The organism is Kitasatospora sp. NPDC002965 (assembly GCF_040611255.1).
Taxonomy (GTDB): domain Bacteria; phylum Actinomycetota; class Actinomycetes; order Streptomycetales; family Streptomycetaceae; genus Kitasatospora.
In genome coordinates, this window is the sequence record NZ_JBEXNT010000011.1 from 1 (window position 1) to 55,961 (window position 55,961).

Annotated in this window: 50 protein-coding genes (1 of these 50 running past the window's edge); 17 read left to right on the plus strand and 33 right to left on the minus strand. The window is 74.0% G+C overall.

Annotation, left to right across the window (positions count from 1 at the left end):
• Positions 1-82: 82 nt before the first annotated feature.
• The 10 genes from ABZY91_RS07125 to ABZY91_RS07170 all read right to left on the minus strand — a co-directional run bounded on the left by ABZY91_RS07125 (position 83) and on the right by ABZY91_RS07170 (position 12,754).
• A complete protein-coding gene (locus ABZY91_RS07125; protein WP_355400440.1) occupies positions 83-1,834 on the minus strand; it encodes an LCP family protein in 1,752 nt (583 codons plus the stop codon).
• A 254-nt stretch (positions 1,835-2,088) separates the two neighbouring features.
• Entirely contained in the window at positions 2,089-2,937 is an 849-nt protein-coding gene (locus ABZY91_RS07130; RefSeq protein ID WP_329884690.1) for an HAD family hydrolase, read from the minus strand.
• Between the two features lie 189 nt (positions 2,938-3,126).
• Complete coding sequence (gene serS / locus ABZY91_RS07135; RefSeq protein ID WP_355400442.1) at positions 3,127-4,401, minus strand: serine--tRNA ligase; 1,275 nt, start codon at positions 4,399-4,401, stop codon at positions 3,127-3,129.
• Between the two features lie 529 nt (positions 4,402-4,930).
• A complete protein-coding gene (gene pheA, locus ABZY91_RS07140; protein WP_329884688.1) occupies positions 4,931-5,866 on the minus strand; it encodes a prephenate dehydratase in 936 nt (311 codons plus the stop codon).
• A 232-nt stretch (positions 5,867-6,098) separates the two neighbouring features.
• Positions 6,099-7,484, minus strand: a complete 1,386-nt coding sequence (gene efeB / locus ABZY91_RS07145) for an iron uptake transporter deferrochelatase/peroxidase subunit (protein ID WP_355400444.1) — start codon at positions 7,482-7,484, stop codon at positions 6,099-6,101.
• 14 nt (positions 7,485-7,498) lie between these two features.
• A complete protein-coding gene (locus ABZY91_RS07150; protein WP_355400446.1) occupies positions 7,499-9,601 on the minus strand; it encodes a FixH family protein in 2,103 nt (700 codons plus the stop codon).
• A 12-nt stretch (positions 9,602-9,613) separates the two neighbouring features.
• Positions 9,614-10,162: a copper chaperone PCu(A)C gene (locus tag ABZY91_RS07155; protein WP_329949691.1), complete on the minus strand. Its 549-nt coding sequence runs from the start codon at positions 10,160-10,162 to the stop codon at positions 9,614-9,616.
• Entirely contained in the window at positions 10,159-10,845 is a 687-nt protein-coding gene (locus tag ABZY91_RS07160; RefSeq protein WP_355400448.1) for an SCO family protein, read from the minus strand. The genes ABZY91_RS07155 and ABZY91_RS07160 overlap by 4 nt, the downstream gene beginning before the upstream one ends.
• Before the next feature lie 101 nt (positions 10,846-10,946).
• Positions 10,947-11,714 carry a YcnI family protein gene (locus tag ABZY91_RS07165; protein ID WP_329884683.1) on the minus strand — a complete coding sequence of 256 codons (768 nt, stop codon included), beginning with the start codon at positions 11,712-11,714 and terminating at the stop codon, positions 10,947-10,949.
• A 197-nt stretch (positions 11,715-11,911) separates the two neighbouring features.
• Positions 11,912-12,754, minus strand: a complete 843-nt coding sequence (locus ABZY91_RS07170) for a hypothetical protein (protein WP_329884682.1) — start codon at positions 12,752-12,754, stop codon at positions 11,912-11,914.
• Positions 12,755-12,984: 230 nt separating this feature from the next.
• On the opposite strand from ABZY91_RS07170, the gene ABZY91_RS07175 reads away from it, so the two are divergent.
• On the plus strand, positions 12,985-13,635 hold the full coding sequence (locus tag ABZY91_RS07175; RefSeq protein ID WP_329884681.1) for an ATP-binding protein: 651 nt from the start codon (positions 12,985-12,987) through the stop codon (positions 13,633-13,635).
• Positions 13,636-13,937: 302 nt separating this feature from the next.
• On the opposite strand, the gene ABZY91_RS07180 is transcribed toward ABZY91_RS07175, so the two are convergent.
• Positions 13,938-14,966, minus strand: coding sequence for an LAETG motif-containing sortase-dependent surface protein (locus tag ABZY91_RS07180; protein ID WP_355400451.1), 1,029 nt, complete (start codon positions 14,964-14,966; stop codon positions 13,938-13,940).
• A 168-nt stretch (positions 14,967-15,134) separates the two neighbouring features.
• Between ABZY91_RS07180 and ABZY91_RS07185 the strand changes: the two genes are divergently transcribed.
• The 4 genes from ABZY91_RS07185 (at position 15,135) to ABZY91_RS07200 (ending at position 19,010) form a co-directional block, all read left to right on the plus strand.
• The gene (locus tag ABZY91_RS07185; RefSeq protein ID WP_355400576.1) at positions 15,135-16,043 is read left to right on the plus strand and encodes a LysR family transcriptional regulator; all 909 of its coding nucleotides are present in this window, start codon (positions 15,135-15,137) and stop codon (positions 16,041-16,043) included.
• 59 nt (positions 16,044-16,102) lie between these two features.
• Positions 16,103-17,254 carry an allantoicase gene (gene alc / locus ABZY91_RS07190; RefSeq protein ID WP_355400453.1) on the plus strand — a complete coding sequence of 384 codons (1,152 nt, stop codon included), beginning with the start codon at positions 16,103-16,105 and terminating at the stop codon, positions 17,252-17,254.
• 51 nt (positions 17,255-17,305) lie between these two features.
• Entirely contained in the window at positions 17,306-17,536 is a 231-nt protein-coding gene (locus ABZY91_RS07195) for a hypothetical protein (protein WP_329884678.1), read from the plus strand.
• A 106-nt stretch (positions 17,537-17,642) separates the two neighbouring features.
• Positions 17,643-19,010 (plus strand): amidase, encoded by a 1,368-nt coding sequence (locus tag ABZY91_RS07200; protein ID WP_355400456.1) that lies wholly within the window; start codon positions 17,643-17,645, stop codon positions 19,008-19,010.
• Positions 19,011-19,106: 96 nt separating this feature from the next.
• On the opposite strand, the gene ABZY91_RS07205 is transcribed toward ABZY91_RS07200, so the two are convergent.
• Positions 19,107-19,748 carry a TetR/AcrR family transcriptional regulator gene (locus tag ABZY91_RS07205; RefSeq protein WP_355400458.1) on the minus strand — a complete coding sequence of 214 codons (642 nt, stop codon included), beginning with the start codon at positions 19,746-19,748 and terminating at the stop codon, positions 19,107-19,109.
• A gap of 143 nt (positions 19,749-19,891) precedes the next feature.
• Here ABZY91_RS07205 and ABZY91_RS07210 point away from each other — a divergent pair, with 143 nt between their 5' ends.
• The 3 genes from ABZY91_RS07210 to ABZY91_RS07220 all read left to right on the plus strand — a co-directional run bounded on the left by ABZY91_RS07210 (position 19,892) and on the right by ABZY91_RS07220 (position 22,703).
• On the plus strand, positions 19,892-20,851 hold the full coding sequence (locus ABZY91_RS07210) for an alpha/beta hydrolase (protein WP_355400460.1): 960 nt from the start codon (positions 19,892-19,894) through the stop codon (positions 20,849-20,851).
• On the plus strand, positions 20,848-21,477 hold the full coding sequence (locus ABZY91_RS07215) for a TIGR03086 family metal-binding protein (RefSeq protein ID WP_355400462.1): 630 nt from the start codon (positions 20,848-20,850) through the stop codon (positions 21,475-21,477). The genes ABZY91_RS07210 and ABZY91_RS07215 overlap by 4 nt, the downstream gene beginning before the upstream one ends.
• 404 nt (positions 21,478-21,881) lie before the next feature.
• Positions 21,882-22,703, plus strand: a complete 822-nt coding sequence (locus ABZY91_RS07220; RefSeq protein ID WP_329949701.1) for an integrase — start codon at positions 21,882-21,884, stop codon at positions 22,701-22,703.
• Between the two features lie 656 nt (positions 22,704-23,359).
• On the opposite strand, the gene ABZY91_RS07225 is transcribed toward ABZY91_RS07220, so the two are convergent.
• Together ABZY91_RS07225 and ABZY91_RS07230 are read right to left on the minus strand one after the other, a co-directional pair.
• A complete protein-coding gene (locus ABZY91_RS07225; RefSeq protein ID WP_355400464.1) occupies positions 23,360-24,244 on the minus strand; it encodes an aminoglycoside phosphotransferase family protein in 885 nt (294 codons plus the stop codon).
• Positions 24,241-25,251 (minus strand): hypothetical protein, encoded by a 1,011-nt coding sequence (locus ABZY91_RS07230; RefSeq protein WP_355400466.1) that lies wholly within the window; start codon positions 25,249-25,251, stop codon positions 24,241-24,243. Before ABZY91_RS07230 ends, ABZY91_RS07225 begins: the two co-directional genes overlap by 4 nt.
• Positions 25,252-25,476: 225 nt before the next feature.
• Here ABZY91_RS07230 and ABZY91_RS07235 point away from each other — a divergent pair, with 225 nt between their 5' ends.
• A complete protein-coding gene (locus ABZY91_RS07235) occupies positions 25,477-25,779 on the plus strand; it encodes a hypothetical protein (protein ID WP_355400468.1) in 303 nt (100 codons plus the stop codon).
• A gap of 111 nt (positions 25,780-25,890) precedes the next feature.
• On the opposite strand, the gene ABZY91_RS07240 is transcribed toward ABZY91_RS07235, so the two are convergent.
• A complete protein-coding gene (locus ABZY91_RS07240; RefSeq protein WP_355400470.1) occupies positions 25,891-26,844 on the minus strand; it encodes a pirin family protein in 954 nt (317 codons plus the stop codon).
• Between the two features lie 123 nt (positions 26,845-26,967).
• Positions 26,968-27,402, minus strand: coding sequence for an SseB family protein (locus ABZY91_RS07245; RefSeq protein WP_329884991.1), 435 nt, complete (start codon positions 27,400-27,402; stop codon positions 26,968-26,970).
• Between the two features lie 293 nt (positions 27,403-27,695).
• Between ABZY91_RS07245 and ABZY91_RS07250 the strand changes: the two genes are divergently transcribed.
• On the plus strand, positions 27,696-29,525 hold the full coding sequence (locus ABZY91_RS07250) for an acyl-CoA dehydrogenase (RefSeq protein WP_355400472.1): 1,830 nt from the start codon (positions 27,696-27,698) through the stop codon (positions 29,523-29,525).
• Between the two features lie 336 nt (positions 29,526-29,861).
• A complete protein-coding gene (locus ABZY91_RS07255; RefSeq protein ID WP_329884665.1) occupies positions 29,862-31,175 on the plus strand; it encodes a M18 family aminopeptidase in 1,314 nt (437 codons plus the stop codon).
• A 127-nt stretch (positions 31,176-31,302) separates the two neighbouring features.
• Here ABZY91_RS07255 and ABZY91_RS07260 read toward each other — a convergent pair whose 3' ends face one another.
• The 5 genes from ABZY91_RS07260 to ABZY91_RS07280 all read right to left on the minus strand — a co-directional run bounded on the left by ABZY91_RS07260 (position 31,303) and on the right by ABZY91_RS07280 (position 36,967).
• Positions 31,303-33,117 carry an NHL domain-containing thioredoxin family protein gene (locus ABZY91_RS07260; protein ID WP_355400474.1) on the minus strand — a complete coding sequence of 605 codons (1,815 nt, stop codon included), beginning with the start codon at positions 33,115-33,117 and terminating at the stop codon, positions 31,303-31,305.
• Between the two features lie 46 nt (positions 33,118-33,163).
• Positions 33,164-33,406, minus strand: coding sequence for a hypothetical protein (locus ABZY91_RS07265; RefSeq protein WP_355400476.1), 243 nt, complete (start codon positions 33,404-33,406; stop codon positions 33,164-33,166).
• A 480-nt stretch (positions 33,407-33,886) separates the two neighbouring features.
• Positions 33,887-35,047 carry an acyltransferase gene (locus ABZY91_RS07270; RefSeq protein ID WP_329884649.1) on the minus strand — a complete coding sequence of 387 codons (1,161 nt, stop codon included), beginning with the start codon at positions 35,045-35,047 and terminating at the stop codon, positions 33,887-33,889.
• 246 nt (positions 35,048-35,293) lie between these two features.
• On the minus strand, positions 35,294-36,523 hold the full coding sequence (locus ABZY91_RS07275; RefSeq protein ID WP_355400478.1) for a glutathionylspermidine synthase family protein: 1,230 nt from the start codon (positions 36,521-36,523) through the stop codon (positions 35,294-35,296).
• A gap of 6 nt (positions 36,524-36,529) precedes the next feature.
• Positions 36,530-36,967: a hypothetical protein gene (locus ABZY91_RS07280; protein WP_355400480.1), complete on the minus strand. Its 438-nt coding sequence runs from the start codon at positions 36,965-36,967 to the stop codon at positions 36,530-36,532.
• A 161-nt stretch (positions 36,968-37,128) separates the two neighbouring features.
• Here ABZY91_RS07280 and ABZY91_RS07285 point away from each other — a divergent pair, with 161 nt between their 5' ends.
• Positions 37,129-37,551 (plus strand): DUF350 domain-containing protein, encoded by a 423-nt coding sequence (locus ABZY91_RS07285; protein ID WP_329884643.1) that lies wholly within the window; start codon positions 37,129-37,131, stop codon positions 37,549-37,551.
• Positions 37,552-37,689: 138 nt separating this feature from the next.
• Here ABZY91_RS07285 and ABZY91_RS07290 read toward each other — a convergent pair whose 3' ends face one another.
• Positions 37,690-38,055: a helix-turn-helix domain-containing protein gene (locus ABZY91_RS07290; RefSeq protein ID WP_355400482.1), complete on the minus strand. Its 366-nt coding sequence runs from the start codon at positions 38,053-38,055 to the stop codon at positions 37,690-37,692.
• 98 nt (positions 38,056-38,153) lie between these two features.
• On the opposite strand from ABZY91_RS07290, the gene ABZY91_RS07295 reads away from it, so the two are divergent.
• Positions 38,154-39,050: an NAD(P)-binding domain-containing protein gene (locus tag ABZY91_RS07295; protein ID WP_355400484.1), complete on the plus strand. Its 897-nt coding sequence runs from the start codon at positions 38,154-38,156 to the stop codon at positions 39,048-39,050.
• Positions 39,051-39,114: 64 nt separating this feature from the next.
• On the opposite strand, the gene ABZY91_RS07300 is transcribed toward ABZY91_RS07295, so the two are convergent.
• Complete coding sequence (locus ABZY91_RS07300; protein ID WP_329884637.1) at positions 39,115-40,173, minus strand: aldo/keto reductase; 1,059 nt, start codon at positions 40,171-40,173, stop codon at positions 39,115-39,117.
• 339 nt (positions 40,174-40,512) lie between these two features.
• Here ABZY91_RS07300 and ABZY91_RS07305 point away from each other — a divergent pair, with 339 nt between their 5' ends.
• The 3 genes from ABZY91_RS07305 to ABZY91_RS07315 all read left to right on the plus strand — a co-directional run bounded on the left by ABZY91_RS07305 (position 40,513) and on the right by ABZY91_RS07315 (position 43,712).
• Complete coding sequence (locus ABZY91_RS07305) at positions 40,513-41,502, plus strand: hypothetical protein (RefSeq protein ID WP_355400487.1); 990 nt, start codon at positions 40,513-40,515, stop codon at positions 41,500-41,502.
• A 240-nt stretch (positions 41,503-41,742) separates the two neighbouring features.
• Positions 41,743-42,717, plus strand: a complete 975-nt coding sequence (locus tag ABZY91_RS07310; protein WP_355400579.1) for an NAD(P)/FAD-dependent oxidoreductase — start codon at positions 41,743-41,745, stop codon at positions 42,715-42,717.
• 29 nt (positions 42,718-42,746) lie between these two features.
• The gene (locus ABZY91_RS07315; RefSeq protein WP_355400489.1) at positions 42,747-43,712 is read left to right on the plus strand and encodes a class I SAM-dependent methyltransferase; all 966 of its coding nucleotides are present in this window, start codon (positions 42,747-42,749) and stop codon (positions 43,710-43,712) included.
• Between the two features lie 72 nt (positions 43,713-43,784).
• Here the strand turns inward: ABZY91_RS07315 and ABZY91_RS07320 are convergent, their stop codons facing one another.
• From ABZY91_RS07320 to ABZY91_RS07355, 8 genes are all read right to left on the minus strand, one after another.
• Positions 43,785-44,297, minus strand: a complete 513-nt coding sequence (locus ABZY91_RS07320) for a nuclear transport factor 2 family protein (protein ID WP_355400491.1) — start codon at positions 44,295-44,297, stop codon at positions 43,785-43,787.
• 90 nt (positions 44,298-44,387) lie between these two features.
• Entirely contained in the window at positions 44,388-45,752 is a 1,365-nt protein-coding gene (locus tag ABZY91_RS07325; protein WP_355400493.1) for a carotenoid oxygenase family protein, read from the minus strand.
• Between the two features lie 101 nt (positions 45,753-45,853).
• Positions 45,854-47,368 carry an MFS transporter gene (locus ABZY91_RS07330; protein ID WP_355400495.1) on the minus strand — a complete coding sequence of 505 codons (1,515 nt, stop codon included), beginning with the start codon at positions 47,366-47,368 and terminating at the stop codon, positions 45,854-45,856.
• Between the two features lie 110 nt (positions 47,369-47,478).
• Positions 47,479-49,479 carry an ATP-binding protein gene (locus ABZY91_RS07335; RefSeq protein ID WP_355400497.1) on the minus strand — a complete coding sequence of 667 codons (2,001 nt, stop codon included), beginning with the start codon at positions 49,477-49,479 and terminating at the stop codon, positions 47,479-47,481.
• A complete protein-coding gene (locus tag ABZY91_RS07340) occupies positions 49,455-50,816 on the minus strand; it encodes a cytochrome P450 (protein ID WP_355400499.1) in 1,362 nt (453 codons plus the stop codon). The genes ABZY91_RS07335 and ABZY91_RS07340 overlap by 25 nt, the downstream gene beginning before the upstream one ends.
• Before the next feature lie 733 nt (positions 50,817-51,549).
• On the minus strand, positions 51,550-51,873 hold the full coding sequence (locus tag ABZY91_RS07345) for a DUF6087 family protein (RefSeq protein ID WP_329884622.1): 324 nt from the start codon (positions 51,871-51,873) through the stop codon (positions 51,550-51,552).
• Between the two features lie 93 nt (positions 51,874-51,966).
• Entirely contained in the window at positions 51,967-52,287 is a 321-nt protein-coding gene (locus tag ABZY91_RS07350) for a multidrug efflux SMR transporter (protein ID WP_355400501.1), read from the minus strand.
• An 80-nt stretch (positions 52,288-52,367) separates the two neighbouring features.
• Entirely contained in the window at positions 52,368-52,787 is a 420-nt protein-coding gene (locus ABZY91_RS07355) for a multidrug efflux SMR transporter (protein WP_355400503.1), read from the minus strand.
• 150 nt (positions 52,788-52,937) lie between these two features.
• On the opposite strand from ABZY91_RS07355, the gene ABZY91_RS07360 reads away from it, so the two are divergent.
• Entirely contained in the window at positions 52,938-53,417 is a 480-nt protein-coding gene (locus ABZY91_RS07360; protein ID WP_355400505.1) for a MarR family transcriptional regulator, read from the plus strand.
• A 173-nt stretch (positions 53,418-53,590) separates the two neighbouring features.
• Here the strand turns inward: ABZY91_RS07360 and metG are convergent, their stop codons facing one another.
• Both metG and ABZY91_RS07370 read right to left on the minus strand, forming a co-directional pair.
• Complete coding sequence (gene metG / locus ABZY91_RS07365; RefSeq protein ID WP_355400507.1) at positions 53,591-55,321, minus strand: methionine--tRNA ligase; 1,731 nt, start codon at positions 55,319-55,321, stop codon at positions 53,591-53,593.
• Positions 55,322-55,502: 181 nt separating this feature from the next.
• Positions 55,503-55,961 carry the 3' portion of a damage-control phosphatase ARMT1 family protein gene (locus ABZY91_RS07370; protein ID WP_355400509.1) on the minus strand. It continues 663 nt past the right edge of the window, so only the last 459 of its 1,122 coding nucleotides appear in the window; its start codon lies off the right edge, out of view; it ends in the stop codon at positions 55,503-55,505.

The following is a 55,961-nucleotide window of genomic DNA, read 5'->3' on the forward strand; positions in this document are numbered from 1 at the left end:
CTCTCCGCTTAGGAAGGAAGCCACAGCCGGATCCAGGGCGGGATCGGGAAGATCGGCACGCAGCACGAAAGCGCCGTCGTCCTCACTCGCACCGGGCCTCGTTGACCACCTCGGCGGGCAGCGGGACCGGGGCACCGGACGAACCGCCGGCGGATGCGGACGCGGACGCCGAGGCGGCCGAGGCGGCGGCACCGGCGGCGTAGTCCCGGCCGAGCAGCACGCTGATCCCGGCCGCCTGACCGGGCGTCACCGCCGCGCCCGGGAACAGGGCGGCGACCTTCTCCGCACCGGCCCGCTGTCCGGTCCCGTACTCGACCGTGGTGGTCGCCCGGGCGGTGTTGCTCGCGCTGCGCACCCCGGTGACGGTGACCCGGGCCGCCCGGAGCGTCTCGGCGGCCCGGGCGGCCAGGCCGGGGGCGGTGGTGCCGTTGAGGACCGCGACCCGGATCGGCGGGCCCTCGGTGGTGAGCGGCGAGGGCGAGGGCGACGCCGTGGGGGAGGGTGCCTCGGGGGGCGGCGAGCCGGGTGCGTCGTCCTGCCGGCCGGTGGCGTCCTGGCCGTCGATGGTCCGGTCGGCCTGGAGGGTGTTCCACAGGCTGTCGACCGCCGGGTGGACCAGGTCGATCCGCGCGCCGTTGTAACGCCACGGCGTGGTCAGGAACTTGACGTCGTGCAGGTCGATGTCCTGCAGTGAGAGGGCGAAGTCCACCAGCTTGGCCGCCGAGTCGAGCCCCGGATCCACGGTCATCGACCGGGTCGCCGCGTCGGCCAGCGGCAGCAGCGTTCCGGGGCTCAGGCCCTGGCTCTTGATCTTGGCCAGCAGTGAGGACAGGAACGCCTGCTGACGCTTCATCCGGCCGATGTCGGAGTCGTCCCCGATGCCGTGCCGCAGTCGGACGTAGTCCAGGGCCTGCTGGCCGGATACCCGCTGGCGGCCCTTGGCGAGCACCACTTTGCCCTTCCGGCCCAGGCCGGGGTTGATGTTCCCCTCGTGAATGTCGTTGGGCAGGCAGACGTCGACCCCGCCGACCGCCCCGGTCATCGCGGCGAAACCCTGGAAGTTGACCTCGATCGTGTGGTCGACGCGGATGCCGGTGAGCTTCTCCACGGTGTTCTGCGTGCAGGCCGGGTTGCCGGACTCCGTGTTGCCCACCGAGAAGGCCGAGTTGAACATCTGTCCGGGCTGTTCCTTGGTCCACTTCCCGTTCGGGAGCCGGCACCGGGGGACGGTCACGAGGGCGTCGCGCGGGATGGAGATGCCCACCGCGTGCCGGTGGTCGGCGTAGACGTGCAGCAGGATCGTGGTGTCGGAGCGGGCGCCGCCCTCGTTGCCGCCGCCGAGGTCGCTGTTCCGTCCGGCGCGCGAGTCGGAGCCGATCAGCAGCACGTTGACGGGCCGGTTGCCGTGGGCGTCGGGGGCCGGCGCGGGCGGACGGTCGGTGGCGATGGCGTCCGGGTCGAACGAGCGGATGTTGCCGTTCAGTTTGTAGTACACCGCGCCGCCTGCACCGGCCAGGACGACGAGCACCCCGGCCACCGACCAGGCGATGATCCGCCGGGCGCCGCGCCGCGCGTTCCGGGCGGGGTGCCGGCGGGTGTTCCGCGGTCCCTCCGGCCGGGTGTCCCGGCCCGGCCGGCCTCCGGCCCACCCGTCGGGGCCGACCCGCCCGGGCCGGCCCTGGACGCCGCCGCCCTGGACGCCGATGCCCTGAACGGTGCCGCCCTGGACGCCGCTGCCCTGCGTGGTACTGCGCTGGGCGGTCTTGCCCGGAGTGCCCCGGCTCTGGGCGGCCCGGCGGGCCTCGGCCCGGCCGCCGGGGCGCGGTGCCGGCACGCGGCCGGGACCCTCCTCGGACCGGTCGGTCCGGACGCCTCCGTCGGCGCGCCGTCGCCCGCCCGGTTCCGGCAGGCTCTCGCTCCACTGGCCTGACATGGCGCGGACCTCTCAGCGGCGGAAGCGGCAACCCTGGGAGCATACAAACTTCTCCGGTGCCGCTCGGCCGCCGAACCCGGCCGCGCCGGTCCGACCCGCCGGTTCGCCGTCACGACTCACTCCAACGGCTGAACCGGGAGGCCCGCCGGCGGAGTTCACCCCAACGGGTAGAGACGCTCCAGCACGGCCGCGACGCCGTCCTCGTCATTGCTCACGGTGACCTCGTCGGCGACCGCCAGCAGCTCCTGGTGCGCGTTGGCCATGGCGACGCCGTGCGCGGCCCAGCCGAACATCGGCACGTCGTTGGGCATGTCGCCGAAGGCGATGGTGTCGGCGGCGGTCACGCCGAGCCGCCGGGCGGCGACGGCCAGCCCGGTGGCCTTGGAGAGACCGACCGGCAGCAGTTCGACGATGCCCGCACCGGCCATCACCACGCCGACCAGGTCGCCCGCGGCGCGGCGGGCGGCCTCGGCGAGGGCGTCGTCGGTCAGGCTGCGGTGCTGGATGTACAGCTTGGAGATCGGGGCGGTGAGCAGCTCGTCCTTGGCGGCCCGGACGACCGGCAGGTCGGAGCCGATCTGCAGCTGGTACCCGGGGCCGGCCAGGACGGCGCCCTCCAGACCGTCCTGGTTGGCGGCGACGGCCAGCGGGCCGGTCTCCGCCTCGATCTTGGCGATGGCCAGCGCGGCCACCTGCCGGTCCAGGGTGAGCGAGGTGAGCAGCTTGTGCGCGCCGGCGTCGTAGACCTGGGCGCCCTGGCCGCAGACCGCTATGCCCCGGTAGCCGATCTCGTCGAAGACCGGGCGGGCCCAGGGGGCCGAGCGGCCGGTGACGATGATGTGGAGCGCCCCGGCACCGGTGGCGGTGGCCAGCGCGGCGCGGGTGCGCGCGGAGACCGTCTCCGCACTGCTCAGCAGGGTGCCGTCGAGGTCGGTCGCGACCAGCCGGAAGGGCAGGCCGCCGCCGTCGGCGGGGGAGACGGGGCTGGGGCTGGTGGTGCTCATGGGCCGTACGTCTCCCGGGAGTTGCTTCGGGTGTCACCGCGGTGTTCCGCCGACCCGCGGTGCTGTGCTGCTGGTCCTGCCGTCCTGCGGGGCCGCTGCGCCTGAGGTGCCGCGCTCCTGCGGGACGACGGTCGTCCTGCGGTCCGCGGTGCCGGGGCGATGTGCGCCCCGGCACCGCGCCGCGGGGTGCTACTTGACGGGCTCCAGGACGGTGCGCCCGCCGAGGTACGGCCGGAGCGCCTCCGGGACCACGACCGAGCCGTCGGCCTGCTGGTGGTTCTCCAGGATCGCCACGATGGTGCGCGGGACGGCGACCAGGGTGCCGTTCAGCGTGGCCAGCGGGCGGACCTTGCCCTCCTCGCGCATGCGGATGCTGAGGCGGCGGGACTGGTACTCGGTGGTGTTCGAGGTCGAGGTGACCTCGCGGTACTTGCCCTGGGTGGGGATCCACGCCTCGATGTCGAACTTGCGCGCGGCCGAGGAGCCGAGGTCGCCGGAGGCGACGTCGATGACCCGGTACGGCAGCTCCAGGGCGTTGAGGAAGTCCTTCTCCCACTGGAGGAGCCGGCGGTGCTCGCTCTCCGCGTCCTCGGGAGTGGTGTAGACGAACATCTCCACCTTCTCGAACTGGTGGACGCGGATGATGCCGCGGGTGTCCTTGCCGTAGGTGCCGGCCTCGCGGCGGAAGCAGGACGAGTACCCGGCGTAGCGCAGCGGCAGCTTGTCCGCGTCGATGATCTCGTCCATGTGGTACGCGGCGAGCGGGACCTCGCTGGTGCCGACGAGGTACCGGTCGTCGCCCTCCAGGAAGTACACGTTCTCGGCGGCCTGGCCGAGGAAGCCGGTGCCGTCCATGGCGGCCGGGCGGACCAGGGCCGGGGTGATCATCGGGGTGAAGCCGGCCGCGGTGGCCTGGGCGATCGCCATGTTGACCAGGGCGAGCTCCAGCAGCGCGCCCGGGCCGGTCAGGTAGTACGACCGGGCGCCGGCGACCTTGGCACCGCGCTCGGTGTCGATCGCGCCGAGGATCTGCCCCAGCTCGACGTGGTCGCGCGGTTCGAACCCCTCGGCGGCGAAGTCGCGCGGGGTGCCGATCTCCTCCAGGGTGACGAAGTCCTCCTCGCCGCCGACCGGGGCGGCCGGGTCGATGAGGTTCGCCAGCGAGCGGAGCAGGCGCTCGGCCTCGTCCTTGGCCCCGGCCTGTTCGGCGTCGGCGGCCTTGACCTCGGCGGCCAGCTCCTTGGTGCGCTGGAGCAGGGCGGCCTTCTCGTCGCCCTGGGCCTTGGCGACCAGCTTGCCGAGCGACTTCTGCTCACTGCGCAGTTCGTCGAAGCGCGTGCCCGAGGACCGGCGGCGCTCGTCGGCGGAGAGGAGGGCGTCGACCAGGTCGACGTCCTCGCCTCGGACGCGCTGCGAGGCGCGCACTCGGTCAGGGTCCTCACGGAGCAGGCGAAGGTCAATCACGGGCCCAAGCCTACCGGGCGGGGGCCCGTCCACCGGTACCGGTTTTCCCCTGGGGATAACTCGCGCCGACCTGTGGATAACTGCTGTGGGGAACCGTTCGGCGGAAAGTTATCCACAGGCTCGCGGGCCTGCCTGTGGATGGCGGAGCGGCCTTGATGGGCGGTGAGTCGAACCTGGGAATTGAGGTTTCAAACCTCATTTGACCTTCCCGGGGGAGGGAATTGAACCGCTCGGATGGGTGATTTGCTGGCACCCGGGTGACTCTGGTCGGATTAGTCATCTCTGCGACGCAAACCGATGATCCGACCGATACCTGCAGTGGCTATACCGGTTTGTCGACTCATCCCCAGACCTGTGGATAACTTTCGGCTGTGGACAGCGCACACCCCTGTGGACAAGCGCGTTACCGCGACGGCCGGCCTGTGGACAAGCGGCGGGCGGTCGACGGACGGCCGGTGCGGTCACCCGCACCGGCCTCCGGACCCTGTCGAAAACGGTCGGAAAAGGACAGGGAGATAAAAGCCGACGTTCAGATGTCGCCGCGGCCGTCGAGGCAGCGGGAGAGCCAGTCGGACGCCGCGCTGAAATCCGCGTCCGTGGTGCCCGGCCGCTGGTGCCGGGAGACCTGCTGATCGGCGCGCGGATAGGAGCCGAGGAAGCGCACCTGCGGGCAGATCCGCTTGAGGCCCATCATCGCCTCGGCCACCCGGCGGTCGCTGAGGTGTCCCTCGCAGTCGATCAGGAAGCAGTAGTTGCCGAGCCCCTCACCGGTCGGCCGGGACTCGATCCGCATCAGGTTGACCCCGCGCACCGCGAACTCCTGGAGCAGCTCCAGCAGCGCGCCCGGGTGGTCGTCCGGCAGCCAGACCACCATCGAGGTCTTGTCCGCGCCGGTCGGCGAGGAGACCCGGCCGGGCCGGCCGACCAGGACGAAGCGGGTGGTCGCGCTCTGCGCGTCCACGATGTCCTTGACCAGCGGGTCCAGGCTGTAGATCGGCGCGGCGAACTCGCCCGCGAAGGCGCCGTCGTAGCGGCCCTCGGCGACCAGCCGGGCGCCGTCGGCGTTGGAGGCCGCCGCCTCCCAGTGCGCGTCCGGCAGGTTGGCGGCCAGCCAGCGGCGGACCTGGGCCTGGGCCACCGGGTGGCTGGTGACGGTCTTGATGTCGGACAGCCCGGTGCCGGGCCGGACCAGCAGCGCGAAGGTGATCGGCAGCAGCACCTCGCGGTAGATCATCAGCGGCGCGCCGGCGGCCAGCTCGTCGTTGGTCGCCGTCACGGCACCCTCGACCGAGTTCTCGATCGGCACGAACGCGCCCGACGCCTCGCCGCCGCGAACGGCGTCCAGGACCAGCTGAACCGAGTTCATCGGCACCAGCTCCCGGGTCGCCGCCTCGGGCAGGGTGCGCAGGGCCGCCTCGGTAAAGGTGCCCGCCGGCCCGAGGTACGTGTAGCGGGTTGCCGACATGACGCCTCCAAGGGGACAAGGGGACCGTGCGGGGAGAAGGGGCGGCCGTGCGCCGGGCGACCGGCGCGGTGGACTGCCGTGAACCGGCGGACCGCCGTCGAACGGCGGGCCTCCGGGGGCCGGCGGCCCGCCCTGCGGGGCGGACTGCCGAAAGGAGTCACCTTAGTCACTCCGCCCGCCGCCCACGATCGCGTTTCGCTCCGTGGGCGGCGCAGTGGTAGGCCGGGGCCGGTCAGTCCACCAGGGACTGCCCGACGTAGCCGCCCTCCGGCGCCCCCGGCGGGACGGCGTACAGCCCGCTCGCCTCGTGCCGCAGGAAGCGGGAGAGACCGTCACCCCGGGCCAGCTTGCGCTGGACCGGGGTGAACCCCTTGCGGGGGTCGGCCTGGAAGGCGAGGAAGAGCAGCCCCGCGTCCGGCGCCCCGTCGGACGACAGGCCGTCGTGGTACGAGAAGCCGCGCCGCAGCATGGCGGCCCCGCCGTTGGCGGCCGGCGCCGCCACCCGGATGTGCGCGTCGGCCGGGACGGCCAGCGAACCGTCCGGTCCCTGCGCGCCGAGGTCCACGGGGGTGGACTCCACGGCGCCGGCGGGTGCGCCGAGCGGTGCGCCGTCCGTCTTGCGCCGTCCGATCACCCGCTCCTGCCGGTCGACCGGCAGCGCCTCCCAGTTGTCCAGCAGCATCCGGATCCGCCGGAAGACCAGGAACGATCCGCCGGCGAGCCAGGCCGGCTGGTCGCCGCCGGCGGCGCAGAACACCTTGGCGGCGAAGCCCTCCTCGCCGGGCTTGGGGTTGTTGGTGCCGTCGATCTGGCCCATCAGGTTGCGGCCGGTCATCGGGCGCGGGGTGGCCCCGGGCGTCCGGGCGAAGCCCGACGCCTGCCAGCGCAGCGCCGCGGTGCCGGCCGCCTGGCGCTGGAGCACCCGCAGGGCGTGGACGGCGACCAGCGCGTCGTCGGCGCCGATCTGGACGAACAGGTCGCCGTCGCCGCGGGCCGGGTCGAGGGCGTCGGCAGGGAAGGCGGGCAGCGGCTCCAGCCCGGCCGGGCGGTGGTCGGCCAGCCCGGCCTTGTCGAACAGGCCGGCGCCGAAGCCGAAGGTGACGGTGAGCGAGCAGGGCCCGGCGTCGAGGGCGACCTGGTTCTCGAACTCGTCGGCCGGTTCGCCGGCGGCGAGCCGGGCGGCCGTCCGGGACCAGCGCCGGAGCAGGGCGCGCAGCCCGTCCCGGCCGGCGCCGTCGGCCAGGTCGAAGGCGGCCAGCTGGACCCGTGCCTGCTGCGGTTCGAGGATGCCCGCCTGGCGCTCGCCGTGGAACGGCACCCGGGCCGGGCCGAGGGCGGGGGCCGCGCCCTCCGGTCCGGACGGCGCGGCGTCCCCCGGGCCGGTGCGGTCCAGGGCGACCGCCCCGGCGGCGCCCGCGCCCACCCCGACCACCAGGCCGGCCCCGGCCGTCCCCAGCAGCGTCCGCCGGGTGAGGCCGGCGCCGGGCGCGGGCGCGGCCCCGACGGTGTCGCTCCCGGCGGCACCCGCGTTCCCGCCGTTCCCGCCGTTCCCGTTGTCCCTGGCGCTCTCGGCGCTCCTGGTGCTCTTGGTGCTGTTCGTGCTGTTGGTGCTCTCCATGGCGATGGTCCGATCTAACCGATCTTCAGCTGCTTGATCTCGGTGGTCTGGTCGATGTCGGAGGATCTGACCAGCACCGACACCACCCAGTTCCCGGTCAGCGGCAGCTGCGCGGTGCCGGCCCAGCGCCCGGTGCCCTCGGCGGTCAGCGGGACGGTGAGCGGGCCGAGGTCGCGGTCCGGCAGGGTGAAGGCGAGCTCCACCTCCGGCACCTCGACCGGCTGCCCGTCGGCGCCGTCCAGCTTCAGGTGCACCTCGTTGGACCCGGTCCGCGCCGGGTTGAGGGTGACGGTCGCGGTGCCCTTGGCGTTCGGCGTCCGGCCCTTGGTGTCGTACGGGAGCTTGAGCTCCGTGGTCCGGCCGGGCACCGTCTGCGGTGCCGGCGCGCCGGTCGCCGCGCCGCCGGGCACCGGTGCGGTGCCGCCGCTCGCGGCCCCGGCCGCGATCTCGCCCGCCACCCGCCCGGGCGGCGAGTTGGTGAGCATCGTGGTGACCACCAGCACGGCCACCGCGACGGCGGCCTCGACCAGCACCGACCGGCGCAGCCCGGCCCGGTTCGGGGTGAGTCCGCGGTCCCGGCCGGCGTTCTCCCGGGCGGCCCGCTGCCGAGCCAGCTGGGCCTGCCGGACCGGGTCGTCGGCGGCCGACGCCCCGGCGGCGCCCTCCACGGTGCCGTCCGCAGCGCCCTCCGCCGGTCCGGCGGCCAGGCCGGCGGCCGGGACGGGGGCCGGGAGCAGGACCGCCGACGCCTCGGCGGGGGCGGCCCGCAGCCGGGCCAGCCAGGAGCGGGAGAACCAGGCGACGCCGAGCATGGCGACCACGAAGCCGCTCTTCACCAGCAGCAGCCGCCCGTACTCGGTGCCGGTCAGCGCGCCCCAGGTGCCGAGGCCCCGCCAGGACTGGTAGACCCCGGTGCCGGCGAGCACGACGACCGAGCCGAGCGCGATCTTCGAGAACCGGTCGGCGACGTCCGCGCCGATCCCCTCGCGCAGGCCGACCAGCATCGCGGCCAGGCCGCCGAGCCACAGCGCCATGGCGATCAGGTGCAGCATGCCGAGCGGCAGCGCCAGCCAGACCTGGATGCCCACGGAGGCGTGGTCGGCGCCGACCCAGGTCGCCGAGAGGGCGACCGCGAGCACCAGTCCGGCCACGCCGAGGCCCAACCGGGCCTCGCGCTGCGGTCGTTCGGCGATCCGCTGCTCCAGCTCCCGCAGCTCGGCCTCCTCCAGGTCCTCGTCCGACCCGGCGGGCCCGCCGTCCGTCGGCTCCGCCGGTTGCGCCGTCCCGGCGCCCGCCGGGCGCGCGGCCGGCTGGCCGAGGTGGCCGACCAGCAGGGACAGGAAGACCCCGCTCGCCGCGAGCAGCAGCAACCGGGCCGCCAGCGCGGTGCCGATCCGCTCGTCCAGCGTGGCGCGGATCAGGGACAGGTCGAAGGCCTTCGCGAGCCCCGAGCCCCGCTCGTACGGGCCGCGCAGCATCAGCACCGCGACGGTGGAGACCAGCAGGGCCACCCAGCCGGTCATCAGCAGCCGCTGGACCGGGCGCCGGGCCACACCGGCGGGCCAGCAGGCCAGCACGAACCCGGCGGCGCCGACGAGCAGCGCGAACGCCCCGTACGCGACGGTCCGGCCGGTGCCGTAGAGCGCGGCGACCACGTCGTCCGCCTCGGCGCTCTGCAGCGCGGCGGTGGAGACGGTGGTGGCGGAGGGGGCGCCGATGGAGAAGGTGAACGCCCCGCCGATCGGGTGCGAGTCCTCCGAGACGGCCCGCCAGGCGACCGTGTAGGTGCCGTTCGCCAGCCCGCCGTTCAGCCCGACCCGGGCGGTGTTGTCCTTGCCGTCCGCGTGGACGGGGCCGCCCGCGTCGACGGTCCTGCCGGCGGGGTCGAGCACCCGCACCGAGTCCCCGGAGAGCGAGACGGCTTCGCTGAAGGTCAGCGTGACGGCCTGCGGCGCGGTGGGGAGCACCGCGTTCTGCACCGGGTCGGTGGTCTGGAGGGTGGCGTGCGCGGCGGCCGGTCCGGCGCCGGCGAGCATCAGCGCGAGCACCGCGCCGAGTACGCCGAGCAGTCCGGCGATCCGGCGTCCGAGGAGCGGTGGCAGCACGGCCTTCAGCATCTCGTGGATCCCTTACTGCTGGCCGGGGCGGTAGGTGAGTTCCTTGACCGGCACCTTGACCGAGATGGTGCCCGTCCGGGAGAAGGTCAGGTCGATTTCGAGCTCGTCGCCCAGGGCGGGTGACTTCTGCCAGTCCGTGATCATCAGGTGGGTGCCGCCCCGGGCGAGCTGCAGCGCGCCGTGCGCCGGGACGGGCAGCTTCTCGACCTGTTCCATGGTGGTGGCGGTGGAGCGGTGCATGGTGACCGAGCCGGCGCCGGGGCTGGAGACCTTGACCAGCTCGTCCTGCTCGCCGCCGTCGTTGCGCACCGTCAGGTAGCCCGCCGCCATCCCGCCGGCCGGCGGCAGCGGGATGTAGGAGTCGGCGACGCTCAGCCGGGCCGGTCCGCCGGACACCGCGCCGCCGTCGTCGCCCCGGTCGCCCGTCCCGCAGGCGACCAGGAAGGCGCCGCCGCCCAGTGCCGTCGCCAGCACCGCCCCGGCGAGCGCCGTCCGGCGGAAGCCGACGGCGGTGCGGGTCCCGGTGGCGCGGCGGACGGCGGGCCGGTCGGAGCCCTTCATGCGGCGACCCCCCTGGCGAGCAGCGGCAGGTCGTGCTCGAAGACCTTCTCCTCCGTGCCGCTGAGGTAGAGGACGTGCGCCTTGTCGTCGGCGGGCAGGAAGGCCAGCACCTGGGCGCCGTGGGTGGAGGTGACGGTGCCGTCGCCGTTGACCACCGGGTCCTCGATCATGATGCCGAGCGCCCTGGCGGCCGTCTTCACCTTGGCGAGGTCGCCGGTGAGGCCTATGAAGTCGCTGCCCATCGAGTCGAGCCAGGTGCGCAGCACCTGCGGGGTGTCGCGCTGCGGGTCGGTGGAGACGAAGACGACGTTGACCTTCTGCCGCTCCTCGGCGCCGAGCGCCTTCATCGCCACACCGATGTCGCCCATGGTGGTCGGGCAGACGTCCGGGCAGCTGGTGTAGCCGAAGAACAGCAGGGTGGCCTTGCCGCTGGTCTGCTTGCGCAGGTCGTACGGCTGGCCGGCGGTGTCGGTCAGCTGGAGGTCCGGCTTCTCGAAGTTCTTGCCGAGCACGGTGCCCTGGTAGGGCGAGTCGGCCTTCAGCTTGTTGACCTTGGCGGGGCCGGGGGAAGCGCCGTCGGATCCGCAGGCGGTCAGCGTGAGTGCGGCGGCCAGCGCGACGGCGACGGCGCCGGCCATCCGGGCGGTGCGGGCGGGACGGGCGGTGCGGTGGGTACGAGGCATGGGAGGGTCCGATCGTGCGCGGTGGATCACCGGCGGGGCCGTACCCGGGACGCGGGTCACGGGTACGGCCTGCGGCGGGTACGGCCCCGCCGGTGCTGGGGTCAGGAGGCCGGGCCGCTGCTCTTGCGGCGCAGGCCGAGGATGCCGAACGCGGTGCCGATCACGCCGACCACGATGCCGACGACGCCCAGCACCCGGGCGGTGGAGTCGCTCGACCCGGAGTCGGCGGCGGCCTCGTCCTTGGCGCCGGACTCGCCGTGCCCGTGGCCGTCGGCGGCGGCCGTCGGGGAGGCGGTGGCGGTCACGCCGTGGCTGTCGGCGGAGGCGGCCTTGGTGAGCTTCAGCACCGGCGCGGGCTTGGCCGGCTCCGGCTGGCCGTCCTTGGCCTCGTCGATCCAGCGGACGATGTCGCCGTTCTCGTAGCTCTGCAGAGCCTTGAAGACCAGCTTGTCGGCGTCGGTCGGCAGCGGGCCGAGCGAGACGCGGAACTCCTGGAACTGGCCGGGGGCGATCTTCACGCCGGCGTCGGCGGTCCAGGTGATCTTGGAGACGGCCTCGTTGACGTCGTTGCCGTGCACCTTGATCGGCTTGTCGAGCTTGGCCTTCTCGACGGCGGTGGTCCAGCCGGGCAGCGGCTGGGTCCGGACGGAGGCCAGCGGGTGGTCCAGCGGGAGGTTGATCTCCAGCTTCACCGTGCCGGCCGCGTCGTTCTCGTTCGGCACCCGGAAGTCGACGGCGGTGTAACCGCCCTGCTCGGCGCTGCCGGGGTTCACGGTCACGTGTGCGAAGGCGGGGCCGGCCAGGACCACCACGGAGGTGGCGGCGGTGAGGGCGACGGCGGCGATACGGCGGGAGGGAAGGGAACGCATGGTGTTCGTGGTCTCCGATCGGAGGCTCGGCGGGCAGGCCCGCTCCCGGGCACGGGGCTTCCGTGCCACGGCGGGGCCGCGCGGCGTGGGGAGGAGTGGGGGGAGGGGCCGCAGGACCGCACGAGCGGGCGGGTACGGCTCGACTGCCGCGTACACCCGGATCCGGTACCGCTGGGGGAGGCACCGGGGACGGCGGGTCAGTACGCGAGCGCCCCGAGCGGCGGACCGCGCCGCACCACGCTGTGCCGCAGCGCGGCACCGGCCGGCACGCGGTCGTCCCCGTCACGGCCGCCGGACCGGCGGACCGGGCCGCCGGGCGTGCCGAGCAGGCCGCGCAGCAGGACCGAGGCCAGGACGAAGGCCGTCCGCAGCGGTGTCGCCCAGTGCTCCCGGGCCGCGGCGGCCGTGATCCGCACCAGCCGCCAGAGGGCCGCCTCACCGCGCCGGAGCCACCAGCCGGCCACCAGGGCGGCGGCCAGGTGGCCCGCGAACATCGACGGCGTCATCCCGAGCACGCCGCTCTGCCACCACGGTGCGGTCGCGTACTCCTGCGGGTCCAGACCGGCACCGGCGACCAGCTGCTCGGCGGTCGGACTGCCGGGCAGCCCGATCAGCGTGCCGGGCCGGGCCTCGTTGCAGATCAACCGGCCGGCCACCTGCGGCAGGGTCAGCGGGCCGGAGCCCACCGCGCCACCGTGGTGCGAGCCGGACCCGGCACCGGCGCCCGCGTGGCCGCCGAGGGTGTGGAAGAGGACGTGCAGTCCGAACTGCGCCGCGCCGAGCGCACCGGCGATCGCGGTGAGCGAGCGCTCCCGCCCGCCGAACGCGACGGCCGCCACCAGGACGGCCGTGAAGCCGGTCGCGAGGGCGGCCGGAGCCACGTTCCCGCCGCCCGCCAGGGCGTGCCCGGCGGCCGCGATCAGCGTGCACACCAGGGCGAACGGGACCGCCCGGGCAAGCCGCAGGTCCCAGGCGGCGACCCCCACCGGAGCGTCCGGTACGGGGGCGCCCGGGTGGGGGGCGGCGGCTGGGGCAGTCATGGCCGGGCCATCATCTCATCGCCTACCGCTGCCGGATCGGCAGGGTGGGAAATCCCTACGAATGCCCCGTTCGGCCCCGGCGCACGGGCCCGGACGTGCGCCGCTCGGCACAGAGCCGGGCCCCAGTCCATCCGCCGAACGGGCGGTAGCGGACCTCCGGCACGGTTCACCCCGGCATCCCCCGGAGATACCTCGGTTATATGTGGAGCCGCAGCCAGGAGGGACCTCCCGTGGACATCTGGTGGACTCTGCACCTCAAGCGCGACCCGGCCAGCGTGCCGCTGGCCCGCCGCATACTGCTCGGTGCGATGGCGACCGCGGGCGTCGACCCGCAGATCGCCCACGACCTCGGTGTCGCCCTCAGCGAGGCCTGCGCCAACGCCGTCGAGCACGGGACAGGCGACGGACCCGACGAGGGGTACCAGGTCACCGCCTCGATCAGCGGCGACTTGCTGCGGATCGAGGTGACGGACTCGGGGCCCGGTCTGCCCGCCCCCGCCCCCGGCGGCCACGCGTCGCGCCGCCCGTCCCCGGTCCAGGCCCCGCCGGCCCGGCCGGCACCGCGCCGCCGCAGCCGGCGCGGGCGCGCCACCGTCCCCGGTCCGCTGCTCACGGCGCACCGCCCGCGCCGCGACGGCCGCCCGTACGACACCCACGTCCTGCCGGGAGGGTGCCCGGACGCCGACCCGATGCCGACGCTCCGGCCGGTCGACCTCGACATGCTGCCCGAGCTCACCGCGGAGTCGGGCCGCGGCCTCTTCCTGATCCACGCGCTCACCGATCACGTCCGGCTCCGCAACCATCCGCTCCGGGGGGCCATCGTGAGCTTCGACAAGATCCTCAAGTGGCAGGACGACGCCCTGCTGCGCGCCGCGTCCTGAGCAGGCTCGGCCGACCCCGCGGGTGCCGCTCGGGACGGTGCCGCTCGGGACGGTGCCGCTCGGGACGGCGCCGCCGTGAGGGGCCGACGGTGGGACGCGGGGGGTGGGGGGGGCGGCGGGGGGGCGCCCCCCACCCCCCCACTGCGGGGTGCGCCCCGGGGCCCGCCGGGCGGGGGCCCGCGGGGGCCGGCCCCGCGGGGGGGGGCCGCGGGGGGGCGGGGGTCTGGGGGCCCCCCGCCGGCCCCCACCCTTCACCGCGTTCCCTGGAGTACCCGTCCCGGTCGTCCCGGTCGCTCCGGTCGTCAGGCGTGCGCGCCGGCCTTGCGGCGGCGCAGCACGAACAGCGTCCCGGCCCCCGCGGCGAGCACCGCGGCGCCACCGGCGGCGATCGGCAGCGTGTTGGAGCTGGAGCCGGTCTCGGCCAGGTGCGGACCGGCCGGGGTGGAGGCCTTGGGGGAGGCGGCGGCCCCGGTCGCGGCGGCCGACGGGGCGCCCGAGGCGTCGGCCACCGTGAAGTGGTCGGCGGGCTTGTGGACGCCGGAGAAGGAGACGCAGCCGTTGCCGACCGGGCTGCCGGGCACGTCCTTGGCGGGGAGGTACTCGGACCAGCCGCCGAGTTCGGCGTGGTACTTGGCGACGGGGGCCTGGGCGGTGGCGGCGATGCGGACCTGGAGGGTCAGCTTCTGGCCCTTGGCGAGCTTGTGGGTGCCGAGGTCGAGCGGGGTGGCCCCGGCCAGCTCCAGCGGCTTCCAGTCACCGCCGGGGAGCTTCACCTGGCCGGTGAACGCCTCCTTGCCCCAGGTCAGGGGGTTGAGCACCGGCTCCTGCCCGATGTCGGTGACGAACAGGTAGGTGGAGAACTTCTGCAGGTCGACCGACCCGGTGTTCTCGACGGTCGCCGTCATCTCCTGGGCCGCGCCCCCCTTGGTGAGCGTGGTGCCGGCCAGGCCGGTGCCGGTGACCTTGAGGTCGACCAGCTGGTAGCCGCCGGGGCAAGGGATGCTCGGCGTCGGGAGCGGCGCGGTCGGGCGGCCGGTGGGCGTCGCCGACGGGGTGGCGGAGGAGCCGGGGCTCCGGGTGGTGCTCGGGGACGCGGTGGCCGACGGAGTGCCGGTGCCGGTCGGCGACGCGGAGGTGCTCGGCGTGCCGGACCCGGTCGGGGAGGCCGTGGGGGCCGTGGGGGAGGTCGTCGGCGAGGCCGTCGGCGAGGCGCTCGTGCCGGTCGTCGGGGACGGCGAGACGGCGGCGGCACCGGCGGTGGCCGCGCCGACCGTCGTGCCGAGGGACAGTGCGAGCAGCGTGGACGCGGCCAGAAGGCGGGATGAGCGCACGGTCTTTGCTCCAGGTTCGGGCGAATTCTGTACGAGTGCGGGCGATTTGACGCCTGATTCCGATGATCGGAACGTCGCAGGAGCGGCACCCTATCGACGGGTGGGCGAAGGGTTTCGGTCGGGGTGGCCGAATGCGGTCGTCATGCGCCCTACCCTGGCGCGATGGGTGTGGGCGAGTGGGATCTCCGGCGGCTGAGGGTGCTGCGGGCGGTCGACGAGTGCGGGACGGTGACGGCGGCGGCCGAGCGCCTGCGCCTGTCGCCGTCGGCGGTGTCGCAGCAGGTGTCGGCGCTGGCCCGGCAGGTGGGCGCCCCGATGCTGGAGCCGTACGGCCGGCGGGTCCGGCTCACCCCGGCGGCGCGGCTGGTGCTGCGCCACGCCGACCTGGTCTTCGGCCAGTTGGAGCGGGCCGAGGCCGAACTGGCGGGCTATCTGCACGGCGAGGCGGGCGAGGTGCGGGTGGGCGCGTTCGCGACCGCGATCGGCGGGCTGCTCGTCCCGGCGGTCGTCCGACTGCGGGACGCCGCACCGGGGCTGACGGTGCGGGTGGTGGAGGCGGAGGCCGCCGAGGCGGTCCGGCTGCTGGCGGCGGGGGACGTCGACCTGGCGCTCTCGCTGGCCGTCGGGCCGGGCGGCGCCGACCCGCGGTTCGTCGGGACGGTGCTGCTGGAGGATCCGCTGGACGTGGCGCTGCCGCCCGGGCACCCGCTGGCCGGGGTCCCCGGGCTGAGGCTGGCCGACCTGGCGGAGGAGCCGTGGATCTACGGCGCCGCCGGGCCGTGGCGGGAGATCACCCGTGCGGCCTGCGCGGAGGCGGGGTTCGCGCCGGAGCGGGCGCACACCGCCGCGGACTGGACGGCGATCCTGGCCATGGTGGCGGCCGGGCTCGGGGTGGCGCTGGTGCCCCGGCTGGCGTCGGCGGGGCGCGGTGGCGGGGCGGCGGTCCGGGCGCTTCCGGCGGACCTGCCGGCCCGCCGGGTGGTCGCCGTCGTCCGGGCCGGGACGGAGCGGACGCCACCGCTCCGGCGGGTGCTGGCGGAGCTGGCGGCGGTGGCGGCGACCGTTCAGGTGGAGTGAACGGTTTGCTCAGTTCTTTGTGATGGACCTGACCGGTCGGGCGGGGCGAAGGTGGGTCCATGACCGCCGACGCGCACGATCCCGCCGCTGCCCCTGGCGCCTCCGCCCCGGCCTTCTCCGACGCCGGAGCCGGTGCCTCCTCCGACGCCTTCTCCGACGCGGCCGCCCCGCCGTACGCGGGCGGCAATCCCTACGCCGACTACCGCTCCGCCGAGTTCGGGTTCACCGGGCTGACCGACCTCGCCGACCGCCGGCTCGGCGGCGCGGTGATCGCCGCCAACGACGAGCTGTTCGCCGAACGGGAGAACCTGCTGCTGCCCGGGCCGGCCGAGTTCCGCCCGCACACCTTCGGCAACAAGGGCCAGATCATGGACGGTTGGGAGACCCGCCGGCGGCGCGGCACCGGCGCCGCCCGTCCGCACCCGACCGACGAGGACCGCGACTGGGCGCTGATCCGGCTGGGCGTCCCGGGTGTCGTGCACGGCGTCGTCGTGGACACCGCGCACTTCCGCGGCAACCACCCGCGGCAGATCGGCGTCGAGGGCGCCGAACTCCCCGGCACCCCGGGCCCGGAGGAGCTGCTGGACCCGGCCACCGCCTGGCACCCGCTGGTCCCCCGCTCGCCGGTGCGCGGCCACGCCGCCAACGGCTTCGCGGTCGCGGACCGCCGCCGCTTCACCCACCTGCGGCTGAGCCAGTACCCGGACGGCGGCATCGCCCGGTTCCGGGTGCACGGCGAGGCCCGCCCCGACCGGACCTGGCTGTCCGCGCTCGGCACCTTCGACCTGGCCGCGATCGAGAACGGCGGCGCCGTCGAGGACGCCTCGGACCGCTTCTTCTCCGCCCCGGTGAGCCTGGCCCTGCCCGGCAAGTCCCGCGCGATGGGCGATGGTTGGGAGAACCGGCGACGCCGCGACGACGGCCACGACTGGATGCGGCTGCGGCTCGCGGGCCGGGGGGCCGTCCGGGCGGTGGAGATCGACACCGGCTACTACGTCGGCAACGCGGCCGGCTGGGCCGCGCTGTACGGGCGGGACGACCGCGCGGCCGACCCGGAGGAGTGGTTCGAACTGGTGCCGCGCACCCGGCTGCAGCCCGACGCCGTCCACCGGCTGGTGCTCGACGCGCCGCGCCCGGCCACCCATGTCCGGCTGGACGTCTTCCCGGACGGCGGGATCGCCCGGTTGCGGCTGTACGGCGGCCTGGTCTGACCCTCTCGCCCCCCGGTTGCCGGGGCCGCGGAGCCGCCGGACGATGGGGGCATGATGCACCAGATGCGTGCCGAGTACGGCGACGGCGGCGAGTCCGGCGGGGTGCGGCTCTGGCACATGGTCCGCGGGACCGACAGCGTGGCGATGTGCGGCCGCGAGCTGGACGCGGGAGCAGCCGCCCGGGAGGCGGTGGACTGGGGGCACACCCCCGAGCTCTGCTGCCACACCTGTGGCGCCTACTTCCTGCGCGAGGCGCCCTACCTGGGGTCCGAACACCCGTAGCGACCGCCCCGTGAACGGCGGCGAACGCCCTGGTCGGCGGGCGGGTGACGGTCCTGCCCCGGCACGGGTGGTCCGGCCGGCGCGGGCCGGGGCTACCGTGGTCGGCATGGAGGAGTCCCTGGTCCGGCCGCGGTCGCTGACCCGCGAGGCCGCCGCACTGCGGGCCGGAGTGCCCACCCTGGCCGTCCACGTCGACCGGCTGGTCGCCCGGATCGAGCAGGTCGACCCGCTGATCCACGCCTTCGTGTCCGAGCCCGGCCGCCCGGACCGGCTGCACGCCGAGGCCCGCGCGCTCGCCGCCCGGTACCCGGACCGGGCGGCCGCGCCGCCGCTGTACGGGGTGGCCGTCGGGGTCAAGGACATCGTGCACGTGGACGGCCTGCCCACCCACGCGGGGTCCGCGCTGCCGCCGGGCGTGCTGGCCGGTCCGCAGGCCACCGTGGTGGACCGGCTGCGGGCGGCGGGCGCGCTGGTGGCGGGCAAGACGGTCACCGCCGAGTTCGCGGCCAGTGCGCCCGGGCCGACCCGCAATCCGCACCATCCCGGGCACACCCCGGGAGGGTCCAGCAGCGGGTCGGCGGCGGCGGTCGCGGCGGGGCTGGTGCCGCTGGCGATCGGCACCCAGACGGTCGGTTCGGTGATCAGGCCGGCCGCCTACTGCGGGGTGGTGGGCTTCCGGCCGACGTACGGGCGGATCCCGATCGACGGGGTGATCCCGAACGCGCCGAGCTTCGACACCCTGGGCCTGTTCACCGCCGATCTGGCGGGTGTCGCGCTGGCCGCGCCACTGCTCTGCGACGACTGGGCCGGCCGGCGCGACCCGGACGACCCGGCCGGTCCGGGAGGCTTCGAGGGCCGGGGCGGCCTGGGCCGGACGGCCGACGACGGGCCCGTCGTCGGCGTCCCGGTCGGGCGCTACCTGGAACGGGCCCGCCCGGAGGCGCTGAAGGCGTTCCGGGAGCAACTGGACCGTTTGAGCGCCCGGGGACTGACGGTCCGCCGGCTCGACCTGCTGCCCGACTTCGACGAGCTCGTCCGGCAGTTGCAGGTCATCAACCGGTTCGAACTGGCCGCGAGCCACGCCGACTGGTTCACCCGGTTCGGGGGCCTCTACCGCCCCGAGACCGCGGCGGGCATCCGGCACGGCCGGACGGTCGATCCCGGCGACCGGGAGGCGGCGCTGCAGGCCCGGGAGCGCTTCCGCGACCGGCTCGCCGAGCAGCGGCGCCGGGCCGGGGTGGACCTGCTGATCGCTCCCTCGGCGACCGGTCCGGCCCCGTCGGGCCTGGACGGCACGGGCGACGCGGTGATGTCGCTGCCGTGGAGCTACGCCGGCCTGCCCGCGCTCAGCCTGCCCGCCGGGGTGACGGCGGAGGGCCTGCCGCTGGGGCTCCAGGTGATCGGCGAGGCGTGGGCGGACGAGCGACTGCTCGCCCAGGCGGCCGTGCTGGAGCGGGTGTTGGACGGCGCCTGACGGATCGTCGGGCCGCCGGTCGGTCGGTCGGTCGGTCGTTCGGTCGGTCGGGCCGCGGCCCGGCGGGTGCGGGGCACCGGCGCCGGGCCGGAGGTGTCAGGCCAGGGCGGGTGCGTCCGGGTCGGTGGCGTCGGCCCGCAGCCGGTGCAGGACGGCGCGTCCGGCCCGGTCGTACGGGGTGCCGTCGTCGAAGAGCAGCGCCTGCGAGTTGGCGCTCTCCATCAGGGCGATCAGGGTGAAGGTGATGTCCTCCGGGTCGGCCCCGGCGCGGAGTTCGCCGGTGGTCCGGGCCTCCGCCACCAGGCCGAGGACGGTCGCGCGCCACTCGTGCCAGCTGGCGGCGATGGCGTCGCGCAGCGGTCCGGGGCGGGCGTCGAACTCGGCGGTGACCTCGTAGAAGAAGCAGCCGCCGGGGAAGACCCGGGTCCGTGAGTAGGCCAGCCAGGAGTCGCAGAGCCGCCGGACCTTGCCGAGGCCGGGGGCGTCCCGGACGACCGGTTCGAGCACCGCGTCCGCGAAGATCCGCCGGGCGGCGCGGATCGTGGCCAGCTGGAGCTCCTCCTTGGAACCGAAGCCGGCGAACACCCCGCTCTTGCTGAGGCCGAGATCGGTGGCGAGCCGACCGATCGACAGCGAGTCCAGTCCTTCGACGGAGGCGATCTCGACGGCGCGCCGCAGCACCGTCCGCCGGGTCTCCTCCCCGCGCAGGACCCGTCCGTCCGTGGTCGATCCGGCCACCGTTCACCTCAGTTCTCGTCCGGTTCCCGTGCCGCCAGGGTAGCGGGGTCGAGCCGCCGGGATCCCAATAAAAAGCACGAACGGTCGTGCTAATATTTCGGCAAGTTCGGCTCCTGCCCCTCGGCATCGACAGGGAGACCCTCGTGGACCCGGCCGTCGCACTGATCCGTACCACCCTGAACGCCGCCTCGAAGGCCGCGCCGCGGCTCGCCGGCCGGGCCGCGTTCGAGCTGTACCGCCACCCCGTCCGGCGCGGCCGGGTCCGCACCCGCGAACGCGAGGTGCACGACCGGGCCGTCACCGAGACGCTCACCGTCGGCGGCGAGCGCGTCGTCGTCCACCGCTGGGGCGACGGTGCCCGGCCGGTCCTGCTGCTGCACGGCTGGCAGTCCCGTGCCTCCCGGTTCGCCGACTTCGTCCCCCGGCTGAACGCGCTCGGCCTCACCCCGGTCGCCTTCGACGCCCCCGGGCACGGCGACTCCGGCGGTCGCACGACCACCGTGCCGGGCTACCGCGACATCGCGCTCCGGCTCCAGGAGCGGTACGGCGACTTCGAGGCGGTGGTCGCGCACTCGCTGGGCGTCAACGCGGCCTTCCTGGCGCTGCGCAGCGGCCTGCGGGCCGGCCGGCTGGTCGCCGTCGCGGGGGTCGCCGAGGTCTCCTACCTGCCTGCCGCGTTCTGCGCCCGGCTCGGCCTGAACGCCACCGTGGAAGCGGAGGTGGGGCGCCGGGTGGAGAGCGGTGCGATGTTCCCCGGGGTGACGGACGTCGCGGCCCACTTCGACGCCGCCCGGAACCCCGAGGAGATCGGCCTGCCGATCCTGGTGGCGCACGACGAGGACGACGACGTGGTGCCGTTCGGGCACGCCCGCCGGCTGGCGGCCGCCTACGGGGACCGGCTGGAACTGCTGGTCACCCGGGGGCTCGGCCACCGCCGGATCCTCACCGAGCCCGCCGTGATCGACAACGTGGTGGGCTTCCTGACGGCCGGGCACGGGTCGCAGACCGGCGGCGCCCCCCACGTCGCCGGCGCCTCCGACGCAGGCCGTGCCTCCGGGGCAGGCCGTGCCTCCGGGGCCGGACACCAGCTGGGATCGGCATGAGTCTGCTCGAACTTCACACCCGCTCACTGGAGTTGGCGGCCGACCTGGTCGACACCGTCCAGCCGGAGCAACTGGTGCTCCCGACGCCCTGCACCGGCTGGTCGCTCCGCCGGCTGCTGGACCACGTGGTCGGCCAGCACCGGGGCTTCGCCGCCGCCGCCCGCGGCGCCGGGCCCGACCTGGCGCTCTGGCGGGACGTCCCGGTCGACGGCGACCCGGCAGGTGCCTTCCGGCGGTCGTCGGCGCAGCTGACGGCGGCGTTCACCGGGGCGTCCGCCGCTCCGGGCGGGTCCGTGCTCTGGCTGCCGGAGATCCGCGACGGCGGCCCGCTCCCGCTGGACCTGGCCGTCGGCTTCCACCTGCTGGACACGCTGGTGCACGCCTGGGACGTGGCGGCGGCCCTGGGGCCCTCCACCGCGTCCGGGATCGTGACCGCCGTGGAGGCCGAACCGCCACTCGTTGGGGCGCTGCTGGCGGTGGCCGAGGCCGTCCCGGCGGCTCCGGCGAACCGGGGGCCCGGCCGGGCCTTCGACGTGGTCGGGTCGCCGGACGCCGCCGCCGGGCCGTTCGCCCGGGCGCTCGTCCTGCTCGGCCGCGACCCGGCCTGGTCGACGCCCGAGCGGTGACGCCACCGGACGCCGGGGCCAGGGGCTCCGGCGTCCGGTGGCGGGGCCTGCCGGCCGCCCCGTGCGGCCTACCGGGCGTCGCGCTTCTCGTCCGGGAACCGCGGCCCGCCGATCAGAAACAGCAGTGCGGCGGTCGGAAAGCCGATCGAGGCGGCCACCAGCACGATGAACTCCCAGAACATCCGTCGCTCCCAACCTTCGCCCCGCGCCCTCGGCCGTGCCGTCGTCGGCGCCGGAGGCGGCATCCCTCGAAGGAGATCCCAAACCGGACCGGCCCTGATCGGCCGAATTGTCCACTCGTTATCCGACGGTATGGCCGAATTACCCCCACGGCCACCGGGCGGCGCGCCGTGGCAAGCGCAGGGGTCTGGGCGCACGCCCCGGTCGGACGCCACACTGTCGGGATGCAGGTACAGCTGGCAGGGGAAGCACGGCGGCCGGACCGCGAGAGCGAGGACTTCGCGGCCGCCACGTCGGAGGCGCTGGTGCTGCTCGACGGTTCGAGCTCGCCGACCGGTCTGGAGTCCGGGTGCCGCCACGGCACCGCCTGGTACGTCCGCAGACTCGGGGTGCACCTGCTGGCCAGGCTCACCGACCGGGCGGACCGCTCGATCGCCGAGTGCCTGTCCGACGCCATCGCGGAGACGGCCGCGCTGCACGGCGGCCGGTGCGACCTCGCCCACCCCAACACGCCCGCCGCGATGGTGGTCGCCGCCCGGAGACACGGCAGCGCGCTGGAGTACCTGGTGCTCGGGGACTCGCTGCTGGTGCTGGAGCCGAAGGACGGCCCGCCGCGGGTGATCGGGGACAACCAGCGCTTCCCCGGCGGCGAGGAGCTGCGCCGGCAGGTCTGGTCGACGGTGCCCGGGTCGGCCGAGCGCGCCGCGCTCCACCTGGAGTACGTGCGGGCGGTGCGGGCCGTCCGGAACTCGGGCCGCGGCCCGTGGATCGCGGCCGCGAGTCCGAAGGCGGCCGCGCACGCCGAGACCGGTTTCGTCCCGCTGGCCGCGCTGCGCGCGGTGGCCGCCCTGAGCGACGGTGCCTCGCGGTTCACCGAGCGTTTCGGCCTGGGGAGCTGGGGCGACGCGCTGCGGCTGCTGGCCGAGTCGGGCCCGGCCGAGCTGATCGCCCAGGTCCGCGCGGTGGAGCGGACGGACGAGTCCTGCGAGCGCTGGCCGCGCGGCAAGACGCACGACGACGCCGCGGCCCTCTACGCGCTGCTCTAGCCGGAGCCGGCAGCGGGTACGGGACCGCGGCGTCGTCGTGCGTCGGCGCAGGCCCGCCCCGGCCGTCCCCGACGTGCGGGGCCGGCCGGGTCGCGCGGGTCGCGCCGTACGGCCCTGCGGCCGCGCCGGGTCAGCGGCCGGGAACGATCCCGGCCGCTGTACGCCTTGTGGTGCTCGCAACCGTCACCGCGCTAAGGAAGGGCACCACGTGACCAACCCGAACGCCGACCACCATGCTGTCGTCCGCGCCGTCCCCCACCCCGGCGAATCGACGCCCGCGGCAACCCGATCACCTGCCTCCAGCGCTGAGCCCGACGCGACTGGTACCTCATCGAGGTCCGGTCCCAGGTCCTCGTCCGCTGCCGCTGCGCCTACGAGGGGTGAGAGCGTGACCTTGAGACGGCGACTTCGGCAACGCGTACAGCGGGCCCGAGACGGCATGGAAGAGCTTCGAGCACAGGTACCGGGGCCTCGGCTTCGACGGGCTGCTGGCCGGAACGACCTGGAACCAGGACAGCTGCGGGGCCACCACCGGGACGCGGTGGCCCCGCAGCGCGCATGCCCACGCCCACTCGGTCACCCGAGGACGGCGGCATCCAGGTGTGCCTGGACCGGCTCGAAGAGCCCGTACGGCACGTACGAGTGCTTCGGCCCGGCTAGCCCACGACCGACCAACTCCAGGGGCGTGGGCCGCGTTGCCCCTGCAGGCATGCGAGGCGGTGGTGGGCTTCCCTGCCGTGCCGTTTCGGGTCGGCGGCCGCGTGCTGGAGCGCGAAGCAGGTGACCCGAAGTTCGCGGATGTCGCGCAGGGTCGGGTAGCCGGCCCAGGTGGTGACGTCGGCGCCGTACGCCTCACAGAATGCGTCGTACTGCTGGTCGGAGACGGTGCTGAACGTGCTGTGCCCGACTGCGGTGGCGGTGAGGTCCCACTCGGGTGGGCCCAGGGAGGTCCGCTCGAAGTCGAGGAGATAGACGGTGGTGGGGGTGACGGCGACGTTGCCGCGCCAGGCGTCCCCGTGGACGACACTTTCCGGACGGCCGGCCGGAAGGCCGGACCAGGTGGTCCGGAGGTCAGCGAGGCGTCGGTGGAGCCATTGGCGTTGTTCGCTGTCGAGAGTGGCAGCGGCGTCGATCCGGGCTGCGAGACGGACGAAGGGATCGAGACGTCCCAAGGAGAATTCGGGGACGGGCAGTTCGTGCAGGCGCCGGAGAAGCGGCGCGATGTCTGCGACGGTTCCGGACCGGTGCTCGGGCAGCTCGTGCCAGAAGGTCACCGGGACTCCATCGACGTCCAGCGGCTCCCGTATGTGGTCGAGCGGTCGTACCGCCGGGACGTCGCAGGCACGCAGCCAGCGGGCGACGGCGAGTTCCCGAACGGCCGCCTCCCACTGTCCCTGCCGGCTGATACGGGCGACGACCTGGTTGCGTAGCCTCCACAGGGCGTTCTCGCCGATGCGGATGGGCTCGGCCTGCTCGGCCGACAGGCCTGCGGTGGCGCAGGCCTTCAGGAGCAGTGCGTGGGAGTCGTCGACGCTGGTCACACCGTCACGGTAGAGGTGATCTGCTCGCGCAGGTCGTGAACGTCGGGAATCGTGCGGTGGCGGTGCGCGACCCGTCCCAGCTCACCGAGGTCGTGGTTGGCCCGCAGGGATCGGAGCCGGCTGACCTCGGCGAGCGCGCGACGGCCCTCTGCCAGTGCCTGCTCGGGGTCGCCGACTGCCATCCGGAGGGAGGCCAGCTTGGTTCGGGAGAACGTTCGTGACCTGGCGAAGCCGTCGCCGTGGCTGTCGACGGCGGTCTGCAGTCTCAGGATGGCCTGCTGTGGAGGGTGACCGGCGAGTGCCAGGTCGAACAGGGCGTGACCGGTGTCGCCGTGATGCTGCGCGTCGTCGTAGTAGGCCATCCACGGACCCTCGTCGGTGGGGACGAGCGATTTGAAGGAGTCGTCGGAGTCGCCGATCGCGGCGAGCGTCTGCTGGGTGCGGCCCATCTTGGCGAGGGCCCGGGCGCGGGCGTTGTGGAGCATCGACCGTTCGGCGGGTGAGAGGCGGTCCGCTCGGGCGAGACCGAGCTCCGCGAGAGTGAGCCCGGAGTCCGGATCACCTCGCCACGTGGCCTGCCGGGAGCGGAGGTTGTAGGAGATCGCGCGGATCGGCCAGTTGTCCACTTCCTCGGCGCACGAGGTGGCGAAGGTGAAGAGGCGGTGGGCGTCGTCGTGGGCGAAAGCGTCGAAGGCCGCGGCTCCGACGACGGTGGCCAAGCGGCTGACAGCGGTGAAGAGTTCGGCCCTGAGCGGTGCCGGGCACCTGCTGTTCAGCAGGTTGGCCGCCCAGCGGAGTTGGGCGATCGCGGTGTCACGGACCCCGCCTCCTCCTCCATACAGGTTGTCCCAGCTGCGCAGGGTGGTCGCGGCGGTGCGGATCTGCTCGACGTCGGCAGGCCGCACCACGGCGGGCACAGCCGAGGCCGCCGCGGCGTTGACCAACTGGAGCAGAGGCCCGGCGGCAAGAGCGGCGCTGGTCGCGGCAAGGAAGTTCCGTCGTTCCATGGGATTGGACTCGTTCCACTCGGAGGCAGACCATGGCTCGTCCAGCGTGCCTCCGACCGCGGCCCGTCGGGGAGTGATGGTGAGCCTGCTGGGCGAGTTGTCCATTTCCCGGGAGCGGTTGTCTATTTCGGCCTGAGCTAATGCTCCGGCCTTGAGCGCCTGGCCTGGGCTGGCACCCGGCGCCCCTGGTGGGAGCTGGCCTTCGGCCGCTTCGCGACGGCCGGTGTGGACACCGACGTACTCGACGCCGTTCGAACCGCGACGCTGCTCGTCGGTAACGGCATCGCCCCTGCGGCACGAGGGGCCGGCGGAGTACTCCGCCGCATCCTTGCCACCGTTCCCGCCGACGCCGCACCGCTCGGGGTCAGCGCCCTGGTCCGGGCGAGTCACGGATTCTGGAGCCTCACCTCACCGATGGTCCTGCCGTGGCCCGAGGTCGCCTTCGTCATCGAGCGCGAGATCCACCGCCGCGACGCCACCTCTGCCACCCCTCTCGCGGGTCGAGGTCGACGACTTCTTCGGCCGTGAGGCAGGACGGGCAGTACTCGGAGTCCTGCGCCACTTCACTGCAGTTCGCTGTGGGGGGGGGGGGGGGGGGGGCCCGGGGCCCCCCCCCCCCCCCCCCCACCTGGGTTGAGATCAATTGGCGCCGGCAGGGATGGTTCCCAGGCGGCCGGCCTGGAAGTCCTCCATGGCCTGCTGGAGTTCGCGGTGGCTGTTCATGACGAACGGGCCGTAGTGGGCGACCGGCTCCCGGATGGGAAGCCCGCCGAGGAGGACGACCTCGAAGTTGGCGCTGCGGGAGTCCTGGGTCACGTCCGCCCGGATGGTGAGGGAGTCGCCCTCGCCGAAGACGACGGCCTGCCCCATGTGGAACGGGCGCCGTTCCACGCCCGCCGAGCCACTGCCGGCGAGGCCGTACGCCAGGCCGTTGAAGTCGGATCGCCAGGGCAGCGTGACCTGGGCGCCGGGGTTCACGGACAGGTGGATCATCGTGATGGGCGTGTGCGTGGCACCGGGGCCCTGGTAGCCGGCGATGTCACCGGCGATGAGCCGGATGAGCGCGCCGCCGTCCTGCGAGGCGAGCAGCTTCACGTTTCCGCCCCGGATGTCCTGGTACTTCGGCGCGATCATCTTGTCGGCGGCGGGCAGGTTCACCCAGAGCTGCAGCCCGTGGAACAGGCCGCCGGACATGACGAGCGACTCCGGCGGGGTCTCGATGTGCAGCAGGCCGGAACCGGCCGTCATCCACTGGGTGTCGCCGTCGGTTATGACACCGCCTCCGCCGTGCGAGTCCTGGTGGATGAAGGTCCCGTCGATGATGTACGTGACGGTCTCGAAGCCGCGGTGCGGATGCCAAGGGGTGCCCTTAGGCTCCCCAGCCGCATAGTCGACCTCGCCCATCTGGTCCATCATGATGAACGGGTCCAGGTACTTCTGGTTGACCTTCGCGAACGCGCGGCGGACCGGGAAGCCCTCGCCCTCGTAGCCTTCGGGGGCGGTGACCACCGAGAGGACGGGACGGGCGACGGCGGGGTCGGGGGTGGCGACGCGCGGGAGGATCAACGGGTTGTCGACGGTCACGGCGGGCATGTCGGCCTCCTTCGGGGTTTCCTCTGGCCTACGTCCACGAGATTAGTTCAATTCTCAACAAGAGGCAAGTTGAATTTTGAACCATCTGGTCGGGGCGGAGCCGCGGCCTCCCGCGCGCCCCTCCTAGCCGTACATCCGGCGCATGGTGAAGTCGACCATCTGTTCGACCGCCTTGGCGTCGAACACCATCCGGTGCTCGCCCTCCATGTCCAGTGCGAAGCCGTACCCCGTCGGCAGCAGGTCCAGGACCTCGGCGCCGGTGACGGTGAAGTGCTTGGAGTCCTTGCCGGCGTACCGGCGCAGCTCCTTCAGCGAGCTGAACATCGGGATCACCGGCGTCGGCGTGTTGTGCAGCGCCAGGAAGCCGGGCCGCTCGCCGCGCGGACAGTGCACCTTGGAGGTGATGAAGATGGCCTGGAAGTCCTCCACCGCCATCGAGCCGGTGGTGAAGGCCCGGACGGCGTCCGCGAGTGAGGGTGGCGACGGTTCCGGGTAGAGGGACTGCTGTGCGCCCGGCGGCTGCTCGCCGTACGGGCCGGGGCCGGGCATGCCGTTCATGCCCGGCTGCGGCCCCGCCTGCTGGTAGGGATCGCCCGGGTATGCGTTCTGGTCATAGCCGTACACACGGACAGGCTATCGGGAGCGCGGCCACCCGTGCGGGCGCCGATCCTGACAAGGAGTGGTCGGTCCGGGTTGTGGGACGTGACCACGTTCATAGCGAATTCCTCCGAGGATTCCCGGGTGAGGGCTTGAAACAAGTTACCGCCGGGTAGCATCATGATGCGTACTGGTGGGTACGGGGCGCCCGAACGCGGCGGTCTCCCGGAAGCGACGAACCGGAGAAAACGGCGATGGGTCACTACAAGTCCAACCTGCGGGACGTGGAGTTCAACCTCTTCGAGGTGTTCGGCCGCGAGCAGGTGTACGGCACCGGACCGTTCGCGGACATGGACGTCGAGACCGCGAAGAACATCCTGAGCGAGATCGCGCGCCTCGCCGAGAACGACCTCGCCGCGTCCTTCACCGACACCGACCGCAACCCGCCGGTCTTCGACCCGGAGACCAGCACCGCGCCGATCCCGGCCGCGTTCAAGAAGAGCTACCAGGCCTTCATGGACGCCGAGTGGTGGCGCCTGGGCATCCCGGAGTCGATCGGCGGCCAGGTCACGCCGAACTCGCTGATCTGGGCGTTCGCCGAGCAGATCCTCGGCTCGAACCCGGCCATCTGGATGTACTCCTCCGGCCCGGCCTTCGCCGGCGTCATCGCCGAGGAGGGCACCCCGGAGCAGCTGGAGGTCGCCAAGCGGATGACCGACCGCCTCTGGGGCTCCACCATGGTCCTCACCGAGCCCGACGCGGGTTCGGACGTGGGCGCCGGCCGCACCAAGGCGATCAAGCAGGAGGACGGCTCCTGGCACATCGAGGGTGTGAAGCGCTTCATCACCTCGGGCGAGCACGACATGTCCGAGAACATCATCCACCTGGTGCTGGCCCGCCCCGAGGGCGGCAAGCCGGGCACCAAGGGCCTGGGCCTCTTCATCGTCCCGAAGTTCGACTTCGACTGGGAGACCGGCGAGCTCGGCGAGCGCAACGGCGTCTACGCCACCAACGTCGAGCACAAGATGGGCCTCAAGGCCTCCAACACCTGCGAGATGACCTTCGGCGCCAAGCACCCGGCCAAGGGCTGGCTGCTCGGCGAGACCGTCGACGGCATCCGCCAGATGTTCAAGATCATCGAGTTCGCGCGCATGATGGTCGGCACGAAGGCCATCGCCACCCTCTCCACCGGCTACCTGAACGCCCTGGAGTACGCCAAGGAGCGCGTGCAGGGCGCGGACATCTCGCAGTTCCTGGACAAGACCGCCCCGCGCGTCACCATCACCCACCACCCGGACGTGCGCCGCTCGCTGCTCACCCAGAAGGCGTACGCCGAGGGCATGCGCGCCCTGGTGCTCTTCACCGCGTCCACCCAGGACGACATGGCCGCCGCCCGCCTGCGCGGCGAGCACGACGAGGCCGCCGAGCGCCTCAACGACCTGCTCCTCCCCATCGTCAAGGGTTACGGCTCGGAGAAGTCCTACGAGCAGCTCGCCCAGTCCCTGCAGACCTTCGGCGGCTCCGGCTACCTGCAGGAGTACCCGATCGAGCAGTACATCCGGGACGCCAAGATCGACACCCTCTACGAGGGCACCACGGCCATCCAGGGCCAGGACTTCTTCTTCCGCAAGATCGTCAAGGACGGCGGCCAGGCGCTCACCGCCCTGTCCGAGCAGATCCAGAAGTTCCTCGCCTCGGCCGAGGGCGGCGACGCCCTGGCCACCGAGCGCGAGCTGCTCGCCAAGGCCGCCGGCGACCTGGAGGCCATCATCGGCAAGCTCCTCGCCGACCTCTCCTCGGTCGAGCAGGACGTCAAGAACATGTACAAGGTGGGCCTCAACACGACCCGCCTGCTGATGGTCTCCGGCGACGTCGTGGTCGGCTGGCTGCTGCTCCGCCAGGCCGCGGTGGCCCTGGCCAAGCTGGAGGCCGGTGCCTCGGAGAAGGACGTCGCCTTCTACCAGGGCAAGGTCGCGGGGGCCCGCTTCTTCGCGAAGAACATCCTGCCGACCGTCACCCCGCAGCGCCTGATCGCCGAGGGCATCGACAACGAGATCATGGATCTCCCGGAGGAGGCGTTCTGACGCCGCCCGCACTGACTGCCTGACCCCACCCTCACGCCGAAGGGCCCGGTGCACCCCGGGCCCTTCGGCGTACCCGGTTCCGGCGGGGCGGCCCCGGCGGGGCGTGCGCGGAGGCGGACGGTAGCCTGACGCCGAGCCATCGGGGCGGGCGTCAACTCCCCTGCGGCGGCCGGACCCGCCGGGTCCGGACTTCCGTCCGGCCGTCAGTTCACGGTTGCGTCAGCGTTCTGCATCCGTTGGGCTGCTCCGAGTGTCATGTCCGTGTACGGGCATATGCTCAAGGTGCGAAGCCGTTCCCCCATTTCGGCTCCGGCCCTCCCTCGACCCAGGAGCAGCATGTCGACCGCCGCCCGCCAGGCCTTCTTCGACCGGACGCACACCGATGACCTGATCGCCTTTCTCGGAACCTCGCCGTCGCCCTACCACGCGGTCGCGAGCGCTGCCGAGCGACTGGAGAAAGCGGGTTTCCGGCAGGTCCTGGAAACGGACGCCTGGGACGCGACGACCGGGGGCCGGTACGTGGTCCGGGGCGGCGCGCTGATCGCCTGGTACGTCCCGCACGGCGCGGGCCCGGAGACACCGTTCCGGATCGTGGGCACCCACACCGACTCGCCGAACCTGAGGGTCAAGCCGATCCCCGACACGGGTTCGGCGGGCTGGCGCCAGGTCGCGGTGGAGATCTACGGCGGAGTGCCGCTCAACACCTGGCTCGACCGGGACCTCGGCCTCTCCGGCCGGCTCACCCTGCGTGACGGCAGCAAGCGGCTGGTCCAGCTGGACGAGCCGCTGCTGCGCGTGCCGCAGCTGGCGATCCACCTGGACCGGCAGGTCAACGAGGGCATGAAGCTGGACAAGCAGCGTCACCTCACCCCGATCTGGGGCCTCGGGCCGGTCGACGAGGGCTCGCTGATCGAGTACGTCGCCCGGCGGGCCGGGGTCGAGGCGGCCGACGTGGTCGGCTGGGACCTCATGACGCACGACGTCCAGCCCGCCTCCTACCTGGGCCGGGACCGCGAGCTGCTGGCCGGTCCGCGGCTGGACAACCTGCTCTCGGTGCACGCCGCCGCCGTGGCACTGGCCGCCGTCGCCACCGCGGCCGAGACGGACGGCGTCGAGCTGCCCTACATCCCGGTGCTGGCCGCGTTCGACCACGAGGAGACCGGCAGCGAGTCGGACACCGGCGCGCAGAGCCCGCTGCTCGGCAACGTGCTGGAGCGCACCGTGTACGCGCGCGGCGGCGGCGTGGAGGACCGTGCCCGGGCGCTGGCCGGCACCGTCTGCCTCTCCTCCGACATGGGGCACGCCGTCCACCCGAACTACAGCGAGCGGCACGAGCCGGGTCACCACCCGATGCCGAACGCCGGGCCGATCCTCAAGGTCAACGTCAACAACCGGTACGCGACGGACGGCGTCGGCCGGGCCGTCTTCGCGGCGGCCTGCGAGAAGGCCGGCGTGCCGTGGCAGACCTTCGTCTCCAACAACGCCATGCCCTGCGGTACGACGATCGGTCCGATCACAGCAGCCCGGCTCGGCATCCAGACCGTGGACTGCGGCATCGCCGCGCTCTCCATGCACTCGGCACGCGAACTGTGCGGGGCGGACGACCCGTACCTGCTGGCCGGCGCGATCAAGGCCTTCCTGGAGGGCTGACGCGCCACAGCACGACGGCGCCGCGCGACGGCGCCGCAGCACGACGGCGCCGCACACGGAAGGGGCCCGGCGGATTCGCCGGGCCCCTTCCGCAGGTCGGGCCCTCGGGCCCCGGTCGGGCCGGTGCCTACTCCAGGCCCGCCAGCACCAGCGGCAGCCGGCGCGCGCCGTCGGCGCCGAGCGTCACCGGCACACCCCAGTCCTGCTGGTGGACGTGGCAGGCCGGGTACTCGACCGCGGGGTCGTCGTCGCAGGACGCCGCCATCGCCGAGACGTGCAGCACGCCCTCGGTCACCCGGTCGGAGAGCACCAGCTCGCGGGAGAGCGCGGTGTCCGCGCCCGCGCCGGAGACCAGCAGCTCGGGCGGGGTCGCGCTGACCAGCAGCCGGGTGGAGGGGCCGTACCGCTCGTCCAGCTTCTGGCCGGTGGGCGCCGAGAAGACCACGTCCAGCCGGAACGCGCCCGGCGCGACCTCGGTGGCGGCCCGCCGGGTGCGGTGCGCGACCGCGTCCACCTGGACGGCCTCCTCGGGCAGCCGCAGCCTGGTCAGCCGGTGCCGGGCCGACTCGATCACCACGATGTCGCCGTCGACCAGGACGGCGCCGGACGGCTCGCGCAGGTCGGTGGCGAGCGTGGTGACTTCGCCGCTCGCCGGGTCGAAGCGGCGCAGCGCGTGGTTGTAGGTGTCGCTGACGGCAACCGAGCCGTCCGGCAGCACGGTGACGCCCAGCGGGTGCTGGAGCAGTGCCTGCCCGGCCGCGCCGTCCCGGTGCCCGAAGTCGAACAGGCCGGTGCCGACGGCCGATTGCACGGTCTTGGTTTCACGTGAAACCCAGCGCAGCGCCGAGGTCTCCGAATCGGCGACCCAGAGCCGCTCGCCGTCCGCCGAGACGGCCAGCCCGGACGGCTGGGCGAACCAGGCCTCGGCGGCCGGTCCGTCGACCAGGCCCTCGTTGGTGGTGCCCGCCGCGACGCCCACCGTGGCGGTGGCCGGGTCGTACGACCAGAGCTGGTGGACGCCGGCCATGGCGATCCACACCCGGCCGTCGAACCAGGCGACGTCCCACGGCGAGGAGAGGTCCACCTCACGGGCCGGACCGTCGGTCGCGGACCCCTGCCACCACTGCTTCCCGGTGCCCGCCAGGGTGGTCACCCCGCCGTCCGAGAGCCGGACGCCGCGCAGCGCGTGGTTGACGGTGTCGGCCACGATCACGTCGTACGCGGAGCCGGCCGGCAGCAGCGCCAGTCCCTGCGGCTCGCTGAACCGGGGTGCGGTGCCGTCCACCAGCCCGCGCACGCCGTCGCCGATCCGGCGGACCACGGTCTCGCCGTCCGCCTCCAGCTCGACCAGCGAGTGGTGGCCGGAGTCCGCCACCAGGAAGTGGCCGTTCGGGAGCAGGACCGCCTTGCCGGGGAACCGGAGGTCCCCGGCGGTCGGCTCGGGCGCCACGTACGGGCCGTCGCCGCGCCGCAGCGTCCCCTTCGCCGCGTGCTCCGCCTCCAGCTCCTCGACCAGCCGCGCGATGGCGTGCGCGTGCCCCTCGCCGGCGTGCTGGGCGACGACGTACCCCTCGGGGTCGATGACCACCAGCGTGGGCCAGGCACGCACCGCGTACTGCTTCCAGGTGACGAGCGCCGGGTCGTCCAGCACCGGGTGGTGCACCTCGTACCGGGCGACGGCGTCGACCACGGCCCGGTGGTCGGCCTCGTGCACGAACTTGGGGGAGTGCACGCCGACGATCACCACGGTGTCGCGGTGCTTCTCCTCCAGCTCGCGCAGCTCGTCCAGGACGTGCAGACAGTTGACGCAGCAGAAAGTCCAGAAGTCTAGTACGACACACTTACCTCGCAGGTCGGCAAGCTTGAGTTCCTTGCCGCCTGTGTTGAGCCATCCGCCGGCGCCGACCAGCTCGGGGGCGCGGACACGTGCACGAGAAGCCATGCCCCAATCAAACATCACGGGCGATGTCCGCATTCCGGAGCAGGGTTCATGCCGTGGAGCGGGGCCTGCGCTGATGCTTGGCGGCCTTGTAGGCATCGACGGACTTGCGTGACGAACGCCAGACTCCGTCGGTGCCCTGTGCGGCGTTCAGGCGGCCGCGCTGAGCCGCCTGCCGGAGCGCGGCGAGGGACAGCTCTTCGGCGACGAGCGCGGCGAGCGGGACCATCCTGGCCGGGCCGGCCACGTTGGGGCGCGGCGTCGGCGTATCCCTGAACCTCGTTGTACTCACTGAGCGGCTTTGCTCCGACGGCTCGCCCTTGGTCCAGGAGCGCTTGCACTTCACGCAGGACCAGCGTGTTGCCTTCGAGCGCGGTGGAGTGGTGTGCTTCCTGGTGCCAGATGTCGTCCCAGATCTCCCGCGCTTCTCTGGGGTTGGGGAGTCAGCCGAAGCGCTCGTTCAGCTAGGTCAGCGCGCCGGCGAGTCGGTTGTAGACGGTACTGCGGCTGGGCCTGCCTCGTCCGGCCAAGGTCGCTCTCCCCAGAGTTGATACATGCCATGAGTGGCTAATTGAACTAATCAACTTTAGGAGCCGCCGAAGGCTTGACCCGTTCTGTCGGCCCTGTGGCGGAGAGATCCCGGCGGAGGCGGAAATCCAGGGCTGTGGTCCTGCTCCGGAAGGCGGCGAGGGCGTCCGCGCCGACTCTGCCGTGCCGTCCGCTCCACGGTCGGGGTGGGGCGGGGGTGGAGCGGACGGGGGTGGGGCGGGGGTTACCGGGGGCCGCCGGCGAGGGCCGGGTCGGTCCGGGGCTCGGCCTTCGGCGCGGTGCCGGTACCGGTACCCGCCTCCACGGCCGGGTCGGCCGGGCCCTTGCGGGCGGCGCGGGCGTCGAACCACTTGATCAGGCGGCGGCCGACCTCGATCATCGGCGTCTCCACGCGGCGGTGCAGCGCGTCGGCGGCGAACAGGGCGACCAGGCAGGCGGCCGTCGCGAACAGCGGGGACTGCCCGGAGATCCACGGCGCCAGGGTGACGGCGACGGGCACGGCCGTGGCCTGGAGCAGGTACAGCCCGTAGGAGCGTTCGCCGACGAAGACGAGCGGGCGCAGCGAGAGCACCCAGCGGCCCGGGCCGGGAGCCATCAGGGTGGGCAGCAGGAGCGCGACGCCGACGCCGTACAGGAACACGGTGGGCCGTTCGTCACCGAAGTGGGCCGTGATGTCGGGGATGTGCTGGTGCAGGACGACGAATCCCGCGCCGGCGACCACGCCCACCACCGGGTGGGTGAGCGGACTCAGCAGGGCGAAGCCCAGGCGGTGGTGCAGCACGACGGCGAGCAGGGCGCCGGTGAGCAGCACCGAGTAGTGGATGCCCATCCCCTCCCAGGTCGTGTTGTACGGGATCAGGACGAGCACGATGGCGGCCACGGCGAGGGGCGTGCGGAGCTTCTCGGAGATCAGGCCGACCAGGATCAGCGCGAGCGGCCAGACCAGGTAGAACTTCTGCTCGATGCCGATGGTCCAGGTGTGCAGGTACGGGGTGTCGCCGGCCAGCTGGTACTCGTTCATGAAGCCGAGGAAGTGCGGCAGGTGGTTCATCAGGACGTTCCAGCTGTACCCGGACCGGTAGACCGCGAGCATGGTGATCAGCAGCCCGACGTAGTACAGCGGCACGATCCGGAATATTCGCCGGATGTAGAAGTTCCGCAGCGAGATCCGCCCAGTCCGGTCCTTCTCACGCAGCATCAGGGTCGTGATGAGGAAGCCGGAGAGGACGAAGAAGGTGTGGACGCCGATCCAGCCGGAGAGGAACTTCGACTGCGGGCCGCCGTAGTGGAAGAAGACCACGATCACGGCGGCGATCGCGCGCAGGCCGTCCAGTGCGTCGAACCTCCTCATGGCGAGGAACTCGGCGTGGGTCAGTCTGCGCATGGCGGGTCTCCGGGACGGTACGGGCAGGGTCGGTGCGGGGAGCGACGGGCAGGGTCGGTGCGGGGAGGGCGGTACGAGGGGCGTACGGGGTGGTGCGGGGCGCTTCGGGGCAGGTGCCGTCGGCGCGGCACCCGGGAGGGCCCGCTCGATCGGGGCACCCGACATCATGACCGACCGTGCCCGTTCTTGACCATCCTGTGCCGGGCGTGAAGGTTCCGTGTACCGAGGGCCGCCGACGGGCCCGTCCTAGACGATGACGTGCGGGAGGAAGCGGGCGCCCTGGTGGGTGATCGGGCTGTCGTCGGTCTCGCGGATCCCGAGGCCCGCCGACTCGCCGTCCACCACCCAGGTGCCGAGCACCGGGCGGTTGCCGTCGAAGTCGGGCAGCGGGTGCAGCTGCTGGTAGCAGTGGCCCTCGGCGCCGTAGCGGTCCGGGTCGCCGGCCCACTCGGCGAGGAGGGTCTCGCGGCCGCCCGGTTCGACGATCCGCACGCCGGCGCCCTCGCGGCCGAGCAGCGGCTTGGCCGCGTAACCGGGCCCGTCCGGGTCGGCGAGTTCGCGCGGGCCGTCCAGGTAGGCGGGCAGCAGGTTGGGGTGGCCCGGGAACAGCTCCCAGAGCACGGCCAGCAGCGCCTTGTTGGAGAGCAGCATCTTCCAGGCCGGCTCGATCCACAGCGTGGAGCCGGTGGAGCCGCCGTGGTCGATGACGTCCAGCAGCTGGGGGCCGAACTCGTCGGAGGCCAGCCACTCCCACGGGTAGAGCTTGAACGCGGCGCGGACGAAGCGGTGTTCGAGATCGACGAAGCGGCCCGAGAGAGGATCCCAGCCGATGTCCTCCATGGCGATGCCGACGGTCTCGATGCCGGCCTGCTCGGCGCACTCCTGGAGGTAGAGGGTCGTCATCCAGTCCTCGCCCTCGGTGTCGCCGCGCGAGTGCGCGAAGTGCACCGGGCCGGGTGGCAGCAGGTGCTTCTGCCGGGTCCAGGAGGCCACCAGCCGCTCGTGCAGCGAGTTCCACTGGTCGGCGCCCGGGAACCGCTCCTCCATCCAGAACCACTGCGGGCCGGCCGCCTCGATCAGCGAGGTCGGGGTGTCGGCGTTGTACTCGAAGAGCTTCGCCGGCCCGGTGCCGTCGTACGCGAGGTCGAACCGCCCGTAGAGGGCGGGCTGTTCGTCGCGCCGGCGCCAGGACTCGGCGACCGCGGCGGCCAGCCGGGGGTCGGTGATGCCGTAGTCGGCGAACCGGCCGGTGCGGACCACGTGGTCGGCGGCGGCCAGGCACAGTTCGTGCAGCTCCTCGACGACCTCCTCCAGCGCCTCCACCTCGGGCAGCGAGAACTCGTAGTACGCGGACTCGTCCCAGTAGGCGTGCGGGCCGCCCTGGTTGCAGGGGTCGGAGCACATGGCGTAGATCAGGCCCTGGCTCTCCACGGTGGCCAGCCAGTCCGGGCGCGGGGTGACGGTGCGGCGGCGCACGGCGGATCAGCCCCCGCCCGAACCGCTGGAGCCCGACGGGCAGCCGAAGCCGCCGCGCTTGGTGGCGGCCTTGTCGAACGTGCCGCCGAGGGCGGTCGCGGAGCCGGAGCCGCAGTAGTACCAGCGGCCCGCGGTGCCGGTGCCGGTGCCGGTGCCGGTGCAGGCGTGCCGGTCCAGCACCTTGAGGGTGCCGGGGTCGACGCAGCGGCTCGGCGGGTTGCTGCCGGAGGAGGACGAGCAGCCGGACAGGGCCAGAGCGAGCGTGCCGACCATGCCGAGGGTGACGAAGCCCGAGCGGCGGCGCCCGGCCGGCGCCACGGCGGAGGGCGTGGTGGCAGGCTCCGCGACGGCGGGGGGCGGGGCGGCGTCCGGGGCCCCGGCGTCCGGAATCCGGGCGGGTGCGTCCGGTCTCGGAGCGGGGGCGGCGGGCAGGGACTGCGTCATGGCGCCCGATGGTACGCGCGGTGCCGGATGGTACGGGAGGGGGGCCCGTTCCCCGGCCGCGGCCGGGTCCGATGGGATATCTTTTGCCGATCCTTGACCGTGGGACCGCGCCGGACGGCGGTCGGCCCAGCGACACACGTGCAACCGGGGGACGGACACCCATGAACGACATCCTGAACGGTCTCGGCGCGGCTGCCGCATTCGGCGGGGTCGGCGTGGTGCTGCTGCTCCTCGGCATCCTCCTGGTGGACCTCCTGACGCCGGGCAAGCTCGGCCGGCAGATCTGGGTGGAGCGCAACCGCAACGCCGCCGTGCTGCTCAGCTCGGCGCTGCTCGGCATCGGCGGCATCGTCTTCACCGCGATCCTCTACACGTACGAGGACTTCGGGAAGGGCCTGGCCTCGACGATCAGCTTCGGCGTGCTGGGCCTGGTGCTGATGGCCGTCGCGTTCTGGGTGGTGGACGTGCTGACGCCGGGCAAGCTCGGCGCGATCCTGGTCGACCCGGAGCCGCACCCGGCGGTCTGGGTGACCGCCAGTTGCAACCTCGCGGTGGCGGCGATCGTGTCGGCGTCGATCGCCTGACGTCCGCCTGCCTGTCTGTCTGCCTGCCTGTCCGTGCGCCGGTCCTGACGACCGCCCCTCCGATGTGACCGCCCGTTCGTCCCGAGTGGGCGGGCGGCGCGGGCACGCCCGGGCGCGCGGGCTCCCGGGCGCGTGCCCTCAGGCCGGCAGCTGGCCCGGCACGGCGTGCGGGTCGGCGCCCAGGACGTGCTCGCGCCCCCAGGCGCCGAGCGGGGCCAACGCCTCGTTGAGCCGTTCCCCGACCGCCGTCAGCGAGTACTCGACCCGCGGCGGCACCTCGTCGTACGACTCGCGGTGCACGACACCGTCCGTCTCCAGCTCGCGCAGGTGGGCGGCGAGCACCTTCTCGGTGATCCCCGGTACCCGGCGGCGCAGCTCGCCGAACCGGCAGTCCGGCCGCTCGGCCAGCGCCCAGAGGATCAGGACCTTCCACTTGCCGCCGATCACGTCCATCGCGGCGTCGATCCCGCACACGTACGCGCCGGGCCTCGGTACGGTCGCCATGCCCCCACCTCTCCGACCTGTTCGCTCACCCCAGGGTAACCACCCACTTCGAAGTGCGTACTTGAGCGTTCCGGCGCCCGGGGGCGAGCCTGACCGGCATGACAGAGAACGCAGCCGACACCGTTTCGAAGACCCCCGTCACCCTGCTCGGCCTCGGCGCGATGGGCACCGCGCTGGCCGACGCCTGGCTCGCCGCCGGGTACCCGCTGACCGTCTGGAACCGCACCGCCGCCCGCGCCGAACCGCTCGCCGCCCGGGGCGCAGCGGTGGCCTCCACCGCTGCCGCGGCGGTCGCCGCCAACCGGCTGGTGGTGGTCTGCCTGCTCGACGACGCCTCGGTCGAGGAGGCGCTCGCCGACGCCGACCTGACGGGCAAGGACGTCGTCAACCTGGTCACCGGCACGCCCGGTGAGGCCCGGGCCCGGGCCGCCTGGGCCGCCGGCCGCGGCGCCCGGTACCTGGACGGCGGGATCATGGCCGTCCCGCCGATGATCGGCGTCCCCGCGGCCGGGCCGTACGTCTTCTACAGCGGCTCGCGCGCGCTGTTCGAGGACCACCGGGAGGTTCTGGCCGCCCCGGCGGGCACCGACTACGTCGGCGAGGACGCCGGGCTCGCCGCGCTGCACGACGTGGCGCTGCTGAGCGCGATGTACGGCATGTTCGCCGGTGTCGCGCACGCCTTCGCGCTGGTCCGGGCCGAGTCCGTCGCCCCGGGCGGGTTCGCGCCGCTGCTCACGTCGTGGCTCACCGCCATGACGGGTTCGGTGGCGACGACCGCCGCGCAGCTGGAGGCCGGCGACTACACCCGGGGCGTGGTCTCGAACCTCGCCATGCAGGTGGCCGGGGTGCCGACCTTCCTGCGCACCGCCGAGGAGCAGGGCGTCAGCCCGGAGCTGCTGACGCCCTACTTCGCCCTGATGCAGCGGCGACTGGCCGAGGACGGCCGGAACGGCGGCGAGGACCTCACCGGCGTGATCGACCTGCTGCGGCGGTAGTGGCGGGCCAGGCCGGGTCGGCGGGCGCGGTGGGCGTGGCGGTGGTGGCGGGCGTGGCGGCGGGTCAGCCCGCCGCCGGGCGGTCGGTGGCCGGGCGGCGGCGGAGGGCCGGGTCGGTGAGGGCGGGCGGTCGCCAGACGCCGTCCGGGTGGTAGAGGTCGGTGCCGGGCGGGACGACGGCGTCGATCCGGTCGAGGGTGGCGTCGTCCAGCACGAGGTCGGCGCCCTTGAGGGCCGACTCCAGCTGGCCGAGGGTGCGCGGGCCGATGATCACCGAGGTGACCGCCGGGTGCGCGAGCGGGAAGGCGATGGCCAGCTCCGGCAGGGTGCGGCCGAGGCCCTCCGCGACGGCGGTCAGCTCCTCGACGGCGTCCAGCTTGGCCGCGTTGACCGGGAGCGACGGGTCGAACCGGGCCGGGGTGAGGGCGGCGCGGCCGGTGCTCAGGTCGATCGGCCGGCCCTTGCGGTAGCGGCCGGTGAGGAAGCCCGACGCGAGCGGGGACCAGGTCAGCGCGCCCATGCCGAGCCGTCGCACGGTCGGCAGGACGTGCCGCTCGACGCCGCGGGCGAGCAGCGAGTACGGCGGCTGCTCGGTCCGGAAGCGGGGCAGGCCGCGCCGCTCGGACACGTGGTGGGCCTCGACGATCTCCTCGGCGGGGAAGGTCGAGCAGCCGAAGGCGCGGATCTTGCCGGCCCGGACCAGGTCGCCGAGGGCGGAGAGGGTCTCCTCGACGTCGGTGCGGTGGTCGGGCCGGTGCACCTGGTAGAGGTCGATCCGGTCGGTGCGCAGCCGGCGCAGGCTCTCCTCGACCTCCCGGACGATCCACCGCCGGGAGTTGCCGCCCCGGTTGCGGCCCTCGCCCATCGGGAAGTGCACCTTGGTGGCGAGGACGACGTCGTCGCGGTCGCCCCGGGCCTGCAGGGCCTTGCCCACGATCTCCTCGGACTCGCCGCCGGAGTACATGTCGGCTGTGTCGACGAAGTTGATGCCCGCGTCGAGGGCGGTGTGGATGATCCGGGCGCAGTCGTCGTGGTCGGGGTTGCCGACCGCGCCGAACATCATGGTGCCGAGGCAGTAGGTGCTCACCTCGATGCCGGTGCCGCCGAGGATGCGGTAGCGCATGGTTCTCGTCCCCCTGGTGACGGGTGGTGGTGCGTGCTTCGGGAACGGCGGCGTGTCGGGAACGGCGGTGCCGCCGGTTCCGCCCGTTCCGCCGGTGCCGCCGGTGCGGGGCGGCTGTGGTGGGCGCCCGTTCCGCCCGGCGCCCTCGGTGCCGACGCTACGGGCTGGAGCGCGCTCCAGGGCAAGGGACGGGCGCGCGTCGGGGACGGCGTGGCGAGGGCGGAGCGCGGCGGCGCCGCCGGTGGCGGGCTCCCCCGGTGGCGGGCTCCCCCGGTGGGGGGAGCGGGTTCGTCCGGGCGGGGGAGGTCCGGGCCGGGGGGCCGGTGCGAGCGTGAGGGCATGACGACGACGAGCGGGTGGACGACGGGGCGGGGGCCGGCGAGGTGGGTCACCGACGGGCGGGCCGCGGCCGGGTGGGGCGTCGCGTACACGGCGCTCGGTGTCGGCTGCGCGGTGAGCGGGACGGCGCTGTTCGGTGCCGGCTGGGTGGGGTGGGCGGTGGCGGCGGTCGGCCTGGCCGCGGCGGTGACCGGCGCGGCGGTGGCCGTGTCCGGGCCGCGTCCGGTGCTGCGGACGGCCCTCTGGGTACTCTGCGCATCGGCGGGGGCGGGGGCGTTCAGCCTGCTGATGGACGTGGTCACGCTGCTCTTCGGCCAGGGTGTGGACAGCGTGCCGGGTGCGGCGCAGCACGTGCTCGCGGCGCTCGGGGCGGTGCTGCTCGCGGGGACGGCGCGGGCCGGGGCGGCGGCTCCGTCGTCGCGGGGCGTCCCGTCGGGGCCTGCCGCGCTTGGGCAGGCAGCGCCCCCGGTGGTCCAACTGGCGGCCTGGGCCGGGACCGTGGCATTCGTCCCGTACGTCGTGATGAAGCTGACCTGGGCGTTCGGCGGTACCTTCGCCGGGGTGAGCGGCGCCGAGATGCGGGCCGCGTCCGAACGCAACGGTGCCTCCGGGCTCTGGCTGGCCCTGGAGTCCTGGGGCCTGGACCCGACCGCGCTGCTGGCGGCGCTCGGGGCGTTCCTGCTGTGGGGCCTGGTCCGGCCCTGGGGGCAGGTCTTCCCGCGCTGGACCCTGCTGCTGAGCGGCCGTCGTGTGCCCCGTCCCCTGCCGCTCCTCCCCGCCCTGCTGGGAGCCGGGACGCTCGCGCCGTACGGCGTGGTCGGCGTGGGGTACGCCGCACTCGCCACGGCGGGCGTGGTCGAGGTCCGGGTCGGGGACTTCCCGACGGCGGGTGACGCCCTGCTGGTCTGCTGGATCGGCCTGGGCGCCTTCGCGGTCTACGGGGCGGCGCTGGCGGTGGCCGCCCGCGACTACTGGCGGCGCACGCGCTGAGCGCCCGGCGCCTGTTGCGGAAACGGCAACGAAAGTTGCCCGGCGGGCATCGTTCACCGCAGCCTGGCGGTGGAGGTGATCGCCGTGAGCGACCAGCAGATCAGTCCGGGGGCGGAGAGCCGCCGGGACCGGACCGACCGTGCCGACGGGACCGACCGTACGGACGGCTTCGAGGGCTTCGAGGGCTTCGCGGGAGCCGACGCCGTCGGTGCCGAGGGCCGTGACCCGGGGGACTACGACGTGGTGGTGGTCGGCGCGGGCGCGGCCGGCCTGAACGCCGCGCTGGTGCTGACCCGGGCGCGCCGCCGGGTCGCCGTGGTGGACACCGGCCGACCGCGCAACGCGCCCGCCGCCCACATGCGGGGCTTCCTCTCCCGGGACGGGATGTCCCCGGCCGCGCTGCTGGCGGTCGGCCGCGAGGAGGTCGAGGGGTACGGGGGCGACCTCCTCGATGCCCGGGTGGACCGCGTCGAGCCGGTCCCGGGCGTCCACCACGGCGCCGGCGCCCCGCCCGCGGGCTTCCTCGTCCACCTGGCCGGCGGCCGGGTGCTGCGGGCCCGCCGGGTGGTCGTCGCCACCGGCCTGCGCGACGGACTGCCGGATCTGCCCGGCCTGGCCGAGCGGTGGGGCCGCGACGTGCTGCACTGCCCGTACTGCCACGGCTACGAGGTCCGTGACCGGCCGCTCGGCGTCCTGGGCACCCACCCGGGCTCGGTGCACCAGGCGCTGCTCGTCCGGCAGTGGTCGGCCGACGTGGTGTTCTTCCCGCAGGCCGTGGAGCTCTCCGACACCGACCGGGCCCGGCTCGACGCCCGGGGCGTGCGCGTCGTCGAGGGTCCGGTCGCGCGGGTGGTCGTCGAGGACGACCGGCTGCGCGGGGTCGAACTCGCCGACGGCCGGGCGGTGCCCCGCGAGGCGGTCTTCCTCTTCCCGCAGATGGTGCCCCGGGACGCGCTGCTGTCGGACCTCGGCTGCGAGCGGGACGCCCAGGGCTGGGTGACCACCGACGGCGCGGGCCGCACCGGCGTGCCGGGCGTCTGGGCGGTGGGCAACGTCGCCGACCCGCGGGCCCAGGTGGTCACCGCCGCCGGGGCGGGGGCGGCGGCCGCGTTCGCGATCAACCACGACCTGGTGGACGAGGATGTCGAGCGGGCACTCGCCGCCGTCCCGGCCCCGACCACCGCCATCGCCGCCACCACCGCTGTACCGCAGTGAAGCCGACCACCGACGGAACGGAGTACGCCATGCCGCACGACCACTCCCACCAGGACCCCGGGCACCGGGAAGGGAACGGCCGGGTCCACGGTCCCGCCGACACCCCCACTCCCACCCACGGCCACACCCACGGCCACGGCCACCACCAGGGCCCCGGAACGGACTTCGACTGGGACGCCCTCGCCGCCCACCTGGAGCGCGAGGCCGAACTCCGGGCCTCCGCCGTCACCGAGGCCGCGCGCTGGCTCCGCGGGCTGCTGGACGGTGTCGCGGTCGACCGGGTGCTCGACGTCGGCAGCGGCCCCGGGGTGATCGCCGGCCTGCTCGCGGACGCCTTCCCGTCCGCCGAGGTGGTCGCCGTCGACCAGTCCGCCGCTCTGCTGGACCGCGCCCGGGCCCGCTCGGCCGGTCGGATCACCACCCAACAGGCCGACCTGCCCGACGACTTCACCGCCCTGGGCGCCGCCGACCTGATCTGGTCCGCCAACGCGATCCACCACCTGGGCGACCAGCAGGCCGCGTTGACCGCCCTGGCCGGGGCGCTGCGCCCGGGCGGTCTGCTGGCCGTGGTCGAACGCGGCCTGCCCGCGCGCTTCCTCCCCCGCGACCTCGGGCTCGGCCGCCCGGGACTCCAGGCCCGGCTGGACGCCGCCCACGAGGACACCTTCAGCGGCATGCGGGCCGAACTGCCCGGCTCGGTCGCCACGGTGGAGGACTGGCCGGCCATGCTGGCCGCGGCGGGCCTCGTCCCGAGCGGGACGCGGACGTTCCTGGCCGACCGTCCGGCCCCGCTGGACGGGCCGGCCCGCGAGTACCTGCACGTCAGTCTCGCCCGCCGCCGGGACCAGCTGGCCGAGCAGCTGGACGCCGACGACCGGGCGGTCCTCGACGCCCTGCTCGACCCCGAGGCCCCCACCGGCATCCTGACCCGCCCGGACGCCTTCTACCTCACCGCCGTCACCGTCCACACCGCCCGCGCGGCCGGCGCGCGGTAGCCGTGACACCGGCCCCGCTCCTTCGAACGAGGGAGCGGGGCCGGTCGGCGTTTCGGCCCGTCGGCCGGCCGGTCAGTGGCCCGGCGGGGTCCAGTCGGCGGGCAGGCCGGACTGGGTCAGGACGTCGGCGAGGCTGTAGTGGTCCTGGTCGGAGGTGATCCGGCCGCGGCGGTCGACGTCGAGCAGGGTGGTCATCGGCACGGCGAAGGCCTTGGGCGCGCCCTTGAGACGGCCGGCGTAGACGGTCTCGACGGTGATGCGCCCGCCGTTGCGGTGGGTGGCGCGCACGGTGACGTGGACGTTGTCGATGAGGCTGTCCGCGCGGGCCTTCCACCCGGCGATCTCCCGGCGGCCGTGGAAGGTGACGCCCACGCCGAGGTCGGTGTAGACGCCGTCGGCGGTGAACAGGGCGCCGAGCGCCCGGGGGTCGGTGCCGTTCCAGGCACAGGCCCAGTCGGCGACGATCCTCGGCGGTCGCCGTCCGGCGTCGTGGGCGTCCTGGGCGGCGAAGGCGGTGGTGGCGGGCGCGGCGGACAGAGCCGCGGCGGCGATCAGGGTGGTCATGGCGCGGGGCAGACGGGACATCGTGGTGGGTCCTTCTTCGGAGGGGGCCGGGTGAGGTCTGGGTGAGGGGCCGGGCTAGGCCGGTTGACGGCGGTGCCCGGGGCGCGTGCGTCAGTCCCGGTCGGCGTCCGGGCCGCTGTCGGGGATCCAGGAACCGTGGAGTCCGGCGCTCACCCGGTGGGGCAGGTGGACGGTGGCGATGCGTTCGAGGCCGGCGGCGTCGAGGACCAGCAGCTGCGAGGCGTCCTGCTTGAGATCGGAGACCACGGTGAGCAGGTAGCCGTCGTCCTCACCGGTCGCCCCGGCGGCGGGGACGAAGACGGCTTCGCCGGGCATCCGGGCGTCGCCGACCTGCCGGATGCGGCGGGCACCGGTGACGCGGTCGTACTTGACCACCCCGTAGCCGCCGAAGCCCTTCTCGTCGGGGAAGGCGACGGCGTACTGGTAGCGGTTCTCGGCGCCCAGGTACGCCTCGTTGAGGGTCGGGAACTCCACGGGCAGGTCGTCGACGATGCGCTCGTCGACGCTGCCGGCCGCCAGGTCGATCACCCAACGGCGGGTGTAGGAACGGGAGACGGGCTCGCTGCCGCGTCCGGGAGCGCCGATCCACCAGTTCCAGGAGAGCCGGAATCCGTCCCGGTCCACGGTGGGGCCCTCCAGGACGATGCGGCCCTGGCCGTCCTCGTAGGCGTTGGCGACGTGCAGCATGTTGCCCGGTTCGACCGAGAACCAGCGGACCTGCCGGGCGCCGTCGTTTCCGCGCGGCATGACGCCGATCCGGGCGGGCTGCTGGTCGTCCCAGCCGTAGGGGATGCCGGAGTGGTCGGTGGGGTCGAAGGTGACGTTGCCCTCGACGAAGACCACGTGCCGGCGGGTGATGGCGAAGTCGTGCTTCAGCGCGCCGGTCGCGCCGGGGACCTCGGCGCTGTGGACGATCTCGCCCTTGGCGTCGGCGACGTAGTACGTCAGGAACGGCGGGAGGGGCGAGGACCCGAAGAAGTGGAGCTCGCCCGTCGCCGGGTCCTCCTTGGGGTGCGCGGTCATCGCGGTGCGCAGCTTGCCGCGGAAGTCGTAGGCGCCGACGGTGTCGAGCTCCCGGGTGAGTTCGAAGGGCAGGTTCGCCTCGCAGAGGGCGAGCAGCCGTCCGGCGTGCTCGATCACGTGGGTGCCGGCGGCGCTGGCGGTGAGGTCGGGCCCGCGTTCGGTCATGTAGGGCGCGCCGTCCAGGGCGGGGGTCCGGACCCAGCGGTTGCGGTACCACTCGGCGCGGCCCTCGCGCAGCCTGATGCCGTGGACCATGCCGCTGCCCTTGAACCAGTGGGTGGGGGTGACGCCGGGCTTGGGGTTGTGGCCGTTGCGCAGGAGCCGGCCGGTGAGTTCGGTGGGCAGGGTGCCCTCGACGGTGAGGCCGGTGACGGCGACCTCGTCGGTGACGGGGGTGAAGTGGCCGGTCAGGTACGGCTTCGCTGTGGTCATGGCGGGAGTCCTTCCGGTGAAGTGCGTTGCGTGTGAGGGGAGTTGCGAGGGGATCTGTGTGGGAGAGGGGTTGAGCTGGGCGGGCGCGGGTCCCGGGGGAGTCAGGCGGTTCGCGGGTCGGGCGCCGGGAGGGGAGCGGCGGTCACGGCCCTCAGGCCGGCGGTCCGGGTGAGGAGCAGCGTGAGGAGTGCGGTGGCCGCCGCGACGGAGGCGGAGACGGCGAAGGCGGTCCGGTACCCGGCGGTGAGGGCCTCCAGGTGGGGCCGGTGGGTGGCCGCGTGGGCGGTCACGGATCCGGCCAGCGTGGTCAGGACGGCGAGGCCGATCGCGCCGCCGACCTGGCGGGTGGTGTTGACCAGTCCGCCGGCCAGTCCGGCGTCCCGGGGCGGGACGCCGTCCACGGCGAGGGCGGTGAGCTGGACGAAGGCGGTGCTCAGGCCCAGGCCGATCAGGATGCTCGGCCCGAGGACGTCGGTGAGGTAGCTGCCGTCGGTGTCGATCCGCGACAGCCACAGCAGGCCGGCGGCTTCGGTGAGCAGGGCGGCGATCACGGTCGTGGCCGCGCCGAGGCGCCGGGAGACGCGCGGCGCCAGGGCGGCGCCGATCATGTTGGCTGCCGCGAGCGGGAGTTGGCCGGCTCCGGTGGCCAGCGGGCCCGATCCGAGGACCTGTTGCTGGTAGAGCGGAAGGAAGAAGAACAGGGCGATCCACACGGAGCCCAGCAGCGCCATCAGCAGGTTGCCGGTGGCCACCCGGCCGGTGCCGAGCAGCCGGGGCGGTAGCAGTGCGTTCGGCCGGCGGAGCTCGATCACGGCGAAGACCGGGAGCAGGACGGCGGCTGCGCCCAGGGCGCCGACGACCCGGCCGTCGCTCCAGCCGGCGCCGCGTGCGGTGGTCAGGCCCCAGACCAGGCAGGTCAGGGCGAGGGTGACGGTGGCGGTGCCCAGCAGGTCGAACCGCGCCTCCTCCCGCCCGTCCTTCTGCCCCGACCCGCTCACCTGCCCGCTCGCCTGCCGGGGCGCCGGCGGTACGAGGGCCGCCACGGCGGCCAGGACCAGCGCCGACCCGAGCGCGACCGCGTGGAAGATCCAGGGCCAGCCCCGTGCCTGGGTGAGCACACCCCCGAGCAGGACGCCGCCCGCTCCGCCCGCGCCGGAGACCGCGCCCCACACCCCCAGGACCCGGCCGCGCCCGGGGCCGGAGGGGAACTGCTCCATCGCCAGGGCGAGCGCGGCCGGGGCGATCGCCGCCGCGGCGAGGCCCTGGGCGGCACGGGCGCCGATCAGCACGTCCGAGGTGGCGGCCAGTCCCGCCGCCGGCGAGGCCGCGGCGAACAGCGCGAGCCCGGCGAGCAGGACCCGGCGGCGGCCGAGCAGGTCGGCCGCCCGGCCGCCCGCCAGCAGCAGTGCCCCGAACGCCAGACCGTAGGCGTTGACCACCCAGGTGACCGCGCCGTCCGAGAGGCCGACCCCGGCGCGGATCTGCGGCAGCGCCACGTTCACGATCGAGGTGGCGAGCATGACGGTGAACTGGGCCGCGGCGAGCGCCGCGAGCGCCGCTCCCGGCCGGGGGGACCGGCCTGCCGCCGGCTCCGTCTGCGTGCGTGCAACGTTCATGACGCACAGACTCGGGCCGGTCGCCGTCCACCTTCCAGGCCCGACGGGCGCGGGGACTGTCCACTCCTGTCCGCACCTGTCCACCGGATCCGGGCGGGGTGCGGACGTCCTCAGCGGGGGCCGTGCAGCTCCTGCTGCCACAGGGCGTCGCAGAGCAGGTCCAGGCCCTGGCGCAGGTGGCGCCGGTAGGTGCCGTACGGGAGGCTCAGGCGCCGGGCGGCGGCCTCCTGGGTGGGGGCGCCGGAGAAGTACCCCGCCGTCAGGGCCTCGCGGGCGCGCACGCCGCGCGGGTCACGGGCGAGGTCGTCCACCGTCCGGCGCAGCAGGGCGCGCAGCTCCCCGACGGGGTCGGCGGAGTCGGCCGCCAGGCGGGCGCGCAGCAGGGCGCAGGCGGCGAAGGCGTCGGTGTCGCGCCAGTGCGCCAGGGCCTCGCGCACGTCCTGGTCGAACACGCCGCGCGAGACGCCCGACGGCCCGGCCCGGGTGGGCACGGCCGTGGCCGATATGAGGTGGCGGAGCCAGATCTCGACGGGCACCTGGCGCCAGTCGACGCCGAACAGGCCGTAGGTGTGCTCGCCGACCCGCGGCCGGGCGCCGGTGTCGGCGAGGCTGCCCTTGACGCGCGCGGCCCAGGTCTCGGCGTCCCGCCAGACGGCGAAGCCGTAGGCGCGGCCGCGGGCACGGGCCGACTCCGCCTGGGCGCGGGAGCTGCTCAGGTCGATGACGCGCGAGGGCACCTGGTACCGCTCCGGGTAGACCGAGAAGCGGCTGATGCCGATGTGCTCGCCGGGCCGCACCGGCGCGGTGGCGTCGGTGTACTCCCAGGCCGCCGCCACGACGGGGTCGGCGGCCAGGTCCTCGGGGTCGGCGGGGGCGGGCAGGGCGAGGCGGGCGGTGAACGCCACGACGCGGCCCGTGCTCACCAGGCGGTAGACGCTGAAGGACTGCGGCTGGCGTTCTGCCCAGTAGCGGACCAGCTCGGCGGAGGCCGGGCCCTCGGTCTGCTCGGCCATCCGCAGGACGACGTCGAGGTCGTCCGGGTGCAGGGGCCGGTCGTGCACCTCGTCCTCGCGGGACCAGGTGCGCAGCCGCGCCACGATCTCCCCCTCCCGGAAGAGGTGGAAGAGTTCGTCGGTGACGGTCCAGACCCGTTCCTCGGGCGCCTCGCGCAGCAGGCGCAGGTACTCCTCGGCCAGTCGCCGGCGCATCGCCACGAAGGCGTTGGGGGCGCGCCAGCGCAGGTCGGCGGCGAGGGTCTCGCGCGCGGCGTCGTGCGGGTGGAGCCCCCGGTGGGTGGACTCCATGAAGGGCAGGTCCCTGAGCCAGGTGAAGAGCGGGTGGGCGTCCTCGTCGGGCAGCACGGCGGCGAGCAGTTCCTCGGAGGTCGAGTAGGCCTGGGCCGCCACCTCCAGCGCGCGGCGGTGGGCCGCGGTCGGTACCTCGCCGATCAGGCCCGACAGCAGGGTGCGCAGGACGTCGGCCGACGGCGCCCAGACGTCCTCCCGGCTCCAGTCGGCGGCCCTCGCGGCAGCCGCGAGGGACAGGGCCAGTGGGTTGCCTCCGGCGAAGCGGAGGACCCGCTCCCGCAGTTGGGGCAGGACCTGCGCCGCGGTCAGCAGGCCGAGGGCCTGCTCCTCGGTGAACGGCTCCAGTTCGCAGACGTGCAGGAGTCCGGCCCAGGCGGGATCGGCGGTCCACTGGGGCTGCGGTGCGAGGCGGCCCGCCAGGACCACCAGGGTGTCGTCGGCGGCCCCGGGCAGGAACCGCTGCCAGAGCCAGCTCTCCAGCCACTGGCAGTGCTCGAAGGAGTCGACGACGAGGACCGTGCCGGGGACCTCCAGGAGGGGAGCGGCGGCGCGCCGGAAGTCGTCCGGGTCCCGGCTCGCGAAACGGCCGTCGAGTTCCAGCACCGGCCGCTCCGCCGCACGGGCGCGGTCGGCCATGCACCGCAGCAGTGTCGACTTGCCGATGCCGCCCGGCCCGGACACGTAGAACGCGAACGGCGCCGGCGGATCGCCGGCCAGGGCCTGGGCGAAGCGGCCGAGTTCCTCGTCCCGGCCGATGAAGGCCCGGACGCGCGCGTTGCTCAGTCGCTCTCCGACGGACGCCATGACGGCTCCTCTCCGCGGGTGGTGGTCGTGGTTCGGGACGGCCTCGTGGTCGTGGTCCGGGAAGGCCCCGGCCGGTGGGGAGCCGGGAGCGGGAGGGGCGTTCGGCCGGGGACGGCGGCGCCTTCGTGCACGGGGGTGAAGTCCAGGGACAGGGCGGCGGGGCCGCGGGTGTACAGGCCGGTCTCCCGGTAGCGGGAACCGGGGCTGTGGCGGACCCGGTCGAGCAGCGGGAGCAGCAGCGCGGCCACGGTCTCGATCTCGGCGCGGGCGAAGGCCGCGCCGACGCACTGGTGGAGCCCGGTGCCGAAGGCCAGGTGCTGGGCGGCGGCGGTGAAGGAGCGGGCGGTGCCCAGGTCCGGGCGGTGGAGGTCGAAGGTGTCCGGGGCGTCGAACGCCTCGGGGTCGCGGTTGGCCGCGCCGATCAGGCAGAAGACGGTGGCGCCCGCCGGGACGACGGTGCCGGCGAACACGGCGTCCCGCTCCGCCTGGCGGGGGACGAGCTGGACGGGCGGGGTGTAGCGCAGGGTCTCGGCGATCGCGGCGGGCAGCAGGGCCGGGTCCCGGCGGACCTGCGCCATCTGCTCGGGGTGGTCGATCAGGTGCTTGAAGAGGTAGCCGAGGGTCTTGTCGGCGGGCTCGACGGCGGCCACCAGAACGTTGATGATCAACGCGGTGACGTCGCGGGTGCTCATGGTGATGCCGTCGAACTCGGCCGTGCAGAGCGTCGAGATCAGGTCCTCGCCGGGGTGACGGCGTCGCTGCTCGATGACCGGGACGAGGTAGGCCTCCAGCTCCAGGGCGCGGGCCAGGCAGTGCCGGCGGCGTTCGTCGGTGAGGGTGACGGCGGTGACGAACTCCCCTATCCCGCCGAGCCAGGCGGCGACCTTTCGCCAGTCCTTCCGGTCCAGGCCGAGGATCTCCAGCGTCACCTGGACGGCGAAGGGCTTGCCGAAGTCGTTGACGAGGTCCATCCGCCCCCGGGGGAGGAAGGGTGCGACGAGCTCGGCGGCGTTGGCGCGGATGGTGCGCACCTGGTCCTGCAGGGCCTGTCCGGTGAAGCCCCGGACGACGATCTTTCGTTTGGCGGTGTGTTCCGCCCCGGTCATCTGGGCGAGCACCGGACCGCGCATCACCGGCTCGGCGCGGACCTGCAGCGTCTCGGTGGTGAACGCCTCATGGTCGGTCAGCACCCGCTTCACGTCCCGGTGGCGGGAGAGGAAGTAGCTGTCGACCGCCGGCTCGTAGTGCACCGGTGACCGGTCCCTCAGCCGCGCGAAGTGCCGGTGGGGCGCGGCGGCGAACTCCTCGGACAGGATGCTGAAGCGGGGATCGACCATGGCGGGGGCGGTCCTCTCGGGAAGCGGGTGCACGGGGAGCGCCGGAGCGGCAGGGCTCGGGTGACGGGGGCCGGGTGACGGGGGCCGGGTGACGTCGGCTCGGGTGACGGTGACGTGGGTGACGGGGCTCGAACGGCGGCGGCTCGGCGGCGGCTCGACAGCGGCTCGGCGGTGAGCACTCCGGCCGGGGCGGTCGGCGGCGTTCGGCCGGTGAGGATCCCGCCGGGGCTTTCAGGCGGGCGGGAGACCGCGCGTGGTTCTGCGGCGACCGGGGCCGGGGTCCGGGGGAGGAAGGGGAGCCCGGTCGGCAGGGGAGAGACGGCGCGCCCGGCCCGCCGGTGCGTGCCGGGGGCGGTGTCCCGCGGCTCCGCGCACCGTGCCCGGACGACAGGGATCCAGTCCCTTGGTCGTGGCCGGGCAGGCAACTCGCGCTCTGGGCACCGTGGTCGGTTCCTACGTCGGGATCGGGGCGGCCGATGGGATCCACCGTCAGGATGGCTCGACGCCGACCCGCCCTGAGATTGACGTGGGCACTATAACCCGAAGGCCGATCGGCCGGACGGCGCCCGATCCGGGGAGCGGACGGTTCGTCCTGGAAGGATGACGGGATCGTCGGTGTACGGTCGCGGGGCTCGTGGCGCCCGGCGTCGGTATCGCGGCGATGTGCCCGGTCCCCGGTCGTGCGCCGGGTCGGTGCGGCCCGGCGGGGCCCGGTCGTGCGGCGGGCCGGGCGCTACCGGTCCGGCTTCCGGTGGCGCCCGGTTCCCTTGCGCAGCAGCGGTACGGGGGTGTCCGCCTGGGGGAAGACGGTGGCCGGCCCGGCCGCCTCGTCGGGCCGGACGATCAGCGGGTACGCCTCGGCGTAGCTCTCCGCCACCGCGACCGGCTGCCAGGCGAAGCCGTCCCACTCGACGACCAGTCTCGGCACGTCGCGGAACAGGTGCGCCCCGCGACGCGGCCCGGGTGCCAGCGTGATCGCGTCGCGCGTCCCGGGGGCCCGTCGGCGGCGTGCCCGCCGCGCGTACCACTCGGCCAGCGGCTCGTCCTCGGCGTCCATCGCCGCCTCCCTCGGGGATCGGTCGGGGACGGCCAGTCTTCCCGATCCGGATCGGGCGGACGATTCCACGATCGGGTGAAATCCCCTGGGGGATCAGACTCCTGACGCCAGCTTCAGCGTGAGCACCCCCGCGATGATCGAGGCGAAGGAGAGCAGTTTGGGCAGTGTGATCCGCTCCTTGTAGATCAGCGCGCCGAGGACGACGGTGCCGATCGAACCCAGCCCCGTCCAGATCGTGTACCCGACGCCGACGTCGAGGGTGCGGAGGGCGAGGCTCAGCGTGTAGATCCCTCCCGCGGCGGCGGTCAGGGTGAGGACGGAGGGCCAGAACACGGTGAAGCCCTTGGTGGCGTTGGTGCCGAGGGCGAAGACGATCTCGAAGACGACGGCGATCGCGAGGAAGGCCCAGGCCATGACGGTGCAACTCTCTCTCGTGGGGCGGTGCGGGGTGTGGGGCGCGGAGCGCGGGGGCGGTGCGGGTGCCGACGGGGCGGTCAGCCGGTGGCGACGGTGGCCGCCGGGGCCGGTGCGGCGGGCTGCTGCCCCGCCTGCCCGGCCTGCTGCCCCGCCGCTCCGGCGGCAGTGGCCGTCCGGCCCGGCCGGTCGGCCAGCTTGAGGCCCAGGACGCCGCCGATGATGAGCACGAAGGCGACGGCCTTTCCGGCGTTCATCTCCTCGTCGAAGATCAGGGTGCCGAGGAGGACGGTGCCGACCGAGCCGATTCCGGTCCACACGGTGTAGCCGACGCCGACGTCGAGGGTCTTGAGGGCCAGGCTGAGGAAGAAGATCCCGCCGGCCGCGGCGCCTGCGGTGAGCAGGGACGGGCCCAGCACGGTGAAGCCGTGGGTGGCGTTGGTGGCGAGGGCGAAGACCACCTCGAAGACCGAGGCGATGAGCAGGTAGATCCAGGCCATGGGAAGGACCTCTCGGGGCTTAGTTGTTGCATGTATGTGCAAGTACATCGACCTGGGCAAGAGCATGCATGTACAAGTAACATCGTGTCAACCCGTTTCGCCCCGCCCGCCAGACCCGCCCGCCAGACCCGCAAGGCCAGGGAGCGCCCGATGTCCACCCGACCCAGCCCAGCCGCCCCCGGTGCGGTCCCCGACGCCGCCGGGCCGCCCGCCGACACCCGGATGTGGGGCCGCTTGACGGCCCTGCACGCTCAGGTCGAGGGCCGGCTCGCCACCGTCCTCCAGCGCCGGCACGGACTCGGCCTCTCGGAGTACCGCGCCCTCGGCCTGCTCGCCGAGGCGCCGAAGAGCGAACTGCGGATGCAGGACCTCGCGACCGGGCTCGGCCTCAACCAGAGCTCCGTCACCCGCCTGGTCGCCCGCCTCAACGCCGCCGACTTCACGTACCGGGACCTCTGTCCCGACGACAGGCGCGGCGTCTACACCGTCCTCACCGAGGCCGGCCGCGCCCGCCACGGCGAGGCGCGCACCACCTACGAGGAGAGCCTCACCGCCGCCCTCGACGAGGCCGCCACCGCCACCCCCGACCTCGTCCCGCTGCTCGCCGCCGCCCGCGCCTCCCTCGGCTGAGCTGGGCCGGAGCGGGGCCGGGGCCGGGCCCGGGGCCGGGGCCGCTACCGCACCGGGAGACGGCGCGGCCGCCCGCCCCCGTCCGGTACGGAGTCGTGCGGCCGCGTCGTCCGGGTGCCCGCCACCCGGTGGCGCTCGGTCCGCGCCCCGCCTGCTTCCCGCCCGCTCCCCGCCTACTCGCCGCCGCCGAAGCGCTCGGCCCAGGCGGCCAGGTCCTCGTCCGTGATCTTCGCGAACAGCACCGGCGGCACCGTGAACGGCGTCCCGGCCGGCACCGCGTCCAGCGCCCGCGCCTCCTCCGCGCTCACCCAGCCGCGGGTCCGCGCGGGGGCGTCGGCCGGCAGCGCGAACGCCCCGCGCATGGCCTCCGCCGCCGTCGGGACGAACGGCTCCGAGACCACCGCGTACAGGTGGATCAGGTTCATCGCCGTCCGGAGCGTGAGGGCCGCCGCCTCCGGGTCGGTCTTCACCTGGAGCCAGGGGGCCTTCTCGTCGAGGTACGCGTTGCCGGCACTCCACAGCGCCCGCAGACTCTGCGTCGCCTTGCGGAAGTTGAGGGCCTCCAGCTGCGCCTCGTAGTCGGCCAGCAGCTCGGCGATCTGCGCCCCCAGTCGCTCCTCCGGCTCCGCCGCGGCGTGCCCGGCCGGCACGTCGTCGCCGAACCGCTTGCGGCTGAACGAGAGCACCCGGTTGACGAAGTTGCCGAGAGTGTCGGCGAGGTCCTTGTTGACGGTCGAGGCGAAGAGGTCCCAGGTGAAGCTGGAGTCGTCCGACTCGGGCGCGTGCGCCATCAGGAAGTAGCGCCAGTAGTCGGCCGGCAGCAGCTCCAGGGCGACGTCCGTGAAGATGCCGCGCTTCTGGCTGGTGGAGAACTTCCCGCCGTAGTACGTCAGCCAGTTGAAGGCCTTGACGTAGTCGACCTTCTTCCACGGCCGGCGCGAGCCGATGATCGTCGCCGGGAACATCACGGTGTGGAACGGCACGTTGTCCTTGGCCATGAACTCGGTGTACCGGACGGTGTCGTCCGCCTCGTACCACCAGGACCTCCAGTCCCGGGTCCCGCCGTCGGCGGCCGCGTCCGACCACTCCTTGGTGGCGCCGATGTACTCGATCGGCGCGTCGAACCAGACGTAGAAGACCTTGCCGGCGGCTGCCAGCTCCGGCCACACGTCGGCCGGCACCGGGACGCCCCACTCCAGGTCGCGGGTGATCGCCCGGTCCTGGAGGCCCTCGGTCAGCCACTTGCGGGCGATCGACGAGGCGAGCACCGGCCACTGGTCACCGTGCTCGTCGACCCACTGCTCCACCTGCTCGGTCAGCTTCGACTGGAGCAGGAACAGGTGCTTGGTCTCCCGCACCTCCAGGTCCGAGCTGCCGCTGATCGCCGACCGGGGCTCCAGCAGGTCCGTCGGGTCCAGGACGCGCGTGCAGTTCTCGCACTGGTCGCCGCGCGCCTTGTCGTAGCCGCAGTGCGGGCAGGTCCCGACGATGTACCGGTCCGGCAGGAAGCGCCCGTCGGTGACCGAGTACACCTGGCGGATCGCCCGCTCCTCGACGAACCCGTTGGCGTGCAGCTCGCGGGCGATCTCCTGGGTGATCTCCCGGTTCTGCACCGAGGAACTGCGCCCGAAGTGGTCGAACGACAGTCGGAAGCCGTCGTACACCGCCTTCTGCCGGTCGTGCGCCCGTGCGCAGAACTCCGCCACCGGCAGCCCGGCTTCCTGGGCGGCCAGTTCGGCCGGCGTGCCGTGCTCGTCCGTCGCGCAGATGTACAGCACCTCGTGCCCGCGCTGCCGCAGGTACCGGGAGTAGACGTCCGCCGGCAGCATGGACCCGACCATGTTGCCCAGGTGCTTGATCCCGTTGATGTAGGGAAGGGCGCTGGTGATCAGGTGCCGAGCCATCCTCGGATGCTCCGATTTCTCCCGCACGGACCCCTACCCCGGAGTGCCGTGACAGGCGCAGGGTTCTGGGGCCGCGACGGGAGGCCGGCACGCACGCAGGCTCCCGGGCTGCCGCACAGAGCGAGTTCCACTGTGGGCGGGCCCAATCCTAGCGAAGCTCCCCGTCGTCCTTCGCTCGTATTTACCGCTGCCCCGCCCCCCGGACCTGGACCAGCGCGTGCCGCCCGTCCGTCCGCCACGCCGTCCCGGAGCGGTCCAGCCGCGCGAGCGTTCCCGGGTCCACCCCCACCAGCACGTCCGACTTGAGCGTGCGCAGCGCCGCGACGGGCGAGGGGAAGTGGTCGACCGTGTCGGCGAACGGCGTCGTCGGCGGCCAGTGCCGGTCGCCCACCAGCCGGCGGTAGTTGAGGTCACCCTTGAGGACGGTGAGGGCCGCACCGCCGAACTCCGCCCGCAGGTCGGCGGGCATCGCGTCGTAGGGCAGCGGCGCGCAGAAGAACGGGTGCGTCCGGACGGCCAGCGTGCCGTCCTCCATCGCCCGCCGGATCCGCCGGCCCGCCGCCGTGCCGTGCAGGCGGCCGACCGCCGCGAGGACGTCGGCCATCGTCGCGTCCGACACGAAGTACGGCCGGGGCTTCAC

Excerpts from the sequence above, each read along its gene's own strand:
- ABZY91_RS07130 (WP_329884690.1), bottom strand. The coding sequence starts at position 2,937 with ATGAGCACCACCAGCCCCAGCCCCGTCTCCCCCGCCGACGGCGGCGGC.
- pheA (WP_329884688.1), bottom strand. The coding sequence starts at position 5,866 with ATGTCGGCAACCCGCTACACGTACCTCGGGCCGGCGGGCACCTTTACC.
- efeB (WP_355400444.1), bottom strand. The coding sequence starts at position 7,484 with ATGGAGAGCACCAACAGCACGAACAGCACCAAGAGCACCAGGAGCGCC.
- ABZY91_RS07150 (WP_355400446.1), bottom strand. The coding sequence starts at position 9,601 with ATGCTGAAGGCCGTGCTGCCACCGCTCCTCGGACGCCGGATCGCCGGA.
- ABZY91_RS07155 (WP_329949691.1), bottom strand. The coding sequence starts at position 10,162 with ATGAAGGGCTCCGACCGGCCCGCCGTCCGCCGCGCCACCGGGACCCGC.
- ABZY91_RS07160 (WP_355400448.1), bottom strand. The coding sequence starts at position 10,845 with ATGCCTCGTACCCACCGCACCGCCCGTCCCGCCCGCACCGCCCGGATG.
- ABZY91_RS07165 (WP_329884683.1), bottom strand. The coding sequence starts at position 11,714 with ATGCGTTCCCTTCCCTCCCGCCGTATCGCCGCCGTCGCCCTCACCGCC.
- ABZY91_RS07170 (WP_329884682.1), bottom strand. The coding sequence starts at position 12,754 with ATGACTGCCCCAGCCGCCGCCCCCCACCCGGGCGCCCCCGTACCGGAC.
- alc (WP_355400453.1), top strand. The coding sequence starts at position 16,103 with ATGACCGCCGACGCGCACGATCCCGCCGCTGCCCCTGGCGCCTCCGCC.
- ABZY91_RS07195 (WP_329884678.1), top strand. The coding sequence starts at position 17,306 with ATGATGCACCAGATGCGTGCCGAGTACGGCGACGGCGGCGAGTCCGGC.
- ABZY91_RS07200 (WP_355400456.1), top strand. The coding sequence starts at position 17,643 with ATGGAGGAGTCCCTGGTCCGGCCGCGGTCGCTGACCCGCGAGGCCGCC.
- ABZY91_RS07215 (WP_355400462.1), top strand. The coding sequence starts at position 20,848 with ATGAGTCTGCTCGAACTTCACACCCGCTCACTGGAGTTGGCGGCCGAC.
- ABZY91_RS07220 (WP_329949701.1), top strand. The coding sequence starts at position 21,882 with ATGCAGGTACAGCTGGCAGGGGAAGCACGGCGGCCGGACCGCGAGAGC.
- ABZY91_RS07230 (WP_355400466.1), bottom strand. The coding sequence starts at position 25,251 with ATGGAACGACGGAACTTCCTTGCCGCGACCAGCGCCGCTCTTGCCGCC.
- ABZY91_RS07240 (WP_355400470.1), bottom strand. The coding sequence starts at position 26,844 with ATGCCCGCCGTGACCGTCGACAACCCGTTGATCCTCCCGCGCGTCGCC.
- ABZY91_RS07245 (WP_329884991.1), bottom strand. The coding sequence starts at position 27,402 with ATGAACGGCATGCCCGGCCCCGGCCCGTACGGCGAGCAGCCGCCGGGC.
- ABZY91_RS07250 (WP_355400472.1), top strand. The coding sequence starts at position 27,696 with ATGGGTCACTACAAGTCCAACCTGCGGGACGTGGAGTTCAACCTCTTC.
- ABZY91_RS07255 (WP_329884665.1), top strand. The coding sequence starts at position 29,862 with ATGTCGACCGCCGCCCGCCAGGCCTTCTTCGACCGGACGCACACCGAT.
- ABZY91_RS07260 (WP_355400474.1), bottom strand. The coding sequence starts at position 33,117 with ATGGCTTCTCGTGCACGTGTCCGCGCCCCCGAGCTGGTCGGCGCCGGC.
- ABZY91_RS07270 (WP_329884649.1), bottom strand. The coding sequence starts at position 35,047 with ATGCGCAGACTGACCCACGCCGAGTTCCTCGCCATGAGGAGGTTCGAC.
- ABZY91_RS07280 (WP_355400480.1), bottom strand. The coding sequence starts at position 36,967 with ATGACGCAGTCCCTGCCCGCCGCCCCCGCTCCGAGACCGGACGCACCC.
- ABZY91_RS07285 (WP_329884643.1), top strand. The coding sequence starts at position 37,129 with ATGAACGACATCCTGAACGGTCTCGGCGCGGCTGCCGCATTCGGCGGG.
- ABZY91_RS07290 (WP_355400482.1), bottom strand. The coding sequence starts at position 38,055 with ATGGCGACCGTACCGAGGCCCGGCGCGTACGTGTGCGGGATCGACGCC.
- ABZY91_RS07295 (WP_355400484.1), top strand. The coding sequence starts at position 38,154 with ATGACAGAGAACGCAGCCGACACCGTTTCGAAGACCCCCGTCACCCTG.
- ABZY91_RS07300 (WP_329884637.1), bottom strand. The coding sequence starts at position 40,173 with ATGCGCTACCGCATCCTCGGCGGCACCGGCATCGAGGTGAGCACCTAC.
- ABZY91_RS07305 (WP_355400487.1), top strand. The coding sequence starts at position 40,513 with ATGACGACGACGAGCGGGTGGACGACGGGGCGGGGGCCGGCGAGGTGG.
- ABZY91_RS07315 (WP_355400489.1), top strand. The coding sequence starts at position 42,747 with ATGCCGCACGACCACTCCCACCAGGACCCCGGGCACCGGGAAGGGAAC.
- ABZY91_RS07320 (WP_355400491.1), bottom strand. The coding sequence starts at position 44,297 with ATGTCCCGTCTGCCCCGCGCCATGACCACCCTGATCGCCGCCGCGGCT.
- ABZY91_RS07325 (WP_355400493.1), bottom strand. The coding sequence starts at position 45,752 with ATGACCACAGCGAAGCCGTACCTGACCGGCCACTTCACCCCCGTCACC.
- ABZY91_RS07330 (WP_355400495.1), bottom strand. The coding sequence starts at position 47,368 with ATGAACGTTGCACGCACGCAGACGGAGCCGGCGGCAGGCCGGTCCCCC.
- ABZY91_RS07335 (WP_355400497.1), bottom strand. The coding sequence starts at position 49,479 with ATGGCGTCCGTCGGAGAGCGACTGAGCAACGCGCGCGTCCGGGCCTTC.
- ABZY91_RS07340 (WP_355400499.1), bottom strand. The coding sequence starts at position 50,816 with ATGGTCGATCCCCGCTTCAGCATCCTGTCCGAGGAGTTCGCCGCCGCG.
- ABZY91_RS07345 (WP_329884622.1), bottom strand. The coding sequence starts at position 51,873 with ATGGACGCCGAGGACGAGCCGCTGGCCGAGTGGTACGCGCGGCGGGCA.
- ABZY91_RS07350 (WP_355400501.1), bottom strand. The coding sequence starts at position 52,287 with ATGGCCTGGGCCTTCCTCGCGATCGCCGTCGTCTTCGAGATCGTCTTC.
- ABZY91_RS07355 (WP_355400503.1), bottom strand. The coding sequence starts at position 52,787 with ATGGCCTGGATCTACCTGCTCATCGCCTCGGTCTTCGAGGTGGTCTTC.
- ABZY91_RS07360 (WP_355400505.1), top strand. The coding sequence starts at position 52,938 with ATGTCCACCCGACCCAGCCCAGCCGCCCCCGGTGCGGTCCCCGACGCC.
- metG (WP_355400507.1), bottom strand. The coding sequence starts at position 55,321 with ATGGCTCGGCACCTGATCACCAGCGCCCTTCCCTACATCAACGGGATC.